The sequence below is a fragment of the Micromonospora sp. NPDC002389 genome (assembly GCF_040296095.1).
In the GTDB taxonomy this organism is placed as follows: Bacteria; Actinomycetota; Actinomycetes; order Mycobacteriales; family Micromonosporaceae; genus Micromonospora.
The window spans coordinates 114,246-171,032 of sequence record NZ_JBEOWP010000002.1 but is presented as its reverse complement, the minus strand read 5'-3'; the positions used below and the strand labels follow the sequence as shown (position 1 = coordinate 171,032).

The following is a 56,787-nucleotide window of genomic DNA, read 5'->3' as shown; positions in this document are numbered from 1 at the left end:
CGTGCAATCGACTGCCCCGCAGATCCGCGCCGTCGAGGCGGCAGGATTCCAGCTCCAGGTCGCCGAGATCGCACGAGCGCAGCGCGACGCCGGACAGGTGGCAGGACGACCAACTGCCGTGGACGAAGGTGCAGTTGGTGAAGGCCACCGAACCGGCGGCGCTGACGCGGTTCAGGGTGGCGTAGTCGAACCGGCAGTTGTCGAACAGGATGTCTTTGAGGCGGACATCGTTGAGCCGGGCGCCGGTGAACCGGGATCCCGTAAACGAGCACCGCTCGATGCTGATGCCGGTGAGGGTCGCACCGGACAGGTCCGTCCCCACGACCTCGCACCCGTAGAGAGTCCCCGCTTCCCAGCTGACCTCACCGAGGTCCGCGCCGATGATCCGGAAGCCTCGGACGCTCTGCTCCGCAAGCTGCTCACCACGCCAGGAGATTCCATCGACAAGGCCGTCACGGACGTCACCGTCGGACAGATCGGCAACCTGGTCGAGGTCCTCGGGATCGAGGTCCGGCAGGAGAATGGTCACGTCACCCACGGTGGTGGTCCGCATGTCTCCTCAACCTGTCTGAGCGCGGGGTGGGCACGCCACCCCGCGCCGAATGATGTCGCTGGCCGGCGGGCTACTTCTTCTTGTTCCAGTTGTCCCAGCCGGGGCGGCTGTCGAAGTTCCCCTTGTTGTCCCAGGTGGGACGGTTGTCGAAGTTCGCCGCGTCGACCGACGTTACCGCGCGGGTCGGGTCGGCGCCGAGCAGGGCGAGGCGGTCCGGTGGGGCGTCGAGGAGTGCGGCGAGGGCGTGGGTCATGACGATCCTCCTTGAGGGGTGAGGTGATCCGCAGCAGCGCGGATCAGGGCTTGCCGGGTCGTGCGGCAGTAGGCGGTCTCCCGCGTGGTGAAGGTGCCGTGTTCGAAGTAGCGATTGCCGGCCTGCGCACCCCGGCAGAAGTCGTAGAAGCCGCAGCGGTCGGCGCAGCTGTTTATCGCCGTCACGAACTCGGTGACGTATCGCAGCTCGCCGGCACGGGCGAGCATGTCGCTAATCGGCTCGTGGAGCACGTTGCCAGCGATGAAGTCCGCGTAACGCGGATCCTTGACGCCGAGCAGTTCCGGTGACAGCAGCACCACCTGGCCGTCGTGGGAAACGGTGGGGATCGGCTCGTACGGGACGTGGTCGACGAGTCCGGCGCGGGTGGCGGCGAGGTAGTCGGCCAGGCGGTCCACGTCGCGGATCCGCAGCAGGCCGCCGGCAACCCGGTACCGCACGATCTGGTGCCAGAAACGGTAGGCGGCTTCCTCGGAGACAGGCAGACGGTCGGCACCTTCCTGCTCCTCGATGTTGAAGCCCACCGACGCGCAGCCGGGCAGACCGGCGAAGAACTCGACGAGGTCATCGGCGTGGTCGATGGTTTCTGGCGTGACGACGCAGATCACCGAGTACGTCAGGCCGTTGTCGACGAGCGTCTGTATGCCGCGCATAGTCCGGGCGGTCGTTGCCCTCCCGGCCCGGTCGAGCCGGTTGCCGTTCAGCGTTCCGGGACCGTCAATGCTGATCCCGATCTCGAAGTCGTGGGTGGCGAGCAGGTCACACCACCGCTGGTTGATGAGGGTGCCATTGGTCTGGATCTCGTGGCGAACCTGACGGGTACGCCGCAGCGGTTCGAACGGAACGAGCAACTCCCGGAAAGAGTCGATGGGTGTGGCGGTGGGCTCGCCGCCGTGCCAGACAACGCTCACCGGATAGCCGCTGTCCTGCTGCTCGATCGACCGCGCACAAGCCGCCGCGACCGGCACGGACATCAGCCGGCGCAACCGCCGGTCGGGCAGGTAGCAGTAGGTGCAGTCGAGGTTGCAGAAACTGGTGGGCTGCACGACCAGGGTGTGGAACCTGCTGGCGATTGCCGGCTGACGATTGACGCTGATGAGGCCGATGCCGTTCACGATGCCTCCTCGTTTCCGATCGCCGTGGCGGTGTTGGCTCGGTAGGCGCCGGTGCGGGCGGGCCAGCCAAGGAACCGGTCAAACAGTGAGGCGGTACCACCCGCCTCATTGGGATTGAGCCGGTGCAGGTCATCGATTGCGTCGTGCAGGCAGCTGGCCAGGTAGAGGAACAAGCTCACCGGGCTGTTCCGGTACTCGGCCGCGAGGGCGAGCTTCGCCGCGCCGCACGGCCACGGCTGCCCGCACCGCCGGCAAAGCCACAGTGGCTGCATTGGCAGATGCTCCTGCCGGTATACGCCTGCACCATTCGCTCGGGCCGGGCCCTGATCCCGGTCGCCGGTCATCGGCGGCCGGCTTCCCGGACCTGCTGCTCGAACAGTTGACGCCAGGCATGGGTGAGCAGCGGTGGATCAGCCGGGCGAGTCGTTTGTGGCGCAGTGCCCTCGGTGGTCAACGTCTGTCGCCAAAGGTCGTCGGCTTTCGCGTGACGTGAGACGTACACCGTCATGCCAGCACTTCCGTTCGAGACGGTGGGCGGTGGGCTCGCTTGGGGAAGGGCGAGCCCACCGCCGCCGTACGGCGGCCTCGGGCAGACCGCCGATCACTCACCCGCGCAGCCCCGATGGCGGTACGCAGGCGAGGAAGACTCCGATACGGTGCGCTCCAGGACAGTCCGAGCCGGCGATTCGAGCCGCTCTTTGGTAAGCCGGTCATCGATCCCTCCATTCGCAGCTCTCTGCCAGGCGATCCAGGCCTAGGCATCGACATGCGACGGTGACCTGGGGTGCACTGAACGTAGGGGCGATCTGTAGAAGGGACCGGGAAAATTCGTACCGGGTCAGGCGGACATCAGCGGGCAGGGTGATGGTGTGCGAGGAATGACGGACGACATGACAATCGGCCAGCGCGTCGCCTTCTATCGGCGGCGGCGAGGGCTTTCCCAGGAGGTGCTGGCCGGACTGGTCGGCAAGACCCAGGAGTGGCTACGCAAGGTCGAGACGAACCGCGCCGACCTGGACCGCCTCTCGGTGATTCGCGCAATCGCCAAGGCCCTCGATGTCTCTCTTGGGGACCTCATCGGCACACCGAGCTTGTTCGAGTGGTCCGACGACTCAGGGCGTGAGACCATTCCCGCGTTGCGCGCCGCGCTTCACGACTACCGGCACCTCGCGCCCGCTCTGGCCAGCCCCGCTGCTGTCGATGCGCCAGCCCTGCGTGAGATCGAGAACGACGTGGCCGAGATCTGGACCGCATACCAACATTCGCGATACGGCACCCTCGCTCGCCGGCTTCCGTACCTCATCCACGACTGCCTGACCGCCACTGAGGCCTACGACGGCGACGGCGGCCAGCGCGCACACGCGATGACCGCCTACGCCCACCAGCTCGCCGCGCTGTTCCTCACCAAGCTCGGCGAAGGCGACCTCGCCTGGACCGCGGCCAGCCGAGGACTGGCTGCCGCCAACGCCAGCCACGACCACGTCGTCATCGGCTCGCTCAGCCGCTCCGCCGCGCACTCCCTGGTCTCAATCGGCGAATACGCGCAGGCCCGAGGTCTCGCCGCCACCGCAGCACAGTTCCTCGAACCACGGCTGACCAAGCCCACACCAGAACTACTGTCGGTCTACGGCAGCCTGCACCTCGTGTGCGCGCTGGCCGCCGCCCGTGACGACGACCGCGCCTCCGCAGACACCCACATCGCCGAAGCCGACGCCGCAGCGACTCAGCTCGGCGCCGACGCCAACCACGTGTGGACCGCCTTCGGGCCCACCAACGTGTCGATCCACAAGACGACCGTGGCGATGGAACTCGGCGACGTGCAACGCGCCATCGCCATAGGTGCCCCACTCGATACCGGTGTCCTGCCCGTCGAGCGGCAGGTCCGCCACGCCATCGAGACCGCGCGAGCACTGGCGCGCTGGAACCGCATCGACGATGCCCTCGGCGCGCTGTTGGACGCGGAGGTCATCGGCCCAGACCAGGTGCGCTACCACCGACTCTCCCGCGACCTTGTCCGAGACATCCTCATCCGCCCCCGGCCGCCTCGACTGGCCGTCGAACTCAGCGAACGGATGGGCGTCCGATCGGGTGGACCACGCTGGTAGCCGTCGTCAGACCAGCCGGCTCGTGTAACCGGCCGCCACCAGTCGCTCAAAGGCGGCCCGGACCTCGTCCGGTACCTCCTGTGGGATCGCGAACCCGCGCTCGGCGTACACCTCGATCCTCTGGGTGTCGCCGACCAGCATCTCCACCACCCGCCGCGGGTCGCCGATGCTGTGTACGTAGTCGTCGAGTGCCAACGGGTTCGACGCGCAGACCACGTCAACCTCCGGCCACATCAGCCTGCACGTGGCGTACGCCCGACGCTGCTGGTAAGGCCGCGACATGATCAGCACTGACTGCACCGGGATACGCCGTTCGGCCAGCAGCTGCCGGGTGTACTCCAGGTTCTGAGCGGTGTTCGTCGCCCGTGGCTCCACGAGAATCGAATCCGCCGGCACGCCCTGCTCCATCGCGTATTCGCGGTAGTGCACAGCCTCGCCGCGAGGGAACCGTTCCACCGTCGTCGGCGCGTTCGCCCCGGTGAACACGATCCAGGGGAACAATCCCTGGTGGAACAGGCGCCTCGCGATCACCGCGACACCAAGGTCATGGCTGCCCAGCCCAATCCCCACGTCACACGGCCTCAGCTCATGGCCCATGTCGTGGTAGCGCCACAGCGTCTCCACATCGACACGGATCTCGTCGGGGATCGACTCGGCAGGCGCCGCCGGGCGCTGATTCATCAACAGGTACCGGGCCGGACCGTCACCGCAGCCCCTCGTCGGATCGGCCCAGTGCCGCCAGGCCCGCCCTCGCTACCTCCAGCGGCACGACAGCGGCGACCGGTTCATCCTGCTCGCTGAGGTAGACGACCCGCCCCTCACGAACACTCCGCAGCAGCTCAGGCAGCAAAGCCGAGATCGGGAGGTCATCCGGCGTGGCGTAGGTCCGGTCCGCACTGGGTTCCCTCATGCCGCCAGCGTAGGGGTTGTGAGGCGACGGGGCGACGCCGACTCCACGCAAGGATGCTCTGGCCTAGCTGCTCTACGTCGAGAGCAGGGCCTCCTGGTTGGAGGTGATGAACTCGGTCAGCCCTTTCGGCTTGAGATCCACTGCGCGCAGCTTGTCGATCGCCACTCGATCAAGCTGATAGTCACCACGCGATGGATCATCGAACTCAGGCCCGCTCCGAGCAGTCTCCCGCAGCTCAAGTAGCCGGCAGACGAAGAAGTGCTGGACGGAAACGGCCTCACCAGCCGGGGCCGTAGACAGGAACACCTGGACGAACCGGTCGGCCTCGGCGCCGAGCTCTTCATGCAGCTCCCGACGAAGTGCCGCCTCCAGGGAGACATCCGTCGGCTCAACGCCACCGCCCGGCGTCGTCCAGTACGGCGCCTGGCCGGGCTTGATCCGCTTGATCAGCACGAGGCGGTCGTCCCCGTCCAGCAGAATGGCCCGCACCGACCTACGCACGATCCGGCGCACGACCGCCCCCTATCCACACCCGACGAAATGCCCTCGCGGCAGCACAGCCATTTGATCTTCGAGCCTGACCGCTGGCATCACACCGCGTCCCACCGCCGCCCACCCGGTCCCACGGCTCCCGAGCACCCAGCGAGCGACCATCCATCACGACAAACACGAAAAAGGCCCCGACCGGCAGAGATCTGCCATGTCAGGGCCTTGCTGCTTGGTGCGCCGCCAGGGACTCGAACCCCGAACCCGCGGATTAAGAGTCCGCTGCTCTGCCAGTTGAGCTAGCGGCGCTCGGTGGCAACGGGGAGAACCCTAGCACGCCCTTTGAGGCGGGTTCCAATCCGATACCCGGGTCCTCCCTTCGGTCGAGCTTTCCGGACATTTGGCAACAAGCACGCACAAGGCGTGGGACGGGTTCATGTTGGGCGGGTGGGATGGGGCACGATGTGCGCCAGGTGCGCTAGGACAGGGGTGGGGATGGGCAGGTTCGCGCGGGCCGGGGCGTTGGTGGGCACCCTGGGTCTGGTGGCGTCGCTGGCATTGTCGGGTTGTCGCGAGGAGGGCTCGGCGGCCGAGTTCGTTCCCGGGCCGTCGACCAGTGAAGCGGTGACACCGGACACACCGCCGTCGAGTGGGCCGCCGTTGGCGGTGAGCCCGGCCGACGGGGCGAAGAACCGGCCGGTGAGCGCGGAGATCGGCGCCGAGTTGCCGGACGGCTCGACGGTGTCGAAGGTCAGCCTGACCACGGCCAACGGCAAGGAGGTCAAGGGCAAGCTGCGTACGGATGGCTCGTCCTGGGTGCCGTCGGCGCCGTTGAAGTGGTCCACCAAGTACACGGCCACGGTCACCGCGAACCGGCCGGACGGCTCGGTCAGCGAGGGGACCAGCACGTTCACCACGATGGCCAAGCCCGGCTCGATGATCACCTCGGGGCTCTACCTGTTCGACGACCGGACGTACGGGGTGGCGATGCCGGTGGTGGCGGAGTTCCACCCGGGCATCCCGAAGAAGGACCGGGCCGCCGTGCAGAAGCGAATGTTCGTGCAGACCGACCCGCCGCAGCCGGGTGCCTGGCACTGGGTGAGCAACGGCACTCAGGCGTTCTACCGGGCGCCGGAGTACTGGAAGGCCGGCACGAAGCTGTCCGTACGGATCGCGTTGGCCGGCATTCCGCTGAGCAACGGCCGGTTCGGCAACGTCGACCGGAGCGCCACCGCGAAGATCGGCTCGGCCTTCGAGATGAAGGTGGACAACGCCGACAAGCAGATGCGGGTGTACGAGGACGGCAACCTGATCAAGACGCTGCCGGTGAGCCTGGGCAAGAAGAAGACCCCGTCGTCCAGCGGCACGCTGGTGGTGATGGAGAAGAAGGAGGCGACGGTCTTCGACACGATGGACGATCCCGATCCGGAGAACCGCTACGTCACCGACATCCAGTTCGCCCAGCGGCTCACCTGGGGTGGCGAGTACATCCACGCGGCACCCTGGTCGGAACACGTCCAGGGACGGCAGAATGTGTCACACGGTTGCGTGAACGTGTCCCTGGCGAACGCCCGCTGGCTCTTCGAACGGACCAAGGTCGGTGATCCGATCACCATCAAGGGCACCGAGCGGAAGCTGGCCGCCGGCAACGGTTGGACGGCGTGGGATCTGAGCTGGTCGGAGTTCGTCAAGGGCAGCGCGCTGCCGGTTCCGGACGGTGGTGCGGGCGCGGCCTTGTGACCGTGCCAGATATGTCACCATCCGGACATCCCGCTCCACGTGTTTCGGTTCACCTTCCGCAACGGGTACGTGTTCCGGTGCGTCTGTGATGTGGACGGGCAGCGGACCACGACTGTGAGGACACCATGCGAGTTCGGGACCAGCGCAACCGCCGGCGGGGGGTGCTCGCCGCGGGGATGCTCGCCGTGGCGATGGTGCTGACCTCCGCCTGCACTGGCGGCAAGGGCGGCGACAACGGGCCGGGCTGGCAGGACGGTGCCGACCAGCCGGCACCGAAGGCGTCGGTGAGCATCAGCGAGCCGGCCGCCGACGCGAAGGACGTTCCCGCCTCGACGGCGATCACGTTCGCCGCCGAGCAGTCCGAGGAGACCACTGTCGAACTGGCCGACGCCGGCGGGGAGCCGGTCAAGGGCACGCTGGCCGCGGACGGTAAGAGCTGGCTGCCGGCGAAGGCGTTGGCGTACGGCGAGTCGTACACCGCGACCGTCACCGCGACCGGCGACGACGGTGTCCCGGTGACCGCGACCAGCGCGTTCACCGTGATGAAGCAGCCGAGCAACCAGGTCCGGATCACCAGCTTCCTCGGCGACGACCAGACCGTCGGGGTCGCCATGCCGCTGATCGTGAAGTTCGGCCGGGAGATCCCGGAGAAGTACCGCGCCGACCTCCAGCGGCGGATGACGGTCAAGTCCACGCCCGCCCAGGAGGGCGTCTGGCACTGGGTCAGCCCGACCGAGGTCCGTTACCGGCCGAAGGAGTTCTGGAAGACCGGCAGCAAGGTCTCCTACCGGGTGCAGGCGGGCGGGCTGCCGCTGGGCGACGGCTGGTACGGCCGGGCCGACCTGACCGTGGACATCACGGTGGGCCCGAAGCTGGTCATGACGGTGGACAACCGGACCAAGCGCATGGTCGTCACCCGGGACGGCGAGACGATCAAGACGATCCCGGTGAGCCTCGGCAAGAAGACCACGCCCTCCTCCAGCGGCACGATGGTGGTGATGGAGAAGCTGCGCAAGACGGTCTTCGACACGTACGAGGAGTTGGGCCCCGAGGACGGGTACCGGACGAAGATCGACTACGCCCAGCGCCTGACCTGGGGCGGCGAGTTCATTCACGCCGCGCCCTGGTCCGAGGGGCAGCAGGGCACCACCAACGTCTCGCACGGCTGTGTGAACGTGTCGATGGTCAACGGTGCCTGGCTGTTCGAGAACACGAAGGTCGGCGACCCGATCGTGGTCAAGGGCACCGAGCGCAAGCTCCAGAACGGCAACGGCTGGACGGACTGGAACGTGAGCTGGGACGAGTACGTCAAGGGCAGCGCCCTGCCGTACGAGCCGGCGGGCGACGAGTCCGCGCCGGACGCCGACACCACCGAGTGAGTCGGCGGCCGGTCCGCTAGCGGTCTGTGCCGAGCGCGTGTGCCAGGACCCGGTGCACGTGCTCGGTGTCGGCGGGGACGTTCTCGATGAGGATGGCGGTGCAGAGGCCGTCGGAGGCGGCGACCAGCGCGTCCACGGCCAGGGGGTCGTCGGTGAGGGTGGCGGCGAGCGCGGCGACGTTCTCGCGCCAGTGCCGGGCGATCGGGGCGAGGGCGGGTCTGCGGGCGGCGAGCGTGGACAGTTCGCGTTCGGCCAGCGCCTTGTCGCGTCCCGGCCCGGCGGACTCGACGATCAGCTCGGCGAGGCCACGCAGCTTGTCCCCCGGGCCGTCGATGATCTGGCGGATCCGGGCCGTGTAGCTGTCGGCGACGCTGGACAGCGCGGCGACGAGGAGGTCGTCGAGGGTGGCGAAGTAGTAGATGCTCAGGCTGGTGGCGACGCCGGCCTGCGTGGCGACGGCGCGGTGGGTGACACCGGCTGCGCCCTCGCGGAGGACGACGGCGAGGGTGGCCTCGATGATCTCGGCTCGGCGCTTCGCTCCCCTGGCGCGTCGACCGTCGACGGGTTCCTCGCTCATGCTTCCTCCCCTGGCGCCCAGGGTAGTCGAGCCGCTCAGTGACCGTTGACGTCCTGATCCCCACCGAGGGGACGGACGTGCCGCAGGGCCACCAGGCACAGCAGGCTCGCCACGACGATGGCGACGCCGGCCACGGCGGAGGCGACGTTCACCCCGGTGGTGAAGGCGTCCCGCGCGGCCCGTACGGCCTCGGTCGGCACCTGGTCGGCGACGGCGAGCGCGCCCGCGAGGCTACCGGTGAGGCGGTCGGCGACCTCCGGTGTGGTGCCGGCCGGTGCGACCATCCGCGCGGTGTAGAGGGCGGTGCTGAGGCTGCCGAGCAGCGCGACGCCGACGGCGATGCCGAGCTCCTGGACGGTCTCGGACATGGCGGCGGCCGATCCGGACTTGGTGGCCGGTGCGGCGCCGACGACCATGTCGGTGCCGAGCGCGGCGATCGCCCCGAGTCCGAGGTAGACGGCGGCGAACCCGGCCACCACCATCACCGTGTCGCCGGGGCCGGCGGTGGCCAGCAGCGCGTAGCCGAGCACCGACGACCCGAGCGTGGCGGCCATGACCAGGCCCGGTCGGACCCGCCGGGCGACCAGGGGTGCGCCGACGGCGGCGGCGAACATCGCCAGCGCCGGTGGCCCCATCCACAGACCTGCGGTGAACGGGGTGAGGCCCTCCACGAGCTGGAGGTACTGCGTGACCATGTACATGGTGCCGCCGACACCGACGAGCCCGATCAGCAGAACTGCCAGTGCCGCGGAGAAGGCCCGGTCGGCGAAGAGGGTGACGTCCAGCAGCGGCGCGGCCAGGTGCCGTTGCCGGCGGACGAACGCCACCCCGGCGATCGCGCCGACGACGAGGAGGGCCGGCGTGTGCGCACCGGCACCGTGTGAGGCGGCGTGCTTGACGGCGTAGACGACCGGCAGGATCGCCGCCAGGGACAGCGCGACGCTGACCATGTCCAACCGTCCGGCCTGCGGGTCGGCGTACTCGGGCAGCAGTGACCTCGCGCCGGCCAGGACGGCGATCGCGACGGGAACGGCGAGCAGGAAGGCCGCACCCCACCAGAAGGTGTCGACGAGGGCGCCGCCGACGACGGGACCGGCCGCCATGCCCAGGGCGAACATGGTCGCCCAGACCCCGATCGCCATCGCGCGCTGCCGGACGTCGGTGAACATGTTGGAGATCAGCGACAGCGTCGAGGGCATCAACGTCGCGCCCGCGATCCCGAGCAGCGCACGGGCGGCGATCAGCAGCTCCGCGCTGGGCGCGAAGGCCGCGAGCACCGACACGAACGCGAACGCGGTCATCCCGATCCGGAGCAGCCGTCGCCGACCGATGCGATCGCCCAGGGTGCCCATGGTGATGAGGAATCCGGCGATGAGGAACCCGTAGGCATCCATGATCCAGAGGGTCTGCGTGGCCGACGGGTCGAGCGCTTCGGCCATGCTCGGCAGCACCAGGTACAGCACGGTGACGTCCAGACCCAGCAGCAGCGTCGGCAACGCCAACAGCCCCAGGCCCGCCCACTCGCGCCCACCTGCACGGCGGATGGCGACCTCCGACACGACGACTCCAAAGGTATTTGAACGGCAGTACAAGTAGAACTATCGTTCAAATATCTGCTGAAGGCAAGGCCGGGGCAGGCGCACGGGAGGCGCGGCAGGGAGAGACCGGGCGAGGAGAGACCGGGCGGCGTGGTGGCCCGAGGGGAACGACGGCCGGAACGGGAACGAGGCCCGAACCTTTGGTCCGGGCCTCGCTGGTGTGGGGTGACTGATGGGAATTGAACCCACGACAACCGGGACCACAACCCGGTGCTCTGCCAACTGAGCTACAGCCACCATGCCGCCGCGCCCGAACTCATCGCCCGTGCGGGTGCGGGGAAATCATACCCCCACCACGGCCGACCACGTCCAGCGGGTTGCCGGGGTGGCTCAGAGGTCGGCGGCGATGGCCTTCGCGCTCTCCACGTCCGGCCCGGGCAGGGGTACGAAGACGGTGCGGCGGTAGTACTCCAGCTCGCGGATGCTCTCCCGGATGTCCGCCAGCGCCCGGTGGGCGAGGCCCTTCTGCGGCTGGCCGAAGTACACCCGGGGGTACCACCGGCGGCACAGTTCCTTGATCGAGGAGACGTCGATCATGCGGTAGTGCAGGTGCGCGTCGAGGCGGGGCATGTCCCGCGCGATGAAGCCCCGATCGGTGGCGATCGAGTTGCCGCAGAGCGGCGCCGTCCGTGGGTCCTTGACGTGGCTGGTGATGTAGTCGAGCACCCGGTCCTCAGCCTCGGCAAGGCTGACCGTGGAGCGGCGGACCTCCTCGGTCAGCCCCGACTTGCCGTGCATCGTGCGGACGATCTCCGGCATGGCGTCGAGCGCCGCGTCGTCGGCGTGGATCACCACGTCCACGCCGTCGCCGAGCACGCGCAGATCCGGGTCGGTGACCAGCGCCGCCACCTCGATCAGCTTGTCGCCGCCGAGGTCGAGCCCGGTCATCTCACAGTCGATCCAGACGAGAAGATCAGCCATCGGCACAGCCTACGCGCAGCCCACGCACCGTGGCTGCGCGCCGCCGACCCGACCGACCGCTAGGGTCTTTCCCGTGCCCGCCGAACCCGCCACACCGTCCAGCGTCGACCTCGAAGACCCTGGTGGCCGCAGTGCACGGCGGATCGTCGGGGCGCTGGCGCTCGCCTCGGTGTTGCCGGTGCTCTACCTACCGGGCACCGTGCACGACTTCTTCGACCTCAAGATCTATATGGCGGCGATGGACTGGTGGGCCGCCGGCAATCCGCTCTACGACTACGCCCAGCCGGACCGGGTGCAGGGTGAGCTGTTCTTCACCTATCCCCCGTTCGCCGCGTTGCTGCTACTGCCGTTCTCCCTGCTGAAGCTGGGCGCCACGGTGGCGATCTTCACCGGGCTGACCGTGCTCGGCGTGGTGGTCACCACGAAGTGGCTGCTCGACCCGGTGATCCGCCGGCACCGTCTGCCGTACGCGTTCACCCTGGCCGTGGGCGCGCTGCTGGTCCTCGGCGTGGAGAGCACCCGGGAGACGATCACCTTCGGGCAGATCAACATGCTGCTGGTGGTGCTGATCCTCGCCGACCTGCTGTTCGCCGTACCCCGGGGCAGCCGGTGGGCCGGGGTGGGCATCGGACTGGCCACCGCGCTCAAGCTCTTCCCGGGCATCTTCATCGTCTATCTGCTGGTCACCCAACGCTGGCGGGCGGCCGTGGTGGCGAGCGCCGCCGCTGCCGGAGCCACCCTGCTCGCCGCGGCGGTGGCGCCCGGCGACTCGTGGCGCTTTTGGACGCACGAGCTGTGGGCCACCGACCGGGTCGGGCGCACCGACTACACCGGCAACCAGTCGCTGTTCGGGCTGCTGAGTCGGCTGACCGCGCCGGAGGAGCCGAGCCGGCTGATCTGGCTGCCCCTGGTCGCGGCCGTCGTCGCGTACGGCCTCTGGCGGGCGGTACGCGCCACCCAGGCCGGCGACGTACTCACCGCCCTGACCCTGACCGGCCTGGTCGCCGCCCTGATCAGCCCGATCACCTGGACGCACCACATCTACTGGTTCGTCCCGGCGGTGATCATCCTGGTCGACGCGACGTTGCGGACCGATCCCCGGACGCCCGAGGGGACACGGCGGCGCCGCCGGCTGAGTTGGCTCGCGCTCGGCACCTCGATGATCATCGTGTACGGCGTGGTGTCGTTCTACGACTGGGGCGTCACTCCGACGCCCACCCAGACGCCCTGGGAGTTCGTACTCCGCAACGCGTACGTGCTGCTCTGCCTGCTGCTGCTGGTCGTGCTGCCGGTGCGGCCCCGGGTGGACCGACCGCTGACCGAGTCGCGCGAAGCGGACACTCTTCCCGAGACGACCATTCACCGGTAATCTTCCCTTAGAGGCATCATCCTCCGATAGGCACCGATATCCCCCGGTGATGGGCGGCCCTCCGCGTCGGCAGCGCGGAGGGCCGCCCCACCCGTTCCGCTCCGGTGCCCCCGCCGCACGAACCGTCGGGGACAGCCGCTGGCGGACGGGCGGTCAGGACGGCGGGGCGGGCGGACGCAGCGGGTGGTGCGGGGCGGGCAGGTCGGCCAGGGTCTCCGGGCGCGGCACCGGGGCGATCGCGGCCCGGGGCGCGGCGGCCACCGACACCAACTGCCGCTCGGGCGTCGGACGCGGCGACGGCGGCGTGCCCAGACCGCTGAGCGAACTCACTCCCAGCCGGCCGGCGAGCACCGGCACCTGGTCGGGTTCGACCACGAAGACCACCTCGCGCGGGCGGACCGGACGCAGCAGCACCAGCGCCGCGAGGACCACCAGCAGGATGCCGCCGGTCAGCGAGCCCCAGGTGGCCGGGGCGACCCATCCGGCCCGCAGTTCGGCGCGCAGGTCCAGGGCCAGGTCGGACCGACCGTCGGGATGCATCAGCACCAGACTCAGTCGTTGGCCGGCCAGTTCCCCGGGACTCCATTCGAGGGCACCGGCACCCGCGCGTACCCAGAAGGTCTGTGCGGCCGGGGCGGCCGGCACGGTCGGCGGCGTACCGACCTCCGGGGTGCGGTGCTCCAGCCGGACCGGCAGTGGCCCCCGGGCCAGTGCCGTGCGCTGCACCTCGGCGTGCGGCGCACCGGCCAGCCAGCGACGTGCCTCGTCGGCCGGGGCCAGGCCGACGAACGCCGGACCGTCCGGGGTACGGGCGTCCAGCCGCAGCCGCGCCTGCCCGAACCGACTGAACGGCACCTCCTGTCGCAGCAGCGCGTCCAGGTCGGTCACCACCACCGCGTGCCCGGGTGTCCGCACGGTCTCGACCCGGGCGGTGAACCCCCCGCCCGGGTCCGCGTGACTGGTCAACAGGCCGAGCCCGGCGGCACCGAGCAGCGCGGTGGTGCCGGTGATCAGCAGCACCATGCCGGCCAACGCCCACACGAAACGCATCCGCCTTGTCCCCCTCCGTAGCGAGATACCCGGCCGACCTTACCTACGCCGAACGGCTGATCTGCGGATATCCACGGCACCGGGTTCGAAAGCGGACGGGCCCGCCGGAAACACCCGGCGGGCCCGCGACGCGGGAGCGGTCAGGAGGTCGTGGTCGCCTCGCCGCCGTCGGTCGGGTCGGCGTCCCGGCGGGTACGCGAGAACGCGAGTCCGCCCAGCACCAGGCCACCGACCCCGGCGACCAGCCCGGCGACGCCCAGCCCGACGGCCAGCCCGGTGCCGTCCTCGTCGTCGGCGACCGCCTCGGGCGCGGGTGCCCCGGCCGGAGTTCCGGCGGCGGTGAGGGTCAACACCGGCGCGGGGGCGGCCGGCTCCTCACCGCCCGGCTGCGGCTCGTCGATCCAGCGCACCACCCCGCCGTCGGAGTAGGTCTGCAGCGCCTTGAAGACCATCTGGTCCACCTCGGGCAGCGGACCCAGCATGACCGGGAACTCCTGGAACGTGCCCGGGGCGATCCCGGCGTCGCCGCTCGCCGTCCAGGTGACCTTGGCGACCACGTCCGAGATCTCCGCACCGTGCACCAGGATCGGCGGGTCGACCCGGCGGTTCTCCACCTCCACCGTCCAACCCGGCACCGGCGCGGTGGACACCGAGCCGATCGCGGCGTTCTCCGGCAGGAAGATCTCCAGCTTGGTGGTCGACGCCGTGTCGCTCTCGTTCGGCACCCGGAACGCGAACCGGCCGTAGTCGCCCTGCTCGGCCTCGCTCGGGCTGATCGAGACGTGGGCCGACGCGGGCGCCGCGAAGCCGAAGACGGCGGTGGCGACGGCGCCCAGCGCCAGGGCCGCGGCGGCACCCACGGTACGCCGGTGACGGATCATCGGTATGGAACCTCTCTAGGCAACGGGCACGGTGGCGGTCACCGTGGCCTGGTCGATCTCGGTGGTCCGGGCGGTGACCCGCAGCTCCCACTCACCCGGAGTCGGCAGCGTGATCTCGCCGGTCGCGTGGTTGTCGGTCAGCGGCAGCAGCGGGATGTCGATCGCCTCGATCCCGGCCGACGGCAGCGCGATGGTGGCCTTCCACTCCACGACCGGCTGCGGCCGGTTGTCCGGCGTGTACGCGTAGAAGTGCACCGAGTTGTTGCCCCGTCGGGCCGGGGACATCTCGATCTGCAGCGAGTAGAGCGTGCTCTCCACCCGGGTGGTGAAGTAGCCGGCGTCGACGGCGGCGACGTCCGAAGAGGCGGTTCGCGCGGGAGTGGTCTGCACCAGGACGGCGGTGACACCGAGCACGACCGCGGTGACCGCCAACTCCGCCCAGACGGCCCGGCGTACCGGTGCGGGGCGACTGGCGGCGACCCGTTTGCGGATCAGGTTCCGCGAGTACGCGGCCAGCACGATCACCACGGCGAACAGCCCGACCTTGGCGAGCACCAGACGGCCGTACGTGGTGTTGACCAGCGCTGCCGGGGTGGCCACCTCGATCAGCGCCTGGACGATGCCGGCGAGCAGCAGCGCGGAGACCGACAGGGCGGCCCAGCGCGACCAGATCGGCAGGATCGCGCCCAGTTCCCGTTCGTCCGCCCGGGGCAGCAGGAAGGCGGCGAGCATCACCAGGCCGCCCAGCCAGACCGCCATGCTGCCCAGGTGGACCGCGTCGACGATCACCGACACGGCCGGGGCGGGCGAGGCCGCCGGGTGCCCGGACAGCGGCCAGGTGAGCAGCGCCGCACCGGCGAGCAGGCCGAGGATGATCAGGTCGGCCCGGCCGACCGGCCCGGCCAGCAGTGGCCGGAGCAGGAACGCCGCCGCCGCGAGCAGTCCCAGCCGGATCAGGTGAGCGGCGCCGAACGTGCTGCCGAGCACCAGGCTCAGCCCCTCGCCGCTGATGTCGAACGGCCCGCCTCCGCTGGTGTACGGCACCTGCAGCAACGCGACCGCGACGGTGGCCACCGCCACCAGTCCCAGGCCGGTCCAGGCCAGGCGGGCCGGTCCCTGCCGGGACAGTCGGCGCGGCCAGAGCAGCGCGAGCACCAGTGCGGGACCGACGAGCAGCAGCAGACCGACGTACCCGACGAACTTCGCGGCCTTGATCGCGTTGGTGACCAGCGGATCGGCCCGGCCGTCGTCGCCGCTGTCCACCGGAGGCTCCGAGGGCGCGCCGACGGAGTAGGTGAACGCACCGGAGACCGGGTGGCTGTCCGCCGAGATCACCCGGTAGGTCACCAGGTAGGTGCCGTTGCCGCCGGAGGTGTCGACCGCGATGTTGACCACGCTGTCGGTGAAGGTCGGGTCGCCCCGGTCGACGCGGGACCCGTCCGGTGCGATGACCCGGATCCGGTCCGGCACCCGGCGGACCGGCTCGCTGAAGGTGAGCACCACCTCGGCCGGCGCCGCGGGCACCACGGCCGACGCGGCCGGGCTGCTGCTGGACAGCACGGCGTGGGCGGCGGCCGGTCCGGCGGGGACCAGCAGCAGGGCGACGACGGTGACCAGCAGGCCGGCGGCGGCGGCCCATCGGACGGATCGGCGGCGAGGGACGGCAGTCATGACCCACATCGTCTCTGACCGGACCCCTTTCCGGCGAGTCGCGACCATCGATTGACGGCTGTCGTCCGCGATCGCACGCGGACGGATCGCACGCGGACGTGCGGGTGCCGGGCCGAGGTCATGAGCGGGTAGTCGGCCGGGACCCGCAGAAAGTTCCCGGCGTGGCGCAGCCCATGAAGGGCCGGAGGACCCTGCTGCTGCCGGTGGGGCCGCGTAACCTGGGTTGTCGTGATCCCCGCCCCGCGCGACACCCGCGCCGCCGCCGACACCGGCGGTGTCGACGCGCACGCCGGGCCGGACCCGGCCACCGTGTGGGCGCTCGCCGCCCGCGACGGCGACCCGGTCGCCCAGGCCGCCTTCGTCCGGGCCACCCAGGCCGAGGTGTGGCGGTTCACGGCGGCGCTGCTGGACCCGGACAGCGCCGACGATCTCACCCAGGAAACCTACCTGCGGGCGTTCCGGGCGCTGCCCGCCTTCGAGGGCCGGTCCAGCGCCCGCACCTGGCTGCTCGGCATCGCCCGGCGGGCCTGCGCCGACCACCTCCGTACGGTGGTCCGGCGGCGACGCCTCGACCAGCGACTCACCGCCCACGCGCACACCGACCTGTCGCACCCCGACCCGGCCGGGCAACTCGGCACGGCCGACCTGGTCAGCCGACTGTCCGCCGAGCGGCGCGGCGCGTTCGTGCTGACCCAGTTGCTCGGCCTGTCGTACGCCGAGGCGGCGACCGTGGAGGGCGTGCCGGTGGGCACCATCCGCTCCCGGGTCGCCCGGGCCCGCGCCGAACTCGTGGACGCGGTCGGTGAGGCGCTGGCCGGGTGAACGGGCGGGGCGCGACGTCGAGGTGGACGCGGTGGCGGCCCTGGCTCGGGCTCGCCGTCCGGCTCGGGCTGGCCGCCGTCTGGCTCTACGCCGGCGCCTCCAAGGTCGGCGACCTGGCCGCCTCCGGCCACAGCGTGCACGCGTACCAGGTGATGCCGTACGACCTGGCGGTGGTGATCGGCGCGGTGCTGCCCTTCGTCGAGCTGGCGCTGGGCGTACTGCTGCTGCTCGGGTTGGCCACCCGGCTGACCGCCGGGGTCTCGGTGGTCCTGCTGCTGCTCTTCGTCGCGGGCATCGCCTCGGCCTGGGCCCGTGGCCTGGCGATCGACTGCGGCTGCTTCGGCACCGGCGGCGAACTGCCGGCCGGGCAGCGCCCCAGCTACCTCCCGGAGATCCTCCGGGACGTGGCCTTCCTGGCGATGGCCGGGTTCCTGCTGATCTGGCCCCGAACCGCCGTCTCACTGGACGGCGTCCTGACGGGCGTACCGGTGGAGGACGAGGATGAGTAGTCGCAAGGGACGCAAGGACGCGGCCCGGGTCGTCCGGGAACAGATCGCCCGGGAGCGGCGCCGCAAACAGACCCTGTGGATCTCGCTCGGCGCGGTGGTGGTGCTGGTGATCGCCGGGTTGATCGGGTGGAGTGTCTGGTCGGGCCAGCGGTCCGGCGACTTCACCCCGCCACCGGGCGCCAACGACGCCGGCACGGGCGTGGTGGTCGGCTCCGGGCCGGTCACCGTCGACGTGTACGAGGACTACCTCTGCCCGGCCTGCAAGCAGTTCGAGCAGACCAGCGGCGCCACCCTCAAGCAGCTCGTCGACGAGGGCAAGGTACGGGTGGTGTACCACCCGGTGGCCTACCTGAACCGCTTCTCCAGCACCCAGTACTCGACCCGGGCGTCCGCCGCCTCCGGGTGCGCCGCCGAGGGCGGCAAGTTCACCGAGTTCGGCGCGGCGTTGTTCGAGCGCCAGCCGCCGGAGGGCGGCGCCGGCCTCAGCAACGACCAGCTCATCGACATCGGCGCCGAGGTCGGGCTGGACCGGGACGCCTTCGGCACCTGCGTCCGCGACGGCACGTACACGTCGTGGACCGCGCACGTCACCGAGGAGGCGAGCCGCGCCGACGTCACCGGCACCCCGACCGTCCTGGTCGACGGCGAGCCGGTGCAGCAGTGGACGCCGGAGAACATCACCGCCGCCGTGGAGGCGGCCGGAAAGTGATCCGTACCATGTCGGCCCGAAACGGGCTGCTGCCCCTGTCGGCCCGCACCGGGCTGCTGCTCACCGGCGTGGTCGTCGCGCTGCTGGCGACCGCCGCTCCCGCCGCCGCGCACGGCGCGGACGCGCCCGACGGCACCGACTACCGGGTGGCGGTCGGCGCGGTCGCGTCCCGCCCGGACCTGCGGGTCCGAGTGGTCGAGGCGGGCGCACGCCTGGAACTGACCAACACCGGTGACCGGCCGGTCGAGGTGATCGGCTACTCGGGCGAGCCCTACCTTCGGGTGGGGCCGGACGGCGTGTTCGAGAACACCCGCTCACCGGCGACCTACCTGAACCGCACCATCCTCGCCGACACCCCGCTGCCGGACGAGGTCGATCCGGCCGCCGCCCCGCAGTGGCGACGGATCGACACCGGCACCACCGCCCGCTGGCACGACCAGCGGGCGCTGTGGCGCGAGGCGGGTCCGCCCGCCCAGGTCCGCGCCGCACCCGACCGCGAGCACCGGGTACGCGACTGGGTCGTCCCGCTGCGCGACGCGGAAGGGCGCACCGAGATCCGGGGCACCCTGGACTGGGTGCCGCCGCCGGACGCGTACCCGTGGTGGGTGGCGATCACGCTCGGCGCGCTCGCGGTGGGCGCGGCCGGGCTGCTGCCGGCCGCCTCGTCGCCCGGCGGCCGGGCCCGGACCGGTCTCGGTGCGCTGCTGACGGTCGGCGGGGTGGCGGCGGTCGTGCTCGCCGTGGGCCGGGTGCTCGACGCCGGGGCCGAGGGAGTCGGCGCGGTGCTGACCGGGCTGCTGACCGGCCCGGTCTGGACCCTGGTGACCGGGCTCGGCGCGATCGTCGCCGGTGGCTGGGCGGTGACCCGGCGCGACGGCGTGGACTTCGTGATGGCACTCGCCGGGGCGTGCCTGGCGCTGTTCGCCGGGGTGTCCAACACCGCCGTGCTGTCCCGTGCCGTCCCACCGGTGCCCTGGTCGGCCACCGCCACCCGGATGCTGGTCGTGGTGGTCCTCGTCGCCGGCGCCGGGGCACTCGCCGCCGCCGTGCTGCGCCTGCACGCCACCGGCCGAGCCGCCGCACCGACCGAGCCGACCGGGCCAGCCGAGCCGGTCGGGCCAGCCGAGCCGGTCACTCGGTGATCGGTTACGGCACGGGACGGCGGTAGGGTCGTGCCATGACCGCACCCGCTCGTCTCGCCGCCGGTGACCCGGCGCCCGAGTTCACCCTCCCCACCGACGCCGGAGGGCAGCTCACCCTGGCCGACCTGCGCGGCCGCAAGGTCATCCTGTACGCCTACCCGGCCGCGATGACCCCCGGCTGCACCAAGCAGGCCTGCGACTTCCGCGACTCGCTCGCGTCCCTCCAGGCCGCCGGCTACGAGGTGATCGGCATCTCGCCGGACAAGCCGGAGAAGCTGGCCACGTTCCGTGAGCGCGACGCGATCACCTTCCCGCTGGTCGCCGACACCGACAAGTCGGTGCTGACCGCGTACGGGGCGTACGGCGAGAAGCAGTCCTACGGGCGCACGGTGACCGGGGTGATCCGCTCGACGTTCGTGATCGACGAGAACGGCAAGATCGAGCGGGCGCTCTACAACGTCAAGGCCACCGGCCACGTCGCCAAGCTCCGCCGCGATCTCGGCCTGGACTGACGCTGTCGGACCGCCCGCCGACTCGACACGGTCCCGGCGCGACGCTCTAGACTCTGTCTCGCTGGCGGGAGTGGCGTAAGGGCAGCCGCGCAGGTCTTAGGAACCTGTGTCCGAAAGGACGTGGGGGTTCGAATCCCCCCTCCCGCACCGACCGGTCCGTAGCCTTGGTCACGATCGCAGGTGATCGGGGTGCGGGTCGATGACGATGGGCACCGTGAGTCTGCGCTTCGTCCTGGATCCCGAGCTGACCCCCGATCTGCGTACCCGGATCGTCGCGCTCTGGGTCGACGTCACCAACGCGGGCGGGGCGGTCGGCTTCGTCGCCCCGGTCACCGCCGACGAGGTCCGCACCATCGCCGACCCGACGCTGGCCGGGATCGCGGACGGGCCGGACCGCCTGCTGGTGGGGTACGACGGTGACCGGCTGGTCGCCATGGCGATCTTCACCGACCCACGGTTCCACTTGAAGACGCACCTGCGGGTGCTCACCCGCGTGATGGTGCACCCGGACACGCAGGGGCGCGGCGTCGGCGAGGATCTGATGCGCGAGGCCGAGCGGGTGGCCCGTGGCCTGGGGCTGGCGGCCCTGCACGTGACGGTGCGGGACGGGCTGGGACTGGACCGGTTCTATCGGCGGCTCGGGTACCGCGAGGTGGGCCGCTGGCCCGGCGCGCTGCGGGTCGGCCCCGGCGACGACCGCGACGAGATCCTGATGTGGCTCGGGTTGACGCCCGACCCGAGCGGCTAGCGCTGCCGGCGAGCGGGACGTCAGGTACCGCAGCCGGGCGACGGGGCGGCCAGCGGTACGGGCGGCAGGTCGGCCGGGGCACTGGTCGGCGCGGCCGGGGTCGCCGTCTCAGCCGACGGGGTGGTCGAGACGGACGGGGTCGGGCTTCCGGTGGCGCTGGCGCGCGGTGTCGGACTGGCCGACGGTGACCGGGACGCGGTGGTCGTGCCGCCCGTGGTGCCGCCGTACATCCGGACGGTGGACCGCTGGACCTGGCCGGGAGCCATCCGGATGCCGGTGGCGGTCACCCGGTGTCCGCGCGTGTCGGTCACCCGGATCTGGTACGGCCCGGGGCCGGCGCCGGAGTCGATCAGCCAGTAGTTGTAGCTCTCCCGTGCGGCCGCCCGCCAGTTGCCCGAGCTGCCCTGACGCACCTCGACCGAGCGCAGCGGGTTGCCGTGTCCGGCGACCAGCACGGCGAACCAGTACTGCGACGCGCCTTCCTTGATCCGGAAGGTGAGCGGACCGGCCAGCGGCGGGTCCACCACGAGGCGGTAGCTGACGTTCACGATGCCCTGCACCGGGTCGGCGATCCGGGCGAACGCCTCCCGGGACAGGTCGATGTGGCCGGGCGCGCACTCCGGGCACTGGTCCATGATCATGACGCGTACCTTGCCCTTGGGCCCGGTCACGTCGAGGTAGCCGCCGCAGGCCGCGCCGTCGGCGTACTCGCTGGGGCCGAGGGCGACGTAGAGACGGTCGGCGGGGGCGGACGGGTAGGAGCAGTTGCCACCCTCGCCCTTGGAGTCGTAGAACGTCGACTTTCCCTTGTTCAGGGTGCCGGCGGCGGGTGGGGCGAGCAGCGCGGCGGCGACCGGTGCGGCGGCCCGGGGCGGCGCGGCGCAGGCGGGTGCGGCGCCCGAGCGCAGCGCGAGGGTGAGGCCGAGGACCGTGGCGAGTGTCGCCACGGCCCCGCCGGCCAGCCAGCGGCCCAGCTTCGGACGCCGGGGGCGGGCTCGGTCGGCGGGGCCGTCGGTTCCGTCGGTCACGCGGACCGATGCTGCCGGACGGCCACCGGATCGGACAAGCCACCTAAGCGAAAGCTAAGACGAAGATCAGCGCTGCCGGTCGACCCTCCTCAACCGGTCGGTTCCACCCGGTCACCGACGGTGAGCCGGCCGGACTCCAGCGGCACGACGTTCAGCCCGAACAGCAACTGACGCCCGATGTTGCGGTGCCGGGCGAGGGTGCGCAACGGTTCCCGGCCGCGTACCCCGGTCTCCTGGTCCGTGGTGGTGACCAGGCAGCGGGCCGATGGGCCGGCGGCGCGGAAGGCGACACCGCCGATCCGCAGCGGTCGTCCCTCCCAGCCGTCCTCCGCCCAGGCCGGGGCCCCGTCGACGACGAGGTTGGGGCGGAACCGGGTCATCGGCACCGGCTCCGCGCCCGCCGCGGTGAGCCAGTCGCCGAGCGCGGCCAGCGACGCGGTGCTGGTCAGCAGTACCGGGTACGCGTCGGCGAAGCTGACCCGGTCGCCCGGGTCGTGCTTCTTGCGGCCCGCCTCGATGTGCCGGGCCGGCGCGGCGAGCCAGACCAGCCGGACCGGCCGGTCCAGTACCGCGCTGAGCCAGGCGTCGGCGGCCGGGACGGCGGGCAGTGCGTCGACCCGCAACAGCCGTCGGCGGAAGGTGCGTACCGGCACCGGGTCGACGTCGACCGGCTCGGGCACCGGCAGGTCGGGTTGCCCGTCGGCGCGCAGCAGCAGCCCGCCGGGGCCGGGCCGGGCGTGCACCCGGACCAGCGCGGTGACCTCGCGCTGGGTGACGCCGACGCCCTCGGCGTCCACGACCATCCAGCGCCGGTCCCCGTCGAGGCCCCACGGCGCCACTCCGACCTCGGTGTGGCCGATCCGGTGGCAGCCCTTGATCGGATAGGTGCTGATCTCGGTCAACCGCACCCGGTCACCATGCCACCCCGATGCCGTCGCCGGGGTACCAGTGGTCGGCCGGCGTCTCCCGGTAGGCGAGAAACCGACGGCCGGTCCGCTCGGCGTGGTCGGCCAGCACGTTGGTGTGCGTGACGTTGTCGGTGAGCAGCATCGCCCCCGGCGCCAGCTTCGGCTCGACGGCGTCGAACTCGCGCTTCTCGTAGACGCGGCTGTGGTCGCTGTCGTGCAGGAACAGGTCGACCGGCCGGTCCAGGGCACGGATCGACTCGACCGAGTCGCCGACGACCAGGTCGATCACCTCCGACCAGGGCGCGACCCGGGCCAGGTAGCCGGCCTCCGGGTTGATGTCGATCGAGCTGAGCCGGCCGGGGTGACCCTCGGCGGCGTTGCGCAGCAGGGCGGCGGCCAGCACACAACTTCCCAGCCCCTTGTCCACACCGGTCTCCACGATGTGCTTCGGCCTGCGGGCCCGGACGATGGCGTACCAGCCGACCCGGCGGGCGTACCGGACCTGCTTGTCGGCCAGCCCGCGTCGGGCCGCACCGGCGGTGGCCGAGGCGATGTGCCGGCGCAGCGCGTCGTCCGACTCGATCTCCTTCAGGTAGCCACGCACCTGCTTGACCGGCAGGTCGCAGACCACGCTGACGAACCAGGCGAGATGGCTACGGCTGAGCTTGGTCAGCTCGTACGTGTAGTTGTGGTGCTCCCGCGAGGCCATCAACCAGCGGGCGGACTTACGGAACACCCGGGCGTCGTGGCGGGCGACCGCGACCAGTCGTTTCGGAAAGGCGGCAACGGGGGCGAGGCGGGTCCGGGCGATGGCCCGACGCAGCTTTACGGCGTCCACGGCAGGGTTGTACCAGACTGACGGAAACTCGTGGGGGATACGACGGGACGGTCAGGCGAAAGTCGGCACCGGGCGGGGATTCCCCGAGAACGTGAAATCAGTAGCATCTCCGCCATGTCGAGTGGAGAGCAGGCCGGGACCACCTCCCCGGGGGAGAACCTGCCGGCGGGGGGCACCGACGGAGCCGAGCCGACGGCCGCAGGCAGGCCGCGCCGTCGGTGGCTGCGGATCACGCTGATCAGCGTGCTGGCGCTGGCGTTGGTCGGTGTCAGCGGTGTGGTGGCCGCAGGCTTCTACCTGAAGTCGGTCGAGTCGGACATCGAGCGGGTCGACGCCTTCGACGGCGTACCTGCGGAGACCCGGCCCGAGGTGGTCGCCGGGGACGCGCTCAACATCCTCGTGCTGGGCAGCGACTCGCGCGATCCGGAGAGCACCGGCGGTTCGCGGACGGACACCATCATCCTGGCGCACCTGCCGAAGGACCGGTCCAGCGCCCAACTCATCTCCATCCCCCGCGACACCTGGGTCGCCGTGCCGCGAAGCAAGGAAGGGCGCGGTGGCCGCGACGCGAAGATCAACGCCGCGTACGCCTGGGGCGGTGTGCCGCTCATGGTGCAGACCGTGGAGCAGTTCACCAAGGTCCGCATCGACCACGTGGTGATGGTCGACTTCGCCGGCTTCAAGGAGATCATCGACGCGCTCGGCGGCATCGAGGTGGACTCGGAGAAGCAGTTCACCTCGATCCATCCGCCGTTCCGCACGTTCCAGGCCGGTCCGCAGAAGATGGACGGCGAGGCGGCCCTCGACTACTCCCGTCAGCGCAAGCAGTTCGCCGACGGCGACTTCGCCCGGATCCGGCACCAGCAGCAGGTGATCAAGGCGATCCTGGACAAGGCCACCTCCGGCGGGTTGCTCACCAACCCGGCGCGGCTGAACTCCTTCCTCCAGGCCACCTCCGGTTCGCTCTCGATGGACAAGGAACTGTCCCTGGTCGACATGGCCACCGAGAACCGCAACCTGCGCGGCCGGAACCTCACGTTCGTGACCAGCCCGACCAGGGGCACCGGACAGGTGGGCTCGGAGAGCGTGGTCTTCGCCGACGACAAGCGGGTCGACACGTTCTATGCGGCGGTCCGCCGAGACGCCGTCCGGGACATCATCGACGGGGCCGACAAGAAGTGACCGGGGATGGTGCGGCGCTCCGGTCGGGGCGCCGCACCACCGGTGTCCGCGATCAGTAGGCCCCGCGCCGGGCCAGCACCACCCGGACCGTACGCCAGAGGATGCCGAGGTCGTAGACCAGCGACCAGTTGTCGACGTAGTGCAGGTCCAGCCGTACGGCGTCCTCCCAGGTCAGGTCGGACCGGCCGGAGATCTGCCAGAGGCCGGTGATGCCCGGACGGACCAGGAGCCGACGCCGGACGTCGCCCCGGTAGTCGTCGTCCTCGGTCGGCAACGGGCGCGGCCCCACCAGGGACATCTGCCCCACCAACACGTTGATCAACTGTGGCAGCTCGTCGAGCGACAGGGCACGCAGGTGCCGACCGATCGGCGTGACCCGGGGATCGTTCTTGATTTTGAAGAGCAGGCCGTCGCTCTCGTTGCGGTCCCGCAGGGCCTCCAACCGCTGTTCGGCGTCGGTGTACATGGTCCGGAACTTCCACACCTTGAACGCCTTGCCCTGATGACCGATCCGGCTCTGCCGGAACATCACCGGACCGGGGTCGGTCAGCCTGATCGCCACCGCGATCCCGATCAGCAGCGGGCTCAGCACGATCAGCCCGGCGAGCGCCGAAAGCCGGTCCATCACGCTCTTGGCCAGCAGGGACAGGCCGGAGATCGTCGGTTCCTCGACGTTCAGCAGCGGCAGACCCTCGATCGGTCGGACGTGGATCCGGGGCCCGGTGATGTCGGTGACCTGCGGCACCACGACCAGGTCGAGGCCGGTGCCCTCCAACTGCCAGGCCAGCTTGCGCAGCTCGTACGACTCCAGGCTGGCCGGGCCACAGACCGCGATGGTGTCCGCCCCCAACTGCTGGACCAGCGGCACCAGGTCCCAGCCCACATAGACCGGCACCGGCGCCTCCACCCGCTCACCGGCCCGAGGGAACTGGGGCAGGTGGATGGCGACCGGACGCAACCCGGCACCGGCGTTGCGGGTCACCACCTCGTGCACCGCCAGGGCGTCGGAGAGCCGCCCCACCAGCAGCACCTTCTGCGAGGCACGCTGACTGCTGCGGCGGATCCGGCGGAGCACCACCCGGGCCACGAAGCGGACGAAGACGGTGTACACCAACAGGCCGATGATGATCGCGGCGACGGTGGCCCGGGACAGGTCCTTCTTGAAGCCCAGGGCCAGGAAGGAGACGGCGGCGGCCATCGCCACGTTGGCCCGGACCACCCGCTTGAGTTCCTCGGTGCCCCGGCCGAGCGCCCGCCGGTCGTACGCACCGGCACCCGCGAGGATCGTCAACCACATCAGCGGCACGACCACGTTGGCCACCAGCGCGAAGGTGCTGACACCGAGCACTCGCTCGTCCCAGAAGCCGGCGTCCGCCTCCTCGAACACCCGCACGACCGTCTGGCTGGCCGCCCACGCGGCGAGGAAGTCGAGCGCGACCAGCCAGGCCATGTAGCGCCGCCGCCACTTCGCCTTGGGCGCCACCGGGCGACCGAAGACCGACCGGGGCATGCCGTTGGACGGAGGTGTGATCACGCCGAGATCGGGGTCGAAGCGCGGAGCCGGTACCGGCCCCACCGTCTTGAGGAACTGGGTGTGCGCGGACACGACTTTCCTTTCACCAGCCTCGTCAGCCGTGACGATAACGAATGCCACGAGTGCCCCACCGTACGGTGCACGATGGACGAAGGTTCACGGTGTCTCGGTAGGGGCCGCTGTCGGCGGGCCGCCCCGTAGCACCGGCAGCAGCCGGAAAGTAGCTCATCTATTGACCCACCGGGTCTGGCGGCTGTCACCAGGGCCCCCGTATCCTGCGTTCGCTCCGGTGGCTCCGACGCCAACGGCGCTCACTCCGCGGGGGAGAGGAACTGGACATGTCGAGGCAACCTGTCGTGGGCTGTCCGGCCACGAGCGTGCCTGACGACGCGGGGATCTCGATCCTGGACCAGCAGCCTCCGGAGCCGGAGCACGAGAGCCGCGACCAGCAGGTGACCGAAGCCGCCGAGGCCCCACCCGCATCGGCGGCAGCGGACACCGGCCCGCGGCCCGGTCTCGACGTGACCACGGTCCTGCCGTACGCCGGTTCCCGCGCTTCGGCCCGTACCCGTGGTCTGCGTGCCTGGATGTTGACCGCGCCGGCCGACGTCGCCGCACTGCTGTCGCCGCTCGCCGTCACCCAGCAGTACTGGCGCGGCACCTTCGTGATGACCGCCCTGACGGTGGCCGTCTTCGCCGCCGGAGGGCTCTACCGCGCCCGCCGCCACGTGAGCATCCTCGACGAGTTGCCGAGCCTCTGCGGCCGACTGCTGGCCTCCTCGGCGATCGTCGTGATCATCGCGGCGCTGCGCCACGACTCCCCGCAGTACCTCGTCGGATTCATTCGCGGCATGGCCATCGCCGCCGTCCTGGTGTTGGCCGGTCGCCTGCTCACCCGGGAGATCGCCACTCTGGCCCGCCGTCGACGGTGGGTGGAGCACAACGCCATCATCATCGGCAGCGGGCCCACCGCCGTGGAACTGGCCCGGTTGCTGCGTCGCTACCCCCGCTACGGGCTGCGGTTCGTCGGGCACGTCGACAGTCCGTCCCCGGCGACCTCGTCCACGGTGCCCGTGATCGGCACGCTCGACCAGCTCGGGCACCTGGTACGGCTGACCGAGTGTGACGTGTTGATCGTCGCTGATCCGGACTGTCCCGAACTTGTGCTGATGGAGATCCTCCGGCAGCCCACGGTCGCCACCTGCGACCTGTGGGCGGCTCCCCGCCTCTGGGGCTCCCGGTCCCACGGCGACCACATCGGCGCCATCCCGATCGTCAAGGTCGGCGACACCACCCTGTCCGGGCCGCACTGGGCACTCAAGCGCGCCTCCGACGTGCTCTTCGCCGGCTCGGCCCTGCTGTTGCTCAGCCCAGTTCTGCTGCTCTGCGCCTCGCTCGCGTTCGTCGACGGTGGGCGCGGCGTCTTCTTCCGGCAGGAACGCATCGGCCGGCACGGTCGGCCCTTCGACATCATCAAGTTCCGCACCATGCGTCCCCTCGACGAGCAGGAGTCGCAGACCAACTGGTCGATCGCGCACGACCGGCGGGTCTCCCCGATCGGACGTTTCCTCCGGCGTACGTCCCTGGACGAACTGCCTCAGCTCTGGAACATCCTCAAGGGCGACATGAGCGTGGTCGGGCCGCGCCCCGAGCGCCCGCACTTCGTGGAGAAGTTCTCCGCCGAATATCCCAGCTATGCCATGCGTCACCGGGTGCCGGTGGGACTCACCGGCCTCGCCCAGGTCAGCGGCCTGCGAGGTGACACGCCGATCTCCGATCGCGCCCGCTTCGACAACTACTACATCGAGAACTGGTCACTGTGGCTGGACGCCAAGGTGCTCCTGCGGACGGTGGCCGAGGTGTTCCGCGGTGGTGGTCGCTGACCGATCTGCCATAGTCCGTGCCGTCGTCCGGACCGGACCGGCGACCTGATCGCCCGCTCGCGACCGGCGACGCCCTCACCGACGTGCCCCTGAACCCACCGGCTCCGCCCCCACCGCGTGCAGCCGAACCGCTTGGAGAAATCCCGATGCCGGACGTTTCGGTAGTCATCCCGACGACGGGCAGGCCCAGCCTCGCCGAGGCGGTCGCCACCGCCCGCGCGCAGCGAGGTGTCTCGGTGCACGTGGTCGTCGTGTGCGATCTGGCCGAGGTACCGACCAGCGTGTCCGAGTTGCGCGGCCAGATCGACGAGATCGTCTGCACCGGCGGCGGACGACGCGGCTCACACGCCCGCAATCTCGGCGTACGGCATGCCGCGCCCGGTAGCCACGTGGCGTTCCTCGACGACGACGACGCGTGGTTGCCCGGCAAGCTCGCCGCCCAACTGCCCGTCCTGGAACGGCTGGCCGGCGAGGGCTGGTTGCCGGTGGTGTCGTCGCGGACGCTGCAGCGCAAGGCGGGCGCCGATCCACTCCCCTCCGCCGTGCCGAGCACGCTGATCGCCGACGGCCAGCGACCGGAGGACTACCTGTTCCGTCGACGGCAGCTCGGGGTGGCACGCCAGTCGCTGCCCACCTCGACGCTGCTGACCACCATGACGCTGGCCACGCGATGCCCGTGGGACGAGTCGCTGCCCCGGCATCAGGACTGGGACTGGCTCGTCCGGGCGGCCCGACTGCCGGGTGCGAAGATCGCGCAGATCGAGGAGGCGACCGCTGTCTACACCGTGGGCAGCCCCGGCTCGATCTCGGCGGGCGCCGACTGGCGTACCTCATGGGCCTGGGCCCAACGCTGGGAGGGCGTCTGGGCACCGGAGACCTTCGCCGACTTCGTCACCGCACAGACCCTGCGGTACGCGCTCCAGGCCCGTGACCGCGAGGGCGTACGCGAGATGGTGCGTGCGATCCGACGCAACTCCGTCCCGTCGGCGAGCAACGCCGTTCTCGCGGCACTCGGCCTCGTGCCGCGCTCCGCGCTCGAACGGGTGGCGATGCGCGGGTCCCGGAGCACCGGCGGCGTCCCCACGGGTGGGCAGCAGTGATGCGTCTGCACTTCGTGCTTCCCCAACTGGAACCGCTGTACGGCATGGAACTCGCCGCCGCGCTGCTGATGCGGGGACTTCAGGACCAGGGCGTCGAGGTGTCGGCGACCGTGGTGTCGGGGCCCGTCCCGACCACCCTGGGCGACCTGGCGATCGACACGCTCGGTCTCGGCACCCGGATCACCCGCCTGATGGAGGCGGTCCCGCCGCTACGACGCCGGTTGCCACGTCTCCCGGCGGACACGCAGATCGTGGCGAGCGGACTCTGGGGCAGTGTCCCGACCGGTGCCGCCTTGACCGGCACCGGTCGCGAGTACGTCGCCTGGGAACACTCCCTGCTGCCGGAGCGACTGCGCATCGACGGCCGGGTCCGGATGCTCGCCCGGGCGGCCCGGGCCCGCGCGTTGCGGCCCCGACTCGTCGTCGCAGTCTCCGACGGTGTCGCGCGGACCGTCCGGCGACTCGCTCCCGGGCAGCGGGTGGTGACGATCCTCAACCCGATGCCGGCCAAGCCGTTCGTCGCGCCACGCGAGGTGCCGGACCGGGCGCGGATCGGCCTGCTCACCACGGCCGCCTTCCGGCCGTACAAGAACCACTCCTGCGCGCTCGAAGCGCTGGCCCTGCTGCCCGCGAACTACCACCTGACGCTCGCCGGCGACGGGGAGGAGCGTGAACTGCTGCACGCCACGGCGCGCCGGCTCGGGTTGCAGGACCGTACGACCTTCCTCGGCCGGGTGCCGACGGTGGCCCGTCTCCTTGCCGAGGCGGACGTGCTGGTGCATCCGTCCCGTGCCGAGACGTTCGGCTTCAGCCTCGTGGAGGCCGCCGAGGCGGGGTTGCCGGTCGCCGCGCTGCCGGTGCCCGCCCTGGACGAGATGATCCCGACCTTCGTCCCGGGCACGCTGGCGGCGGACACCTCGGCGGAGGCGCTCGCCGCCGCGATCGTGCGGCTGGCCGGGGACGGGCGCCCGGGCGTCACGGACTTCGAGAAGGCGTGGCACGCCCGGTGCACCGAGTTGGACCCGGCGACGGTCGGTGGCCGGTGGGTGGAGGCGTTGACGTGACGACGGTGCCCGGGGACGCCGCACCGCCGGTCGCCGACGCGGACGACGGTCGTCCACGATCCGGTCGACGGATGCCGTTCCGCGCCGGTCGAGGCGACGGTTTCCTGCGCAAGTCCGGCACCTTCTTCACCGGTACCCTGCTGCGCACCCTCGCCCAGGGCGCTCTCTTCGTGCTGCTGGCGCGGGAGATGCCGATCAGCACGTACGGTCTCTTCGTCGGTGTCACCGCGCTGGTCGCGGTGGTCTCGCCCTTCGCGTCGGCCGGTGCGCCGAGCCTGATCATGCAGAACTACGCGGACGCGCCGGGCGAGTGGGCCCGTCACCTCGTACGTGGGCTCTTCCTGTCCACGGTCTTCGGCTGCGCGGCCACCGTCCTGGTCGCCGCCGCGGGGCTGGCCATCTGGGGCGCCGACGTCGGACTGGTGGACCTGCTGTGTCTGGCCTTCGCCGACCTGGTCGCGTGGCGGCTCATCGAGGCCGTGGCGGCGTCGATCCAGGTACGCGGTCGGATCCTGCTCGCCGCGCTGATCCCGGCCCTGCTGCACGTCTGTCGGCTGGCCGGCGCCGTGGTGCTGGCCGTCGCGGCGGGACCGATCACGTTGCACGAGTGGGCGGTGACGTCCGTGGTGCTGTCCGTCGTCGTGTGCGTGCCGGTGATCCTGTACGGCCTGCGTGGCGGCGACCGACACGGGATCAGCGTCCGGGGTTACCTCGGACAGGCTCGGACCGGGATGCTCTTCGCCGTCGGGCTGTCGGCCCAGTCGGTCTACAACGACGTCGACAAGGTCATGCTCTCGCGTCTGGGCACCCCCGAGAGCGCCGCCATCTACGCCGCGGCCTACCGGGTGGTCGACCTGGCGTACACCCCGGCCCGGTCGATGAGCGCGATCGCCTATCCCCGGTTCTTCGAGGCGGGCCGGAACGGCCCTCGGGCGGCCCTGCGAATGGCCCGAGGCCTGTTGCCGCGCTTCCTGGCCTTCAGCGTGCCGGTGAGCCTGCTGCTGGTCGCCTTCTCGTGGATGATGCCGCTGGTGTTCGGTGCCGACTTCGAGGCAGCCGTGCCGGCGCTCCAGGGTCTGAGCGCACTGCTCGTGCTGAAGTCTCTGCACTACCTCGCCGCGGACGCCTTGTCCGGAGCCCGGATGCAGGGGCGACGGACGGTCTGCCAGATCGGCGTCGGTGTGCTGAACGTCCTGCTCAACCTGTGGCTCATTCCGGCGTACGGCTGGCAGGGTGCCGTCTACTCCAGCCTGGCCTGCGACGCGCTGCTCGCCGTACTGCTCTGGGGGTGTCTCGCCGTCGCCGTCCGCCGCGACCCGGCGGGCACGCCCCCCGCGCCACGTCCCATGGAAAGGGTCTGAGGTGACCACACTCTTCGGTGTCCTGCTGAGCGCCACCGGTCTCGCGGTGGCCGGCTGGCTGGTGTACGCGCGTAAGGCGGTCGCCGCCAGCTTCGGCGATGCGTCGACCGCCGTCGCGCTCATCGGATTCGCGGTGCTCGCGAACGCCGCGCCCGTACTGGCCGGGGACCACTCGTCGGCGCTCATCGGCGTCCTGGTGTTCGCCCTGGTCGTCTGGCTGCTCGTGGCACGCCGCGGACGGCTGGCCGGCCTGCCCGAGATCTGGCGACGGATCTGCCTGGGGTTGGCCGGGGCCGTGCTCGTCTGGTGCGTCGCCGTCGACGTCCTCACCGGCGACGGCGTGTACGGGTCACGTCTGCCGGCGTACGCCGCCGCCGGTCTGCTGTTGGTGGCGGCCTGGTTGCTGGCGACGGGGGCTCCGGTGAGCCTCGGCGCGATGGCATACACCGGATTGGCCGTCCTGTCACTGCTCACGATTCCGACGGCCGTCTACGGACAGGCGTGGCGGGCCTGCACCGATGGGCAGTTGGAGAAGTGTTCGCTGGCGGGCGGACTGTTCAAGAGTTTCTACGACTCCGAGAACTACATCGCTCTGATCACCTCGTTCACGCTGGTCGCCGCCGTCTGCGCGTTGCGCCGGGCCGAGCGGTGGGCGGTGGTGGCGTTCTGCCTGCTGGTCATCGTGGCGACCGGGTCCCGGACGAGCTACCTGGCACTGGCCGCCGTCGGCGTCTGGGTGCTCGGCGCGTGGGTGCTCCAGTGGTACCGGCCGTACCAGCGGATCCACTTCGCCCTCTGTGTGTCGCTGGTCGTCGGCGCCGCCGCCGTAGCCACCTATCTGACCTGGAGCGCCTCCAAGACCACCCTGAGCAACCGGGGGAACATCTGGATCCACGTGCGGGAGTACATCGCCGGTGCGGAGGTCACGGGTGTGGGCGTCTCCAAGTGGTACTACCTGCGGGACATCGGCGAGGCTCCGCACCACTTCTTTCACTCGGGTTACGTGCTCGCCATCTTCTCCGGCGGTTTCGTCGCACTGACCCTGTGGGGCCTGTTGCTGGCCACGCTGCTGCGCGCGCCTGTCGTCGACGGGCGCGTGTTCTCCGCCAAGGCGCCGGCGGCACTCTTCGTGATCTACTCGTTCACCGAGGTGGTCTGGAACCCGCTCTCGGTCGACGGACTCACCTGGATCTTCGTCCTGATGGTGCTGACGAGGTCCGCGCTAGGATCGACCGACCCCGTCCCGGTCGACGCGACTGCCGACCACCGACCGGGAGCGCTGGCCCGGCTCCGCCGCAGGACCGGCCTGCCCTCCTTCGGTCGTACGCCCACCGAGGCGCGTGACTGACCGGTCTCCGCCACGGTCGTGGCGAACCGCATGTCCGCTGGTGTGAGGAAGGACCCGATGTCGTCAGGCTCCCTCACGGCGCCGGTTCATCGGGCCGCCGCTCGGCGGCCGTCGACGCCCGGCTCGGGTTTCCGACCGGACATCCAGGGACTGCGCGCGTTCGCGGTCGTGGTGGTGATCCTCGAACACGTCTTCGGGTGGCCGGCCGGCGGGTTCGTCGGCGTCGACGTCTTCTTCGTCGTCTCCGGTTTCCTGATCACCGGCCTGCTGCTCGACGAACACGACCGCCGAGGACGGATCTCCTTCACGGACTTCTATCGTCGACGGGTCCGCCGAATCCTGCCGCTGGCGATGCTCGTCCTGGTGAGCACGTACCTCGCGTCGTCGCTGCTGTTCTTCGGCGAGCGGGTCCGCGCAACGGCCTGGGACGCGCTCTGGGCCGGCCTCTTCGCGGCCAACTGGCGGTTCGCGTCCACCGGCACGGACTACTGGCAGACCGACGGACCGGTCTCGCCGTTGCGGCACTACTGGTCGCTCTCCGTCGAGGAGCAGTTCTACCTGGTCTGGCCGGTGCTGCTGGTGGCGGTGCTCGGCCTGGCCGCCCGACGGGGCCGGTACGGTAGCGGCTCCCGGTGGGCGGTCGGTGTGGTGCTGGCGGCCGTGGTCGTCGCCTCCATCGCGTTCGCCCTGTGGGAGGTCGGTCACCGCCCGACCGTCGCGTACTTCTCGACCTTCTCCCGTGCCTGGGAACTCGGGGTGGGTGCGCTTCTCGCGGTGGCGGCACCGCTGCTGGCCCGGATCCCGGCCCCGGCCCGCCCGGCATACCAGTGGCTCGGCCTGACCGGCCTGGTCGTCTCGGTGCTCGTCATCACCGCGCAGTCGCCCTTCCCCGTCCCGGGCGCCTTCCTGGCGGTGATCTCGACGGCCCTGGTCATCGCCGGTGGCGTCGGTGGCCAGCGGCTGATGTTCCCGCTGACCAACCGGGCGGTCGGATACGTCGGTGACATCTCCTACTCGCTGTACCTGTGGCACTTCCCGTTGCTCGTCCTGATCGGGGCCGCCCTGCCGACCGGTGGACACGTCGTCGCGCTGCTCACGCTCGTCGGCACGGCGGTGCTCTCGGTGCTCTCCTACCACCTGGTGGAGAATCCGGTCCGTCGATCGTCCTGGTTGGAGCGCCGGCCTCCGCGCATGCCCCGACCCACCGGTGTGGCCCGGGTCCGCCGTATCGCTGGTCTGGTGGCGCTGGCCGCCGTGACGGTCACGGTGGGCACGGTGGCGGTCCGGACCTCGTCGTCGCCGCAGGTCGTACCGGAGGTGGCGGTGGTCGCCTCGCAGCGGGAGCTGTCGCAGCAGATCGGGGCGGCACTCGACGCCGCCGACTGGCCAGTGCTGACCCCTCCCCCGGGCGAACTGGACACTCTGGGATTCACGCGGGGGGACGGCCAGGGTTGCCGGCCCTCGGTCCCGGAGGGCAACGACTGCACCGTCACGCCGCGTCCCCGCAGGCTGGCGGTCGTCGTCGGAGACTCGATCGGCAGTGCCTGGCTGCCCCTGGTGCGGCGGGTGCTCGAACCGGACGGGTGGGAGGTGCGGGACCTGACCTACGCCGGCTGCCCCTTCCTCGCCTCGGACACGGTGTCACCGACCGCGAGCATCACCGAGGCGTGCCCCGGTCACCGGCGGGCGGTACGTACCGTCATCGAGAACAGCCGGCCGGATCTGGTGATCCTCAGCAACGCCTACCGGCAGCGGTTCGCCGACACCGGCGGGAACCCGTCGCTGGCCGAGTGGGAGCAGGCCGCCCGCACCGCCAAGGAGAGGTGGCTCGGAGCGGCGGGCCGGGTGGTGGCCCTGCAACCGCCGCCGCTCGGCCCCGACCCGAAGACCTGCATCACCCGGCTCTCGGCGCCCCGCGACTGCGTCTCGACGCTCTCCGAGGAGTACCGGTCGTACGCCGAGGCCGACCGGCGGGTCTGGGGTGGTAAAGGTTCCTGGTACGTCCCCACCACCGACTGGTTCTGTCTCTCCGGCCGGTGCCCCATCTTCATCGGCGGGGTCATCGTCCGACGCGACGGCAACCACGTCACGGCCGACTACGCCCGCCGGTTGGCCCCGCTGTTCGACGACGCGCTGACCCCGGTCCTCGATCGACCGTCGACCGACTAGTCCCACTCGTCACCGTGCGTTCGGTCGCCGCCGCAGCAGGACCAGAACCACGATCCCACCCACCAGTGCGACTCCGGCCGCGACCAGCAGCGGTACCGCCCAGCCGGGCCGGGCGGACGGCACCTCGCCACCGGCGGCCACGGACGCCTCCCGGTACGCCTGCGCCAACGCGTTCGTCGGTGCCGCCTCCGCCGCCTCGGCGAACCGGGCGGCGGCCTCGGCCTCGTCGTCACCGAAGTACGCGTCCAGGGCGCTGCGGTAGAGCCGGTCCGGCTCGCCGAGAGCGTGCGCGACACCGGCCGCGTCGAGAAGTCCGGTCATCCGGGAGACCGGGACCACGAGCCGGTTCGGCCGGTCGGGCTGCAACAGGTCGTTGTCGAGCATCCCCACCACCCGGCCCTGCCCGTCGACCACGATGCCGCCGCGGGACGAGGAGCCGATGTCCTCGTTGATGCGGTAGGTCGACGACTCGACGTCCAGCTCGGTCACCTGCACCGGCTTGGCCAGCACCTGGTAGGCGGCGGAGCGGTAGTCGGTGTCGGTGGTGCCGTAGCCGAGCGCGTGCAACGCCGTCCCGGCGGTGACGGTGGCCGAGGTGTTCAGCTCCACGGCGGGCAGGTTCGCCTGGTCCAGCTTCACCAGCGCCAGATTGCCCTCGTCGAGGCTGAGCGCGCGGACCACGGTGCCGGGGATCGCCGCGCCGTCCTTGAGGTCGCCCTTCGCCACGTTCAGCTGTCCGTGCAGGGTGGCCGCCGGTGGCGTGCCCGCCTCGGGTCCGGTGAAGACACTGCTCGCCAGTCGGGCCCGGACGAAACCACGGACCTCGGCGGCCTTCAGCTCGCCGTCGGCCACGCGGGTGTCAGCCAACGAACCGAGCGCGTGTTCGAGCAGGATGTCCGGGGTGGGCTGCACGCACTGCCCGTTGGTGAGCACGTGGCCGTCGTTGTTGACCACGACCCCGGTGCACCGACGGCTGAAGGTGAACGGCTCCGGGTGCAGCAGTGCGTTGTCCTGCCGGTTGCGGATGAAGCCGGTGAGGACGGCCTCCAGGAAGACCATCGACGGCGCCGCGGTGGCGAGGGTGCGCTCCTCCGCGCTGCGCGGCGTGGTCTCCGCCCACGGCTTGAGCCCCGGTGCGGGCGGAGTGGCGGTCGGGGCGGGAGCTGGCGTCGAGGGGTCGGACCCGCTCGCCGAGATGGCCCAGACGCCGGCGCCACCACCGGCGACGGCAGCCAGGAGCAGCGCGGCGACCGCGACCCACAGGCCGGTCTGCCGCTTGGGTGGTGCGGAGGGCTGGATCCGGCGCGCCGGGGCGGTGAACGGATCGTGCTGCGGCGGATCGTCGAGGGACGGACCGAGGCCCGGGGAGATCGGCGCACCCGAGACAGGGTCGACGTGACCCGGCTGCGTGGGTACGCCGGAGACCGGTCGCGGAGCAGCCGAGACCGGCTGCGGCGGCCCGGAGACCGAGTGGGGCGCACCGGAGGTCGGATGCGGCGGACCAGAGGTAGGGTGCGGGGCACCGGACACCGGGCGCGGCGGACCGGAGGTGGGGTGGGGCGCACCGGACACCGGCGCGGGCGGACCCGACACCGGCGGCGGGGCCGGCGTGGGTACGGGCTGGTAGTCGACCCCGAGGGCCCGGAAGAGTTTCTCCGCAGCCGGTCCGGTCTCGGCGGGATAGGCCACCCAGGGCGCGGTGGCGGAGAAGTCGGCGTAGGTGAAGGGCAATCCGCCGGGCGCCTGCGCCAGGTTGTTGACGATCCCCGCGAACGCCTCGCGCCAGCCCGGAGTGGCGGCCACCGCGGCGTCGAGCACCGCCACCGTCACGAAGCGGCCCTGCCCGTCGATAGCCGCCCACGCTTTGCCGACCGGTGACCCGCCGAGCAGATGGGTGTACCGGTAGGGGCCGTCCGGCTGCATGACAACTCCTCTAGTCGACCGCCGTGCGGATCCTATCGACCCGCCGCACCTCGCCCTGCCCGCCGGTCGTGACCTCCCCGCGCCCGACTCGAACCCGCAGGTCACGAACGGTTGCGGAAACGGACGGGTTGCTTCGTGAAAGTTTTCATGCATAGAGTCAGCGAATGAATGACGGAGCCACCGTCGCGTCGACCGAGCGGATGGTCGGCCTCTTCGACGGGGTGCGGCTGACCCCGACGCAGCGGCGCATCGCGCACTGCCTGGTGCAGCACGCGCCCTCCGTCGGCTACCTCTCCGCCGCCGAGGTCGCCGAGTTGGCCGGGGTCAGCCAGCCGTCGGTCACCCGGTTCGCGGTGGCGCTCGGCCACGACGGTTATCCGGCGCTGCGCCGCCGGCTGCGCGAGCTGACCGCCGCCGCGCCCGGTCCGACCACCGCCGGCAACGAGCTCCAGCAGGCGGTACGCGCCGAGATCGGCAACCTCGACCGGCTGGCCGAGCAGCTCGCCGACCGGGAGCGCGTCGCCGAGACCGGGCGGCTGCTCGCCGCCAGCCGTCCGCTGCCCGTGCTCGGCCTGCGCGCCGCCGCGCCGCTGGCCGCGTACTTCGCGTACTTCGCCGCCAAGGTGCACCCGGACGTGCGGGTCCTCGACGACGGGGGCAGCCTGCTCGCCGACCGGCTGGAACAGGCGGCCGAGGCCGGCGCCGGCGCGCTGCTGGCGTTCGTGCTGCCTCGTTATCCCCGGGAGACCCTGGACGCGCTGGGCGAGGCCCGGGCCGCCGGGCTGACCGTGGTCGCGATCACCGACTCGCCGGTCAGCCCGGCGACCGAGCACGCCGACGTGGTGCTGGCCGCAGCGGTCGGCGCGCAGCTCGTGTTCGACCTGCACACCGCTCCGATGACCCTGGCCATGGTGCTGCTCCAGGCGATCTGCGACGCCGCCCCGGCCGAGACCCAGCGGCGGCTGGAGGCGTTCGAGGCCTCGGCCACCCGTCGTCAGTTGTTCCTCGGTTAGGAGGAGTTCCGCACATGACGCGATCCACGTCGACCACGCCCGGACACATCCGGGCCGCGCGCGGCACCGAGCGCACCGCCAGTGGCTGGCCGCAGGAGGCCGCGCTGCGGATGCTGATGAACAACCTCGACCCGGAGGTGGCCGAGCGCCCCGACGACCTGGTCGTCTATGGCGGCACCGGGAAGGCCGCCCGGGACTGGCCGTCGTACCACGCCCTGGTGCGTACGCTGACCGACCTGCGCGACGACGAGACGATGCTGGTGCAGTCGGGCCGGCCGGTCGGGGTGCTGCGGACCCACGAGTGGGCGCCCCGGGTGCTGCTGGCCAACTCCAACCTGGTCGGCGACTGGGCGACCTGGCCGGAGTTCCGTCGGCTGGAGCAGCTCGGCCTGACCATGTACGGGCAGATGACCGCCGGTTCGTGGATCTACATCGGCACCCAGGGCATCCTCCAGGGCACGTACGAGACCTTCGCGGCGGTGGCCGAGAAACGGTTCGGCGGCACCCTCGCGGGCACCCTGACGCTGACCGGCGGGTGCGGCGGGATGGGCGGGGCCCAGCCCCTGGCGGTCACCATGAACGGCGGTGCCTGCCTGATCGTGGACGTGGACCGCACCCGGCTCGAACGGCGGGTGCACGACCGGTACCTGGACGAGATCGCCGACGATCTGGACGACGCGGTCGAGCGGGTGCTGGCGGCGAAGCGGGACCGCCGGGCGTTGAGCGTGGGCGTGGTCGGCAACGCCGCCACGGTCTTCCCCGAGATGCTGCGCCGGGGCGTACCGGTCGACGTGGTCACCGACCAGACCAGCGCCCACGATCCGCTGTCGTACCTGCCGGAGGGGGTGGAGCCGGCCGACGCCCGGGACTACGCGGCGGCCAAGCCGGCCGAGTTCACCGACCGGGCCCGGGCGTCGATGGCGAAGCACGTCGAGGCGATGGTGGGCTTCCTGGACGCCGGTGCGGAGGTCTTCGACTACGGCAACTCGATCCGGGGCGAGGCGCAGCTCGGCGGGTACCAGCGCGCCTTCGACTTCCCGGGCTTCGTGCCCGCGTACATCCGGCCGTTGTTCTGTGAGGGCAAGGGGCCGTTCCGGTGGGCGGCGCTCTCCGGCGACCCGGCCGACATCGCCGCCACCGACCGGGCGATCCTGGAGCTGTTCCCGGAGAACGACTCCCTGGCCCGGTGGATCCGACTGGCCGGCGAGCGGGTCGCCTTCCAGGGCCTGCCGGCACGGATCTGCTGGCTCGGCTACGGCGAACGGGACAAGGCGGGCGTACGGTTCAACGAGATGGTCGCCGCCGGTGAGCTGAGCGCCCCGGTGGTGATCGGGCGGGACCACCTGGACTGCGGCAGCGTGGCCAGCCCGTACCGGGAGACCGAGGCGATGGCCGACGGCTCCGACGCGATCGCCGACTGGCCGCTGCTGAACGCTCTGGTCAACACCGCCAGCGGGGCGTCCTGGGTCTCCATCCACCACGGCGGTGGGGTGGGCATCGGCCGGTCCATTCACGCCGGTCAGGTCTGCGTGGCCGACGGCACCGCGCTGGCCGGGCAGAAGATCGAGCGGGTGCTCACCAACGACCCGGCGATGGGGGTGATCCGGCACGTCGACGCCGGGTACGACGCCGCCCGCGAGGTCGCCGACCGTACCGACGTCCGCGTGCCGATGGCCGGTTCCGAGTGAGGAAGGGTCCCTTGCTAACGCATACGGTAGAGGAAGGGTCCCTTCCTTTCAGGTTCCGGGAACTGTGGGACGAGATCGCGCCGGTCGGGCGGGACGCGGACACCGGCGGTTATCTGCGGTACGCGCTCACCGAGCCGGAACTGCGGCTGCGGGCGTGGTTCCGGGAGCAGGCCGACGCCCGGGGCATGCCGGTGGCGCAGGACGGCAACGGCAACCTCTTCGCCTGGTGGGGCGACCCGGACGCCGGTGGCGCGGTGCTGACCGGCAGCCACTTCGACTCGGTGCCGCACGGCGGGGCGTACGACGGGCCGCTGGGCATCGTCAGCGCCTGGCTCGCCGTGGACGAGCTGCGGGCGGCCGGGGTCACCCCGGCCCGTCCCCTGGTCGTCGCCGCCTTCGTCGAGGAGGAGGGGGCCCGCTTCGGCGTACCCTGCCTGGGCTCGCGGCTGCTCACCGGGCAGATCGGCGCCGAGCGGGCGGGCGCGTTGCGGGACGCGTCCGGGGTGAGCTTCGCCGAGGCGCTGGGACACCGCCCGGCGGGCGCCGATCCGGCGTTGCTGGGCCGGTTCGCGGCCTTCGTGGAGCTGCACGTCGAGCAGGGCCGCGCGCTCGTCGACCGGGACGCGCCGGTCGCGGTGGCCAGCGCCATCTGGCCGCACGGTCGTTGGCGCTTCGACGTCACGGGCGAGGGCAACCACGCCGGTACGACCCGGATGGCCGACCGCCGCGACCCCATGTTGACGTACGCGTTCACGGTGCTCGCGGCGAACAAGGAGGCCCGGCTGCGCGACGCGCACGCCACCGTCGGTCGGGTGACCGTGGAGCCGAACGCCACCAACGCGATTCCGTCCCGGGTGACCGGGTGGCTGGACGCCCGGGCCGCCGAGCCGGAGACGCTCGCCGGGCTGGTCGAGGCGGTACGCGCCAAGGCCACCGAACGGGCCCGACGCGACGGCACCGAGGTGACCCTGACCGAGGAGTCGGCGACGCCACTGGTGGCCTTCGACGGCGGCTTGGCCGACCGGCTGGCCGGGCTGCTGGCCGCGCCGGTGCTGCCGACCGGGGCCGGACACGACGCGGGGGTGCTGGCGGCGCACGTACCGACCGCGATGCTCTTCGTCCGCAACCCGACCGGGGTGTCGCACTCCCCCGCCGAGTCGGCCACCGACGCCGACTGCGCGGCCGGCGTGACCGCCCTGGCCACGGTGCTGGCGGAACTGACGCAGGCGGTCCGGCGCGACGCGGAGGGTGCCTGATGACCGCCACCCGCTGGCTCGCCGAGTACGCGTGGCTGCCCGCACACGCCGAGCCGACCCCGGACGTGCTGATCGAGACGGTCAACGACCGGATCACCGGTGTGACGCCGTTGACGCCCGGCGGCGACCCGGACGCGGGCGTGGACGTGCTGGCCGACGCGGTGCGGTTGCCCGGGTTGACGCTGCCCGGGTTGGCCGACGCGCACTCGCACGCGTTCCACCGGGCGCTGCGCGGCCGGACCCACGGCGGGCGCGGCGACTTCTGGAGCTGGCGCGACCAGATGTACACGGTGACCGGTCGCCTGGACCCGGACACGTACCTGGCGCTGGCCCGCGCGGTGTACGCCGAGATGGCACTGGCCGGGATCACCTGTGTGGGCGAGTTCCACTACCTGCACCACGGTCCGGGCGGCACCCCGTACGCCGACCCGAACGCAATGGGCGCGGCGCTGGTCGAGGCGGCGGCGCAGGCCGGGATCCGGCTGACGCTGCTGGACACCTGCTATCTGACGGCCGGTGTGGACGGTGCGCCGCTGGTCGGGCCGCAGCAGCGCTTCGGCGACGGTGACGCCCGGCGGTGGGCGGAACGGGCCGCCGCGCTCACCACCGACCGGGACCGCGCCCGAGTCGGCGCGGCCGTGCACTCGGTCCGGGCCGTCCCGGCCGACCAACTCGCCACGGTGGCCGACTGGGCACGACAGCGGGACGCGCCACTGCACGTGCACCTGTCGGAGCAGCCCGCCGAGAACGACGCCTGCCGGGCCGTGCACGGGCTGACCCCGACCGGGTTGCTGGCCGAGCACGGGGTGCTGGGACCGGCCACCACGGCGGTGCACGCCACCCATCCGACCAGCGCCGACGTGGCCCTGCTCGGGGAGAGCCGGACCGGGGTGTGTCTCTGCCCGACCACCGAACGCGACCTCGCCGACGGCCTCGGACCGGCCCGCCGGATGGCCGACGCGGGGATCCCGCTGAGCCTGGGCAGCGACAGTCACGCCGTGATCGACCCGTTCGAGGAGGCGCGCGCGATGGAACTGGACGAGCGGCTGCGGACCCGTCGGCGCGGCCACTTCGCCCCGGCCGAGCTGCTCACCGCCGCCACCGAGGCCGGGCACGCGGCGCTGGGCTGGACCGACGTCGGTCGGCTGGCGGTGGGTGACCGGGCCGACCTGGTCACGGTGCGGCTGGACAGCGTACGCACCGCCGGGGTGGTCCCGGCGGGCGTCTGGTTCGCGGCGAGCGCCGCCGACGTGACCCAGGTCGTGGTCGACGGCCGGGTGCTGGTCCGCGACGGGCGGCACGTCCGCGTCGACGTCCCGCGCGAGCTGGCCACGGCCATCGCGGAGGTGACCGGTGCCCAGTGAGCCGAACGTGCGGGCGGGCAGCCTGCTGGTGGACAACATCGGCGAGCTGGTCACCAACGAGGCCGGTACGGGCGAGGGCGGGCCGTTGGGCATCCGTCGACGGGCCGCCCTGCTGGTCGAGGCGGGCGAGGTGGTCTGGGTCGGTCCGGCCGCCGACGCCCCGGCCGCGGACCGGCGGATCGACGCCGACGGCGCGGCGGTGCTGCCCGGGTTCGTGGACAGTCACGCGCACCTGGTCTTCGCCGGGGACCGGGCGACGGAGTTCGCGGCCCGGATGGCCGGGCAGCCGTACACCGGTGGCGGCATCCGGACCACCGTGGGCGCCACCCGGTCGGCCACCGACGGGCAGCTCCGCGCCACCGTGCGCCGGCTGCACGACGAGGCGTTGCGGCAGGGCACCACCACGATCGAGATCAAGAGTGGGTACGGCCTCACCGTCGCCGACGAGGCCCGCTCGGTGCGGATCGCCGCCGAGGTGACCGAGGAGACCACGTTCCTCGGCGCGCACGTGGTGCCGACCGAGTACGCCGACCGGCCCGACGAGTACGTGGGGTTGGTCTGCGGGCCGATGCTGGCCGCCGCCGCGCCGTACGCCCGCTGGATCGACGTGTTCTGTGAGCGGGGCGCGTTCGACGCCGACCACGCGCGGGCGATCCTGACCTGCGGACAGGCGGCCGGTCTGGGCGTCCGGATGCACGCCAACCAGCTCGGTCCCGGCCCGGGGGTACGCCTCGGGGTGGAACTCGGCGCGGCCAGTGTGGACCACTGCACGCACCTGGACGACGCCGACGTCGACGCGCTGGCAGCCACCGGGGGCGGCACCGTCGCCACGCTGCTGCCGGGCGCCGAGTTCTCCACCCGGTCGCCGTATCCCGACGCGCGTCGGCTGCTCGACGCCGGTGTCACCGTGGCCCTCGCCACCGACTGCAACCCCGGTTCGTCGTACACGTCGTCGATGCCGTTCTGCGTCGCGTTGGCCGTACGCGAGATGCGGATGACCCCGGCGGAGGCGGTGTGGGCGGCCACCGCGGGCGGCGCGCGGGCGTTGCGCCGCACCGACGTCGGCGTGCTGCGGCCCGGCGCCCGAGCCGACCTCACCATCCTCGACGCCCCGTCCCACCTGCACCTGGCCTACCGGCCGGGCGTACCCCTGATCCGCCAGGTCCTGCGCAACGGAGTGCCACGATGACCGTCACCATCGAACCCACCGGGGTCACCCCCGCCGACGTGCTCGCCGTGGCGCGCGGTGCCGCCACGGTCGTGCTCGCCCCGGCCACCCTCTCCGCGATGGCCACCAGCAGGTCCATCGTGGACGGTATCGAGGCCGCCGGCCGTCCGGTGTACGGCGTCTCCACCGGTTTCGGCGCGCTCGCCAACACGTTCGTCGCTCCCGAGCGGCGTGCCGAACTCCAGCACGCGCTGATCCGCTCGCACGCGGCGGGGGTGGGCGCGGCGATGCCCCGCGAGGTGGTGCGGGCGATGATGCTGCTGCGGGTCCGTTCGCTGGCGCTGGGCCACTCCGGGGTACGGCCGTTGGTCGCCGAGGCCCTGGTCGACCTGCTCAACCACGACGTGACGCCGTGGGTGCCGGAGCACGGCTCGCTGGGTGCCTCCGGCGACCTGGCACCGCTGGCGCACTGCGCGCTGGTGCTGCTCGGCGAGGGCTGGGTGCTCGGCCCGGCCGGTGAGCGGCGGCCCGCCGCCGACGCGTTGCGGCAGGCCGGTCTCGCTCCGGTGGAGCTGGCCGCCAAGGAGGGCCTGGCGCTGATCAACGGCACCGACGGCATGCTCGGCATGCTGCTGCTGGCCATCCACGACGCGGCGCACCTGTTCACCATGGCCGACGTGACCGCCGCCCTGGCGATCGAGGCGATGCTCGGCTCGGAGCGGCCGTTCCGGCCGGAGCTGCACGCCATCCGCCCGCATCCCGGGCAGGGCGTGTCGGCGGCGAACATCCACCGGCTGTTGCAGGACTCGGCGGTGATGGACTCGCACCGCGACGACCTGGCCCACGCGGTCCAGGACGCCTACTCGATGCGCTGCGCACCCCAGGTCGCCGGAGCGGCCCGGGACACCCTGGACTTCGTCCGGACGGTCGCCGACCGGGAACTGGTCTCCGTGGTGGACAACCCGGTGGTGCTGCCGGACGGGCGGGTCGAGTCGACCGGGAACTTCCACGGCGCCCCGCTGGGCTTCGCGGCGGACTACCTGGCCATCGCCGCGTCCGAGGTGGGCGCGATCTCCGAACGTCGGGTGGACCGGCTGCTCGACGTGACCCGGTCGCGGGAGCTGCCCGCCTTCCTCTCCCCCGACGCGGGGGTCAACTCGGGGCTGATGATCGCCCAGTACACCGCGGCCGGGATCGTGGCGGAGAACCGGCGGCTGGCCGCGCCCGCCTCGGTGGACTCGCTGCCCACCAGCGGCATGCAGGAGGACCACGTCTCGATGGGCTGGGCGGCGACCAAGAAACTGCGGACCGTCCTGGACAACCTGACCAGCCTGCTCGCGGTGGAGTTGCTCGCCGCCGTACGCGGACTCCAGCTCCGGGCCCCGCTGACGCCGTCCCCGGCCGGACGGGCGGCGATCGCCGCCCTCGGCGGAGTCGTCGGCCCGCCCGGCCCGGACGTCTTCCTCGCCCCGCTGATGGAGGCCGCCCGGTCCGTGGTGTCCGGCCCCGAGCTGCGCACCGCCATCGAGGCCGAACTCGGCCCCCTCCCCTGACAGCGCGGCTGGCCCGCGCCCGCGCGACGGAGACCCCGGGATCTCGGGGTGGGTCAGGAGGTCGCGGGGAGCACCTTCGCCATCAGGGTGGCCAGTTCGCGCAGGGCCTTGCCCCGGTGGCTGACCGCGTCCTTCTCCTGCGGGGTCAGCTCGGCGTTGGTGCGGTCCTGACCGTCACCGAGGAAGATCGGGTCGTAGCCGAAACCGCCCTCGCCACGCGGGGCACGCAGCACCCGACCCGCCTGGCGGCCGTCCACGAGGTGCTCCTTGCCGCCGGGCAGCACCAACGCGATCGTGCAGACGAAGGAACCGCCCCGGTGCTCGTCCGGCACGTCGGCGATCTGGTCCAGCACGAGCTGGAGGTTCGCCTGGTCCTCGCCGTGCCGCCCGGCCCAGCGGGCGCTGAACACGCCCGGCATGCCGTTGAGCGCGTCTACGGCCAGCCCGGAGTCGTCGGCGACGGTGGGTAGGCCGGTACGCCGACAGCCCTCCCGCGCCTTGATCAGCGCGTTCTCACCGAAGGTCAGCCCGGTCTCCGGCAGCTCCGGGTACGCCTCGACGTCGTCGAGCCCGACCAGGGCGACCCGATGCGCACCGAGCGCCCCGTCCAGGATCCGCTGCAGCTCGACGAGCTTCTTGCGGTTCCGGGTGGCGAGCAGAACCTTGTTCACGGTGTCACCTTTCGTTCGCGACTGCGGGGCTCGCAAGCTCACTCCTCGCGCTCACGGGAGTCACCTTTCCTTTGCTCGCGACCTTTACAGGAGAGCCGCGCGCTGAGCTTCGGCCAGGTCCAGACAGCCGGCGACGGCCAGGTCGAGCAGTGCGTCCAGTTGCTCGCGGGCGAAGACGCCGGCCTCACCGGTGCCCTGCACCTCGACGAAGTCCCCGGTGCCGGTGCAGACCACGTTCATGTCCACCTCGGCGGCCACGTCCTCGTCGTAGCACAGGTCCAGGCGCGGCTCGCCGGACACCACGCCGACGCTGACCGCCGCCACCGACCGGTGCATCACCTTCTCCGGCTTGCCGGCCAGGGCCTTGCGGTCGGCGAGCCAGCTCACCGCGTCGTGCAGCGCCACGTACGCACCGGTGATCGCGGCGGTCCGGGTGCCGCCGTCGGCCTGCAGGACGTCGCAGTCGAGCACGATCGAGTTCTCGCCGAGGGCCTTGAGGTCGATGGCCGCGCGCAGGCTCCGACCGATCAGCCGGGAGATCTCGTGGGTACGCCCACCGACCCGTCCCTTGACGCTCTCCCGGTCGGAACGGGTGTTGGTGGCGCGGGGCAGCATCGCGTACTCGGCGGTGACCCAGCCGAGCCCGGAGCCCCGACGCCAGCGGGGCACGCCCTCGGTGACGCTCGCCGTGCAGAGCACCCGGGTCGCACCGAACTCCACCAGGACGGAGCCTTCCGGGTGGCTGCTCCAGCCACGGGTCAGGGTCACCGGTCGGAGTCGGTCGGGCTCCCGCCCGTCAGGTCGCGCCATGCCTGCACCCTATGCGGTGCCCCGATCGGAGCGTCCCCGGGTGCCGTCGACGCGGCTCAGTCGTGCCCACCGACGGCCAGGGTCACCTCGACGTACCCGTCGACGGACCGGTTGCCCGGCGCGTGGAGGATGGTCGCGGTCATCTCGAAACCGTCCCGGATCCAGGTGTGCACCAGGCAGGAGGGGGCGTTCGGATCGGCGAGGCACTCCCGCATCCGGTCCACGGTGATGCGCAGGCCGGCGTCGCTCAGGAACGCCTGCACGCTCTGGGCCACGTCGACCGGGCATGTGGTGCGTCGGCAGTCGAGCCGGTACCTCGCGCCGACCGACCGGTCGCCCGCCGAGATGCCGACGCGGTGAAAACCGGCGGGAACGCCGGCCGTCTCGACCATCTCCTCGCGCTGCTCCTGGAGTTGGCGTGGCTTGTACCAGCCGTTGTAGGTGAACACGCCACAGCAGCAGAGCAGGAGCAGCAACGCGCCGACACCGACCAGGAGACCCACCACCAGACCGGTGCGGGACCGCTTGCGCGGTGCGGGTACCGGCGGGAACGGTCCTGGACGCGGCGCAGGACCGTACGGCCCGGGGGCCGGCGGGGGCGGCCAGGCTCCGGACGGATGCGGCGCGAACGTCGGAGGGTACGGCCCGGCCGGTGGCCGGCCCGGCGCGGGAGATGCCGGCCGGTCGGCAGGGCGCGGGTCGGGGCCGGCGGAGGGGTCGCTCACCCGCGCGATCCTAGGGTCTGGGCGAGAACGCCGCTGTCCGCTCCCGACGGTGGGTCAGATGTCGTAGCTGGCGCCCGGCCGGACCACGTCCAGCGGGCCGCTGTACGCCGCCGCCGCCGACGTCACGGTGTGCGCCTCGCTGCCCCAGGCGGCCACCAGGTGGGTCAGCAGCAGCCGTCCCACGTTGGCCTTGGCCGCCGCCTCGCCCGCCTCGCGGCCGGTGAGGTGCAGGTCGGGCGGATTGTCCACGCCGTCCAGGTAGCTGGCCTCGCAGAGGAAGGCGTCGGCGTTCTGGGCCAGCCGCAGCAACGCCTCACAGGGGGCGGTGTCGGACGAGTAGCAGAGCGTCCGACCACCGTGCTCCAACCGTACGCCGTACGTCTCCACCGGATGCAGCACCCGGTCGACGGTGACGGTGAACGGGCCGATCGGGAAGGTACCGGGCTGCAACGCATAGAACTGGTACACGTCCTCGACCGTGCTGTCCTCCTGCCCGTACGCCGCGGCGAGCCGGTCCGGCGCACCGGCCGGGGCGTACACCGGCAGCGGCGGGTACGGGCCGTCCGGGGCGTACCGCCGGACCACCACGTACGACGCGGCGTCGAGGATGTGGTCGCAGTGCAGGTGGGTCAGGAGGATGGCGTCCGGGGCGTGCAACCCGGCGTAGCGCTGGAGGGTGGACAACGAGCCCGGGCCGAAGTCCACCAGGAGCCGGAAGTCCTCGGCCTCGACCAGATAGGCCGAGCAGGGGGACTCGGGTCCGGGGAAGCTGCCCGCACAGCCCAGGACGGTCAGTCGCATCGAGTTGTCTCGCTGTCACGATAGGTAGCGATCGAGCCGGTCGCCGCTCCGGAGATGATCAATACCGACGCGTACGCCACGCTGCGCAGCCTACGCCCGCCCACCTGGAGGCAAGAATGATCCGCTGGAAGTTGTCACCAACGTGACACCCGTTCCGCCCATCCGATCGAGGCCGGATTACCGGACCGGCCGATCCGGACCGTCCGACGCGACGAGGGCCACCGGCATCATGCCGATGACCCTCGTCGATGTCGCTGGGCTCAGGCCCAGAGCTGCCCCTCCAGGGCGTCCTCCGCGTCGGCGAGCGTGCCGCCGTACGCCCCGGTGCTGAGGTACTTCCAGCCGCCGTCGCTGACCACGAACGCCACGTCGGCACGGCGGCCGTCCCGCACCGCCTCGTGCGCCATGGCCAGGGCGGCGTGCAGCACCGCCCCGGTGGAGAAGCCGACGAACAGACCTTCCACCTCCACCAACTGCCGGGTACGCAGCACCGCGTCGCGGGTGCCGACGGAGAACCGTCGGTTGAGCACGGTCGCGTCGTAGAGCTCCGGGACGTACCCCTCGTCGATGTTGCGCAGGCCGTAGACCAGCTCGCCGTAGCGCGGCTCGGCCGCGACGATCTGGATGCCCTCGACCTTCTCGCGCAGGTAGCGTCCGGTCCCCATCAACGTGCCGGTGGTGCCCAGCCCGGCCACGAAATGGGTGATCGTGGGCAGGTCGTGCAGCAGCTCGGGGCCGGTCGTCTCGTAGTGCGCCCGGGCGTTCGCCTCGTTGCCGTACTGGAACAGCATGACCCAGTCCGGGTGCTCGGCGGCGATCTGCTTCGCGGTGGCCACCGCCTGGTTGGAGCCGCCCGCCGCCGGCGAGAAGATGATCTCCGCGCCGTACATCCGGAGCAGCTGCACCCGCTCGGTGGAGACGTTCTCCGGCATCACGCAGACCAACCGGTAGCCGCGCAGCTTGGCCACCATGGCCAGCGAGATGCCGGTGTTCCCGCTGGTCGGTTCAAGGATCGTGTCGCCGGGCCGGAGCTTGCCGGACTCCTCGGCGGCCCGCACCATGAACAGCGCGGCCCGGTCCTTGACGCTGCCGGTCGGGTTGCGGTCCTCGAGCTTGGCCCACAGCCGCACCGGCGGTGCCCCGTCGGGCACCGTCGGCGACAGTCGGGGCAGCCCCACCAGGGGCGTGCCGCCACAGGCGTCCAGCAGGCTGTCGTACCGCGTCATCGCGGCCGCCTCAGCTCGCGGCGACGGGCGCGCGACGCCCGGCGGCGCTGTGCTGGCTGATCGCCGCGGCGGCGGCGAAGCCAAACGCGCCACCGGCCACGGCGGGCAGGATGGTGACGCTGTCGCCGTCGTTCAGCTTGGCGTCCAGCGCGCCCAGGAAGCGCACGTCCTCGTCGTTGACATAGACGTTGACGAAGCGGTGCAGCGCGCCGGCCTCGGTGACCAGCCGGCCCCGCAGCCCGGCGTGCCGGGAGTCCAGGTCGGTGAGCAGGTCGTCCAGCGTGTCACCGCTGCCCTCGACGACCTTCGCGCCGCCGGTGTAGCTGCGCAGGATGGTGGGGATGCGAACCTCGATGGCCATGTGTCGTACTCCTCGATCGGGTGTGCTCGGTGACGGGAAAGGGTGTGCGGGTGCTGACGGGGATCAGCGGCCCGAACACTCGTAGTCGACCGTCGCCGGGCTCTGCCCGAACATGTACGACTGCACGGCGTGCGGATCCACCCCGGCGTCGAGGATCCGCACCGGCTCCTCGGTGACCACCCCGTCCACGATGCGGAAGGAACGGATCTCCTCCGTGTCGGGTTCGCGGGTGGAGACGAGCAGATAGTGGGCGCCGGGCTCACCGGCGAAGGAGATGTCCGTCCGCGAGGGGTACGCCTCGGTGGCGGTGTGCGAGTGGTAGATCACGACCGGTTCCTCGTCGCGGTCGTCCATCTCGCGCCACACCCGCAGGTGCTCCATCGAGTCGAACTCGTAGAACGTCATCGAGCGGGCGGCGTTCTCCATGGGGATGTGCCGGGTCGGAGTGTCACTGCCGACCGGGCCGGCGACCACGCCGCAGGCCTCGTCGGGGTGGTCCCGACGAGCGTGGGCGACGATCGCGTCGACGATCGACCGGTCGATGCTCAGCACGCCGCCAAGACTAGCGCCCGGCGGCCCACGACCGCGAGGTCGCGCCGGTCACAGTCACTCGATCAAGGCGTTGAGCAGGGACTCCTGGAGATAACCGAGATACGCGTAGACCGAAAGCTGGAACACCCGGCTGGAGGACGGGTCCTCGGCGACCGCATCGTCCAGTTCCGCCCCCAGATCGGTGCCGTCCTTGATCTCCAGCCGTACGCCCATCGCCAACCGGGCGTCGTTCAGCGCCCGCAGCCATGCCTCGGCCGCCTCGGCGTCCAGGCGTACCTCTCCGCCGCTGTCGGCGTCGTCGGGCAGCGCGGCCAGGATCGCCCCGGCCTGATCGATCTTGGCGGTCTTCAGGTCGCCCTCGGTGTAGCGGCGGAACTCCGCCGTCCCCGCCGCGTCCTCCGGATAGACCTCGGGGAAGAGCCGGCACACGACCGGGTCGGAGTGGTCGAACCCGTCGGTCAGCAGCCCGACCACCTCGGAGGCGACCTTGCGCAGGACACGCACCTCGTCGACGGCGAACGTGGCGACGTACCGGTCACCCCGGCGGCGGAACATGCTCATGAGCGCTCCACCGTCGCCCACAGCCCGTAGGCGTGCAGTTGTGAGGCGTCGTGCTCCATGCGCTCGCGGGCCCCGCTGGAGACCACCGCCTTGCCCTTGTGGTGCACGTCCAGCATCAACTGCTCGGCCTTCTCCCGGCTGTAACCGAAGAGCTTCTGGAAGACCCAGGTCACGTACGTCATGAGGTTGACCGGGTCGTCCCACACGATCGTCACCCACGGCCGATCGGAGGCCGGCACCTCATCGGTGTCCGGGGTCTGCGCCGGTGCAACCTGCGGAGCCGCCATGCCCCCCATCGTGCCACCGGTTCGGCGGAACCGAGGAACCGGAACGCCGGACCGGGTGGGATCGCCACCGACCGCCGCCCGATGACCACGGCTGGTCGTCCTGAGCGCGCACGCGAGCACCCCGGTGGGAGGACCGCCGGGGTACGCCGCGTGACGGTCAGGCGAGCAGGATGCCGTGTTCGGCTGCATCGGACAGCACCATGCCGAGCGAGAGACGGACCACCTCGAACCGGCGCGAGATCTCCCGGGACAACTCCAACTCGATCTCCCGCAACGCCCGCTGGGACCAGGCCCGCGCGGCGCTCTGGTCGGCGTTGGCGGGCGTACGCCAGTGTTGCCAGCAGCCACCCGCCAGCGACACCGCGACCGGCGGCAGGATCTCGGTCCGCGGCACGGTGGGGTACGCCGCCAGCGCGTCGATCGCGGCGGGGCCGGTCAGCGACGCCACGCCCGCGGTGCTGGTGACCAACAACACCCGCTCCAACTCCGGGCCGGTGACGTGGTCGGGCATCCCCCACCGGACCGCCTTGGTGATGCGGCGACGGACCCCTTCCGGCAGCGGCGCGCCGAAGAGTCGACCGCCGATGTCCTCGACCAGTTCCCGCACCGCGTGGTCGCACTGCACGGTGGCGAGCAGGGACAGCGCCTCCATCTCCCGGTCGAGCAACTGCGGCAGACCGGCGCAACCGGTGCCGAAGACGATCTCCTGCACCACCCGCAGGTGCAGGTTTGCCAGTTCCAGCGCCAGATGTTGGCGGATGCGCCGGCCTGCGGACCCCACCTGGCGGTCGAGTCGTTCGGACCACTCGCCCGGCTCCGGCAGCACCGGCACCCGGCCGTGCAGGCCGGGCACGTCCGGCGGATCGAGGCTGGAGCGTTCCAGCCCCTCGTCGGAGGCCCACCCGACGAGCACCCGCCGCAGGGCCAGCGCGTCGCCCTCGACGATCGGGAACCAGCGGGCCTCGGCCAGCCCGGGTACGGCGGCGAGCAACGCGGCCCGGTGCGCCTCGACGATGACCGTGATCGGATCCACCGCCGTGCCGTCGGGCGCCTCGGCCGGCTCCGGCGACGTCCAGCCGCTCGCACCCGGCGTGACCGCGAAGAAGACCTGGACCGGGCTGTCCACGACCTCGGCGAGCAGGTGCAGCTCGGCGGCGCTGAAGGACTGGTCCGCGGCGATCACGAACAGCAGTGCGCCGGCCCGGCCGGCGGCGTCGAGCACGACCCCGGCGCCGGCCCGCCCGAGCGACGAGAGGTCCGGCGTGTCGACGAGCTGGTAGTGCTTGAGCAGCGGCTCGGGCAGGCTCAGCTCGACCCGGCGGGGCGGCCGGGCCAGCGCCGGCCCGACCTCCGGCAGGTCCGTCCGGTACGAGAACGGCGCCCGGAAGCCGGGCACGTAGGCGGACCGGCTCGCCTCGGTCGCGTGCCGTACCACCAACCAACTTCCGGTCGGCACGGTGAGCATCCCGGCATCGAGGTCCAGCAGGGCGGCCAGCACGTTCGCCCGGCCGGCACCGGCCGGACCCACGGCGACCACGCCGAGGGGCTCACGCGGATCGACGGTCACGCCGAGCCGATCGGGGAACGGGCGGTGACCCGGTGGCCCGGTCGCATCGTCGGGCGTACCGAGGTCGTGGAGAGGGCCCGGCTTCATCAGGCGGCGGCCTCCGAGGCTGGGCGGCCGGCAGAGCCGGTCGCGGTGAACATCCGGCGACGCACCCGGATTTCGGAAGAGTACGGGCGTGGGCGTCGGGAATGGGACAAACGAAAGTACTCTGCGGTAACTCCGCGACTACTCAACTTCATCCGCTCGGGCTACCGGCCGGGGCATAGTTCCATCGATATGCTGCGCGAATGAGTCGGTGGAAGTTCGTGGGCCGCACGGCGGAACTCGACCGTCTGCAGGCGGCGGTGACCGGCGCCCAGGGCCGGCGAGGCATAATCTTCGCCGGAAGCCCGGGTATCGGCAAGAGCCGCCTGCTCCGGGAAGGCGTCGACGCGCTTCCCGTCGAGGAGTACGCGGTCTGGTGGATCGCGGCCAGCGCCACCACCCAGGCGGTGCAGTTCGGCGGTCTGGTGCAGGTGCTTCCCGTCGAACAACCACAGGGGCTCTCCCCGGCCGGCATCCTGCGCTGGGCATTGGACGTGTTACAGCAGCAGGCCGCGGGCCGACGGATCGTGCTCGCCGTCGACGACGCGCACCTGCTCGACCCGCCGTCGGCCGCGCTCGTACACCTGGTCGCCCGCTCCGAGAACGCCTCCGTGGTGGGCACCCTGCGCGACGGCGAGCAGATCCCGCTGCCGATCCGCGCACTGTGGACGGACGGACTGGTCGACCACGCCGAGGTGAGCCCGCTGCCACCGGCGGAGACCGCCCGACTGCTCCGGGAGATCCTGGGGTGCCAGGTCGACCACGCCTCGTCCGAGCGGCTCGGCCGACTCAGCTCCGGCAACCCGCTGCTGCTACGCGAACTGGTGCACGCCGTCACGAACAGCGGCGAGTCCAGCACGAAGTACGGCGTCTGGACCTGGACCGGCCGGCTGGAGCTGGCGCCCAACCTGACCGAGCTGATCGACATCCGGATCACCCAGCTCACCCCCGGCGTACGCACCGTCGTCGAGCTGGTCGCGTTCGGCGAGCCGCTCGGCCTGCGGCTGCTCTACCGAGCGGCGGAACAGGCCGATGTGGAGACCGCCGAGGAACGCGGCCTGATCACGGTGGCCCCCTCCGACCGGCGGGTCGACGTACGCCTGGCCCACCCGCTCTACGGCGAGGTGGTGCGTCGGCAGTGCCCGGTCAGCCGGACCCGCCGGTTGCAGGCACACCTCGCCGAACTGCTGGAGGGTGTCGGCAAGCGACGCCGGGAGGACCTGCTGCGGGTCGCCGTGTGGCGACTGGACTCCGGCACCGCGCAGGATCCGGCGATGCTCGTCGACGCGGCCGGTCAGGCGTTCGCGCGCTACGACGTACCGCTGGCGACCCGGCTGGCGCGGGCCGCGCTCGACGCCGACGGCGGGTTCGACGCGGCCGAGCTGCTGGCCACCATCCTGATGTTCGCCGACCGCCCGGCCGAGGCGCTCGGCGTGCTCGACGCCGTCGCCACCGACACCGGTGACGAGGAGCGGCTCAGCCGGTGGCTCACGGTCCGCGGCATGGTCAGCTACTGGGGACTCAGTCAGCACTCGACGGTGGAGGAGATCGCCAAGCGCGGCAGCGACCTGAAGGACCACGCCGCCCAGGCCCGGGTGCGCTCCTTCGAGGCGATCATGCGGCTACACCGGCTGGACGCACCGACCGCGCTACGGCTCGCCCAGAACGTGCTGGACCGGCCGGCGGCCAGCATCGCCGCGCGGGAGCTGGCCCGATGCGCCATCGCCCACCTCCAGGCGGTGCAGGGACAGCTGTGCCGCAGCGCCACCGCGGTCGACCTCGTGCAGGCGAAGGTGGCCAGTTGGCGGGCGGACATGCCGTACCTCCAACTCGCCGTCGAGCTGGCCCGGGGCACCCGGTTGGCGCTCTCCGGTGACCTGTCCGGCATCGACGCGCTGGTCGCCGACGAGTTCGCTGACCTGGCCGACGCGGGCGACTTCCGGCTGGGCAGCGGGTACCTGGCGATCCTGCGCGCGTACGCGGCCCGGCTGCGCGGGCGCAGCGACGCGGCTCTGCAGGCCGCGCTCGGCGCCTGCGCGGTGCTGGCGACCAGCCGGGTCTACGCCGGTCTCGCCCAGGCCGAACGCGCGCAGGCCGCAGCGTTGCGCGGCGACGCCCGGCAGGCGGCCGAGGCGATGGCCGAGGCGGACCGCACCCACGCGCCGAGCATGGCGGTGCTGTACCCGTGGCTGGAACAGGCCCGGGCCGCGACGTTCGCGGCCGGCGGTGACCTGGCCGGCGCGACGGCGCACCTGCACGGGCTGGTCGACCGGCTGCGGGTGGACGGCTTCGCCGGACACGAGACCCTGGTGCTGCACGATCTGGTACGCCTCGGCGAGGCCACCGCGCCGACCGGCCCGACCTGCTCCGACGGCAGCCGCCGCACGGTCGCCCAGCGGCTGACGGAACTCTCCGAGCAGGTCGACGGCAATCTGCCTCCGCTCCTGGCCCGGCACGCCCGCGCCGCGGCGGAGAGTTCCCCCGAGCAGTTGCTAGCCGCCGCCGACGGCTTCCTGGACCTGGGGCTGGCACTGCCGGCCGCGGAGGCCGCCGCCGAGGCGGTGCACCTGCTGCGCCAGCGTCGCTCGCCGCAGCTCGCCAGTGCCGGCGAGCGGCTCGCGGTGATGCTCGGCTGCTGTGACATGGTGCACACTCCGGCGCTGCGCGCGGCCACCCCGACGCTGAGCGAGCGGGAGTGGCAGGTGGCCCGGCTGGCGGCCCACGGTGAGACCAGCCGCGCCATCGCTGAGCAGCTCTTTCTCTCCGCACGGACGGTGGAGAACCACCTCCAGCGGATCTACACCAAGCTCGGGGTGACCGGGCGCGTCGAACTCAGGGCGGCGTTGCGGACGATCCCGGGCCACGGCGGCACGGCTACCACCTGAACCCTAGGCTGGGGCTGTGCACAGCCTTCGTCCCGCTCTGCTGACGGACCACTACGAGCTGACCATGGTCAGCGCCGCCCTGCGCGACGGCACGGCGGACCGCCGCTGCGTCTTCGAGGTGTTCAGCCGGCGGCTGCCGATCGGCCGCCGGTACGGCGTGGTCGCCGGCACCGCCCGGCTGGTGGAGATGCTCCGCGAGTTCCGCTTCGACCCGGCCGACCTGGACTTCCTGCGCCGCACCGGCGTGGTCGACGAGCAGGGTGCCGCCTGGCTCGCCGACTACCGGTTCACCGGCGACATCGACGGATACCCCGAGGGCGACCTCTTCTTCCCCGGCTCCCCCATCCTCACCGTCTCGGGCGGCTTCGCCGAGTGCGTGGTGCTGGAGACGCTGGTGCTGTCGGTGCTCAACCACGACTGCGCGGTGGCCGCCGCCGCAGCGCGGATGGTGACCGCCGCCCGGGGCCGGGCCCTGATCGAGATGGGCTCCCGGCGGGCGCACGAGGAGGCCGCCGTCGCCGCGGCCCGCGCCGCGTACCTGGCCGGGTTCCGGTTCACCTCCAACCTCGCCGCCGGCCAGCGCTACGGCATCCCCACCGCGGGCACCGCCGCACACGCGTTCACCCTGCTGCACGACGACGAGCGGGCCGCCTTCGCCTCGCAGGTCGCCACGCTGGGCAAGGACACCACGCTGCTGGTCGACACGTACGACATCAGCCAGGGCATCCGGAACGCGATCGAGGTGGCCGGGCCGGAGCTGCGGGCGGTCCGGATCGACTCCGGCGATCTGGCGGTGATCGCCCAGCAGT

The 56,787-nt window shown here is 71.8% G+C and carries 53 protein-coding genes, 3 tRNA genes and 1 pseudogene (2 of these 57 running past the window's edge); 26 read left to right on the top strand and 31 right to left on the bottom strand.

The window, feature by feature from the left end; genetic code table 11:
- The 5 genes from ABT008_RS03985 to amcA (ABT008_RS03965) all read right to left on the bottom strand — a co-directional run.
- Positions 1 to 553, bottom strand: partial view of a pentapeptide repeat-containing protein gene (locus ABT008_RS03985; RefSeq protein WP_350693435.1) — the 5' portion only. Its footprint begins 116 nt before the window's first position; 553 of the gene's 669 nt are visible here — the first part of the coding sequence; the start codon lies at positions 551 to 553; the stop codon falls past the left edge of the window.
- A 70-nt stretch (positions 554 to 623) separates the two neighbouring features.
- Entirely contained in the window at positions 624 to 806 is a 183-nt protein-coding gene (amcA, locus tag ABT008_RS03980) for a multiple cyclophane-containing RiPP AmcA (RefSeq protein WP_350693433.1), read from the bottom strand.
- Positions 803 to 1,939: a cyclophane-forming radical SAM peptide maturase AmcB gene (amcB, locus tag ABT008_RS03975; RefSeq protein ID WP_350693431.1), complete on the bottom strand. Its 1,137-nt coding sequence runs from the start codon at positions 1,937 to 1,939 to the stop codon at positions 803 to 805. The genes amcA (ABT008_RS03980) and amcB overlap by 4 nt, the downstream gene beginning before the upstream one ends.
- Positions 1,936 to 2,211: a hypothetical protein gene (locus tag ABT008_RS03970; RefSeq protein WP_350693430.1), complete on the bottom strand. Its 276-nt coding sequence runs from the start codon at positions 2,209 to 2,211 to the stop codon at positions 1,936 to 1,938. Before ABT008_RS03970 ends, amcB begins: the two co-directional genes overlap by 4 nt.
- Positions 2,212 to 2,279: 68 nt before the next feature.
- Positions 2,280 to 2,447, bottom strand: a complete 168-nt coding sequence (amcA, locus tag ABT008_RS03965; RefSeq protein WP_350693428.1) for a multiple cyclophane-containing RiPP AmcA — start codon at positions 2,445 to 2,447, stop codon at positions 2,280 to 2,282.
- A 370-nt stretch (positions 2,448 to 2,817) separates the two neighbouring features.
- On the opposite strand from amcA (ABT008_RS03965), the gene ABT008_RS03960 reads away from it, so the two are divergent.
- Positions 2,818 to 4,044, top strand: coding sequence for a helix-turn-helix domain-containing protein (locus tag ABT008_RS03960; protein ID WP_350693427.1), 1,227 nt, complete (start codon positions 2,818 to 2,820; stop codon positions 4,042 to 4,044).
- 6 nt (positions 4,045 to 4,050) lie between these two features.
- Here ABT008_RS03960 and ABT008_RS03955 read toward each other — a convergent pair whose 3' ends face one another.
- The 4 genes from ABT008_RS03955 to ABT008_RS03940 form a co-directional block, all read right to left on the bottom strand.
- Positions 4,051 to 4,731: a YdcF family protein gene (locus ABT008_RS03955; RefSeq protein WP_350694054.1), complete on the bottom strand. Its 681-nt coding sequence runs from the start codon at positions 4,729 to 4,731 to the stop codon at positions 4,051 to 4,053.
- A gap of 16 nt (positions 4,732 to 4,747) precedes the next feature.
- Positions 4,748 to 4,954 carry a hypothetical protein gene (locus ABT008_RS03950; RefSeq protein ID WP_350693425.1) on the bottom strand — a complete coding sequence of 69 codons (207 nt, stop codon included), beginning with the start codon at positions 4,952 to 4,954 and terminating at the stop codon, positions 4,748 to 4,750.
- Between the two features lie 72 nt (positions 4,955 to 5,026).
- On the bottom strand, positions 5,027 to 5,467 hold the full coding sequence (locus ABT008_RS03945; protein WP_350693423.1) for an NUDIX hydrolase: 441 nt from the start codon (positions 5,465 to 5,467) through the stop codon (positions 5,027 to 5,029).
- Positions 5,468 to 5,673: 206 nt separating this feature from the next.
- Positions 5,674 to 5,749 (bottom strand) — tRNA-Lys (locus ABT008_RS03940).
- Positions 5,750 to 5,935: 186 nt separating this feature from the next.
- Between ABT008_RS03940 and ABT008_RS03935 the strand changes: the two genes are divergently transcribed.
- Positions 5,936 to 7,180 (top strand): L,D-transpeptidase, encoded by a 1,245-nt coding sequence (locus ABT008_RS03935; RefSeq protein WP_350693422.1) that lies wholly within the window; start codon positions 5,936 to 5,938, stop codon positions 7,178 to 7,180.
- A gap of 125 nt (positions 7,181 to 7,305) precedes the next feature.
- On the top strand, positions 7,306 to 8,559 hold the full coding sequence (locus ABT008_RS03930) for a L,D-transpeptidase (RefSeq protein ID WP_350693420.1): 1,254 nt from the start codon (positions 7,306 to 7,308) through the stop codon (positions 8,557 to 8,559).
- Between the two features lie 16 nt (positions 8,560 to 8,575).
- Here ABT008_RS03930 and ABT008_RS03925 read toward each other — a convergent pair whose 3' ends face one another.
- From ABT008_RS03925 to orn, 4 genes are all read right to left on the bottom strand, one after another.
- A complete protein-coding gene (locus tag ABT008_RS03925; RefSeq protein ID WP_350693418.1) occupies positions 8,576 to 9,136 on the bottom strand; it encodes a TetR/AcrR family transcriptional regulator in 561 nt (186 codons plus the stop codon).
- A 35-nt stretch (positions 9,137 to 9,171) separates the two neighbouring features.
- Entirely contained in the window at positions 9,172 to 10,695 is a 1,524-nt protein-coding gene (locus tag ABT008_RS03920; RefSeq protein WP_350693417.1) for an MFS transporter, read from the bottom strand.
- Positions 10,696 to 10,895: 200 nt separating this feature from the next.
- Positions 10,896 to 10,971: transfer RNA gene (locus tag ABT008_RS03915), tRNA-His, on the bottom strand.
- A 93-nt stretch (positions 10,972 to 11,064) separates the two neighbouring features.
- On the bottom strand, positions 11,065 to 11,661 hold the full coding sequence (gene orn, locus ABT008_RS03910) for an oligoribonuclease (protein ID WP_350693415.1): 597 nt from the start codon (positions 11,659 to 11,661) through the stop codon (positions 11,065 to 11,067).
- Positions 11,662 to 11,728: 67 nt separating this feature from the next.
- On the opposite strand from orn, the gene ABT008_RS03905 reads away from it, so the two are divergent.
- Positions 11,729 to 13,024, top strand: coding sequence for a glycosyltransferase family 87 protein (locus ABT008_RS03905; RefSeq protein WP_350693413.1), 1,296 nt, complete (start codon positions 11,729 to 11,731; stop codon positions 13,022 to 13,024).
- A 153-nt stretch (positions 13,025 to 13,177) separates the two neighbouring features.
- On the opposite strand, the pseudogene ABT008_RS03900 reads toward ABT008_RS03905, so the two are convergent.
- The 3 genes and pseudogenes from ABT008_RS03900 to ABT008_RS03890 all read right to left on the bottom strand — a co-directional run.
- A pseudogene (locus ABT008_RS03900) lies at positions 13,178 to 13,546 on the bottom strand (hypothetical protein); the annotation flags it as partial.
- A 668-nt stretch (positions 13,547 to 14,214) separates the two neighbouring features.
- On the bottom strand, positions 14,215 to 14,955 hold the full coding sequence (locus ABT008_RS03895) for a YcnI family copper-binding membrane protein (RefSeq protein WP_350693411.1): 741 nt from the start codon (positions 14,953 to 14,955) through the stop codon (positions 14,215 to 14,217).
- A gap of 15 nt (positions 14,956 to 14,970) precedes the next feature.
- Positions 14,971 to 16,626: a copper resistance CopC/CopD family protein gene (locus ABT008_RS03890; protein ID WP_350693409.1), complete on the bottom strand. Its 1,656-nt coding sequence runs from the start codon at positions 16,624 to 16,626 to the stop codon at positions 14,971 to 14,973.
- Positions 16,627 to 16,854: 228 nt separating this feature from the next.
- Between ABT008_RS03890 and ABT008_RS03885 the strand changes: the two genes are divergently transcribed.
- From ABT008_RS03885 to ABT008_RS03855, 7 genes are all read left to right on the top strand, one after another.
- Positions 16,855 to 17,448, top strand: coding sequence for a sigma-70 family RNA polymerase sigma factor (locus ABT008_RS03885; RefSeq protein WP_502890336.1), 594 nt, complete (start codon positions 16,855 to 16,857; stop codon positions 17,446 to 17,448).
- On the top strand, positions 17,445 to 17,957 hold the full coding sequence (locus tag ABT008_RS03880) for a MauE/DoxX family redox-associated membrane protein (protein ID WP_350693408.1): 513 nt from the start codon (positions 17,445 to 17,447) through the stop codon (positions 17,955 to 17,957). The genes ABT008_RS03885 and ABT008_RS03880 overlap by 4 nt, the downstream gene beginning before the upstream one ends.
- On the top strand, positions 17,950 to 18,666 hold the full coding sequence (locus ABT008_RS03875) for a DsbA family protein (RefSeq protein WP_350693407.1): 717 nt from the start codon (positions 17,950 to 17,952) through the stop codon (positions 18,664 to 18,666). The genes ABT008_RS03880 and ABT008_RS03875 overlap by 8 nt, the downstream gene beginning before the upstream one ends.
- Positions 18,667 to 18,674: 8 nt before the next feature.
- Positions 18,675 to 19,808: a hypothetical protein gene (locus tag ABT008_RS03870; protein ID WP_350693405.1), complete on the top strand. Its 1,134-nt coding sequence runs from the start codon at positions 18,675 to 18,677 to the stop codon at positions 19,806 to 19,808.
- 35 nt (positions 19,809 to 19,843) lie between these two features.
- Positions 19,844 to 20,320: a thioredoxin-dependent thiol peroxidase gene (bcp, locus tag ABT008_RS03865; protein WP_350693403.1), complete on the top strand. Its 477-nt coding sequence runs from the start codon at positions 19,844 to 19,846 to the stop codon at positions 20,318 to 20,320.
- A gap of 64 nt (positions 20,321 to 20,384) precedes the next feature.
- Positions 20,385 to 20,467, top strand: a tRNA-Leu gene (locus ABT008_RS03860).
- Between the two features lie 67 nt (positions 20,468 to 20,534).
- The gene (locus ABT008_RS03855; protein WP_350694050.1) at positions 20,535 to 21,068 is read left to right on the top strand and encodes a GNAT family N-acetyltransferase; all 534 of its coding nucleotides are present in this window, start codon (positions 20,535 to 20,537) and stop codon (positions 21,066 to 21,068) included.
- A 20-nt stretch (positions 21,069 to 21,088) separates the two neighbouring features.
- Here ABT008_RS03855 and ABT008_RS03850 read toward each other — a convergent pair whose 3' ends face one another.
- From ABT008_RS03850 to ABT008_RS03840, 3 genes are all read right to left on the bottom strand, one after another.
- A complete protein-coding gene (locus ABT008_RS03850) occupies positions 21,089 to 22,096 on the bottom strand; it encodes an expansin EXLX1 family cellulose-binding protein (protein WP_350693402.1) in 1,008 nt (335 codons plus the stop codon).
- Positions 22,097 to 22,185: 89 nt separating this feature from the next.
- Positions 22,186 to 23,004 carry an MOSC domain-containing protein gene (locus tag ABT008_RS03845; protein ID WP_350693401.1) on the bottom strand — a complete coding sequence of 273 codons (819 nt, stop codon included), beginning with the start codon at positions 23,002 to 23,004 and terminating at the stop codon, positions 22,186 to 22,188.
- A gap of 4 nt (positions 23,005 to 23,008) precedes the next feature.
- Positions 23,009 to 23,842, bottom strand: coding sequence for an O-methyltransferase (locus ABT008_RS03840; RefSeq protein WP_350693399.1), 834 nt, complete (start codon positions 23,840 to 23,842; stop codon positions 23,009 to 23,011).
- Positions 23,843 to 23,956: 114 nt separating this feature from the next.
- Between ABT008_RS03840 and ABT008_RS03835 the strand changes: the two genes are divergently transcribed.
- Entirely contained in the window at positions 23,957 to 25,024 is a 1,068-nt protein-coding gene (locus ABT008_RS03835; protein ID WP_350693397.1) for an LCP family protein, read from the top strand.
- A 52-nt stretch (positions 25,025 to 25,076) separates the two neighbouring features.
- Here ABT008_RS03835 and ABT008_RS03830 read toward each other — a convergent pair whose 3' ends face one another.
- Positions 25,077 to 26,534 (bottom strand): sugar transferase, encoded by a 1,458-nt coding sequence (locus ABT008_RS03830; protein ID WP_350694048.1) that lies wholly within the window; start codon positions 26,532 to 26,534, stop codon positions 25,077 to 25,079.
- A 362-nt stretch (positions 26,535 to 26,896) separates the two neighbouring features.
- On the opposite strand from ABT008_RS03830, the gene ABT008_RS03825 reads away from it, so the two are divergent.
- The 6 genes from ABT008_RS03825 (at position 26,897) to ABT008_RS03800 (ending at position 35,483) form a co-directional block, all read left to right on the top strand.
- Positions 26,897 to 28,441 carry a sugar transferase gene (locus ABT008_RS03825; RefSeq protein ID WP_350693396.1) on the top strand — a complete coding sequence of 515 codons (1,545 nt, stop codon included), beginning with the start codon at positions 26,897 to 26,899 and terminating at the stop codon, positions 28,439 to 28,441.
- Between the two features lie 146 nt (positions 28,442 to 28,587).
- Positions 28,588 to 29,541, top strand: a complete 954-nt coding sequence (locus ABT008_RS03820; protein WP_350693394.1) for a glycosyltransferase — start codon at positions 28,588 to 28,590, stop codon at positions 29,539 to 29,541.
- Positions 29,541 to 30,605, top strand: coding sequence for a glycosyltransferase (locus tag ABT008_RS03815; protein WP_350693393.1), 1,065 nt, complete (start codon positions 29,541 to 29,543; stop codon positions 30,603 to 30,605). Before ABT008_RS03820 ends, ABT008_RS03815 begins: the two co-directional genes overlap by 1 nt.
- The gene (locus tag ABT008_RS03810; RefSeq protein ID WP_350693392.1) at positions 30,602 to 31,966 is read left to right on the top strand and encodes a lipopolysaccharide biosynthesis protein; all 1,365 of its coding nucleotides are present in this window, start codon (positions 30,602 to 30,604) and stop codon (positions 31,964 to 31,966) included. Before ABT008_RS03815 ends, ABT008_RS03810 begins: the two co-directional genes overlap by 4 nt.
- Before the next feature lies 1 nt (position 31,967).
- The gene (locus ABT008_RS03805) at positions 31,968 to 33,314 is read left to right on the top strand and encodes an O-antigen ligase family protein (RefSeq protein WP_350693391.1); all 1,347 of its coding nucleotides are present in this window, start codon (positions 31,968 to 31,970) and stop codon (positions 33,312 to 33,314) included.
- Positions 33,315 to 33,371: 57 nt separating this feature from the next.
- Complete coding sequence (locus ABT008_RS03800; protein ID WP_350693390.1) at positions 33,372 to 35,483, top strand: acyltransferase family protein; 2,112 nt, start codon at positions 33,372 to 33,374, stop codon at positions 35,481 to 35,483.
- A gap of 9 nt (positions 35,484 to 35,492) precedes the next feature.
- On the opposite strand, the gene ABT008_RS03795 is transcribed toward ABT008_RS03800, so the two are convergent.
- On the bottom strand, positions 35,493 to 37,406 hold the full coding sequence (locus ABT008_RS03795) for a trypsin-like peptidase domain-containing protein (RefSeq protein WP_350693388.1): 1,914 nt from the start codon (positions 37,404 to 37,406) through the stop codon (positions 35,493 to 35,495).
- A 164-nt stretch (positions 37,407 to 37,570) separates the two neighbouring features.
- Between ABT008_RS03795 and ABT008_RS03790 the strand changes: the two genes are divergently transcribed.
- The 6 genes from ABT008_RS03790 to hutH are packed head-to-tail and all read left to right on the top strand — an operon-like array spanning position 37,571 to position 45,448.
- The gene (locus ABT008_RS03790; protein WP_350693387.1) at positions 37,571 to 38,419 is read left to right on the top strand and encodes a MurR/RpiR family transcriptional regulator; all 849 of its coding nucleotides are present in this window, start codon (positions 37,571 to 37,573) and stop codon (positions 38,417 to 38,419) included.
- A gap of 14 nt (positions 38,420 to 38,433) precedes the next feature.
- Entirely contained in the window at positions 38,434 to 40,107 is a 1,674-nt protein-coding gene (gene hutU / locus ABT008_RS03785; protein WP_350693386.1) for a urocanate hydratase, read from the top strand.
- Between the two features lie 11 nt (positions 40,108 to 40,118).
- The gene (locus tag ABT008_RS03780) at positions 40,119 to 41,363 is read left to right on the top strand and encodes an allantoate amidohydrolase (RefSeq protein ID WP_350693385.1); all 1,245 of its coding nucleotides are present in this window, start codon (positions 40,119 to 40,121) and stop codon (positions 41,361 to 41,363) included.
- Positions 41,363 to 42,727 carry a formimidoylglutamate deiminase gene (locus ABT008_RS03775; protein WP_350693384.1) on the top strand — a complete coding sequence of 455 codons (1,365 nt, stop codon included), beginning with the start codon at positions 41,363 to 41,365 and terminating at the stop codon, positions 42,725 to 42,727. Before ABT008_RS03780 ends, ABT008_RS03775 begins: the two co-directional genes overlap by 1 nt.
- 7 nt (positions 42,728 to 42,734) lie before the next feature.
- Positions 42,735 to 43,916, top strand: a complete 1,182-nt coding sequence (gene hutI / locus ABT008_RS03770) for an imidazolonepropionase (protein ID WP_350694046.1) — start codon at positions 42,735 to 42,737, stop codon at positions 43,914 to 43,916.
- Positions 43,913 to 45,448: a histidine ammonia-lyase gene (gene hutH, locus ABT008_RS03765; RefSeq protein WP_350693382.1), complete on the top strand. Its 1,536-nt coding sequence runs from the start codon at positions 43,913 to 43,915 to the stop codon at positions 45,446 to 45,448. The genes hutI and hutH overlap by 4 nt, the downstream gene beginning before the upstream one ends.
- A 53-nt stretch (positions 45,449 to 45,501) precedes the next feature.
- Here hutH and rdgB read toward each other — a convergent pair whose 3' ends face one another.
- From rdgB to ABT008_RS03715, 10 genes are all read right to left on the bottom strand, one after another.
- Positions 45,502 to 46,119 carry an RdgB/HAM1 family non-canonical purine NTP pyrophosphatase gene (rdgB, locus tag ABT008_RS03760; RefSeq protein WP_350693380.1) on the bottom strand — a complete coding sequence of 206 codons (618 nt, stop codon included), beginning with the start codon at positions 46,117 to 46,119 and terminating at the stop codon, positions 45,502 to 45,504.
- A gap of 84 nt (positions 46,120 to 46,203) precedes the next feature.
- Positions 46,204 to 46,929, bottom strand: coding sequence for a ribonuclease PH (gene rph, locus ABT008_RS03755; RefSeq protein WP_350693378.1), 726 nt, complete (start codon positions 46,927 to 46,929; stop codon positions 46,204 to 46,206).
- A 56-nt stretch (positions 46,930 to 46,985) separates the two neighbouring features.
- A complete protein-coding gene (locus ABT008_RS03750; protein WP_350693376.1) occupies positions 46,986 to 47,432 on the bottom strand; it encodes a hypothetical protein in 447 nt (148 codons plus the stop codon).
- A 276-nt stretch (positions 47,433 to 47,708) separates the two neighbouring features.
- On the bottom strand, positions 47,709 to 48,455 hold the full coding sequence (locus tag ABT008_RS03745) for an MBL fold metallo-hydrolase (protein ID WP_350693374.1): 747 nt from the start codon (positions 48,453 to 48,455) through the stop codon (positions 47,709 to 47,711).
- Positions 48,456 to 48,715: 260 nt separating this feature from the next.
- Positions 48,716 to 49,681, bottom strand: coding sequence for a PLP-dependent cysteine synthase family protein (locus tag ABT008_RS03740; protein WP_350693373.1), 966 nt, complete (start codon positions 49,679 to 49,681; stop codon positions 48,716 to 48,718).
- Positions 49,682 to 49,691: 10 nt separating this feature from the next.
- A complete protein-coding gene (locus ABT008_RS03735; protein WP_350693371.1) occupies positions 49,692 to 50,042 on the bottom strand; it encodes a MoaD family protein in 351 nt (116 codons plus the stop codon).
- A gap of 63 nt (positions 50,043 to 50,105) precedes the next feature.
- Positions 50,106 to 50,594 carry a M67 family metallopeptidase gene (locus ABT008_RS03730; RefSeq protein WP_093401918.1) on the bottom strand — a complete coding sequence of 163 codons (489 nt, stop codon included), beginning with the start codon at positions 50,592 to 50,594 and terminating at the stop codon, positions 50,106 to 50,108.
- A 54-nt stretch (positions 50,595 to 50,648) separates the two neighbouring features.
- A complete protein-coding gene (locus ABT008_RS03725) occupies positions 50,649 to 51,155 on the bottom strand; it encodes a DUF2017 domain-containing protein (RefSeq protein WP_350693370.1) in 507 nt (168 codons plus the stop codon).
- Positions 51,152 to 51,442 (bottom strand): ATP-dependent Clp protease adapter ClpS, encoded by a 291-nt coding sequence (gene clpS / locus ABT008_RS03720; protein ID WP_350693368.1) that lies wholly within the window; start codon positions 51,440 to 51,442, stop codon positions 51,152 to 51,154. The genes ABT008_RS03725 and clpS overlap by 4 nt, the downstream gene beginning before the upstream one ends.
- 157 nt (positions 51,443 to 51,599) lie before the next feature.
- Positions 51,600 to 53,096, bottom strand: coding sequence for a P-loop NTPase family protein (locus tag ABT008_RS03715; RefSeq protein ID WP_350693366.1), 1,497 nt, complete (start codon positions 53,094 to 53,096; stop codon positions 51,600 to 51,602).
- Positions 53,097 to 53,296: 200 nt separating this feature from the next.
- Between ABT008_RS03715 and ABT008_RS03710 the strand changes: the two genes are divergently transcribed.
- Together ABT008_RS03710 and ABT008_RS03705 are read left to right on the top strand one after the other, a co-directional pair.
- Positions 53,297 to 55,978 carry a LuxR C-terminal-related transcriptional regulator gene (locus tag ABT008_RS03710; protein WP_350693365.1) on the top strand — a complete coding sequence of 894 codons (2,682 nt, stop codon included), beginning with the start codon at positions 53,297 to 53,299 and terminating at the stop codon, positions 55,976 to 55,978.
- A gap of 16 nt (positions 55,979 to 55,994) precedes the next feature.
- Positions 55,995 to 56,787: the 5' portion of a nicotinate phosphoribosyltransferase gene (locus tag ABT008_RS03705; RefSeq protein ID WP_350693363.1), read on the top strand. 494 nt of this gene lie beyond the right edge of the window; only the first 793 of its 1,287 coding nucleotides appear in the window; it begins with the start codon at positions 55,995 to 55,997; the stop codon falls past the right edge of the window.

Bases quoted from the DNA above. Each gene is read 5' to 3' on its own strand.
- clpS (WP_350693368.1), bottom strand. From the start codon at position 51,442: ATGGCGGCTCCGCAGGTTGCACCGGCGCAGACCCCGGACACCGATGAG.
- ABT008_RS03890 (WP_350693409.1), bottom strand. From the start codon at position 16,626: ATGACTGCCGTCCCTCGCCGCCGATCCGTCCGATGGGCCGCCGCCGCC.
- ABT008_RS03820 (WP_350693394.1), top strand. From the start codon at position 28,588: ATGCCGGACGTTTCGGTAGTCATCCCGACGACGGGCAGGCCCAGCCTC.
- ABT008_RS03970 (WP_350693430.1), bottom strand. From the start codon at position 2,211: ATGCAGCCACTGTGGCTTTGCCGGCGGTGCGGGCAGCCGTGGCCGTGC.
- ABT008_RS03735 (WP_350693371.1), bottom strand. From the start codon at position 50,042: ATGGCCATCGAGGTTCGCATCCCCACCATCCTGCGCAGCTACACCGGC.
- ABT008_RS03745 (WP_350693374.1), bottom strand. From the start codon at position 48,455: ATGCGACTGACCGTCCTGGGCTGTGCGGGCAGCTTCCCCGGACCCGAG.
- ABT008_RS03710 (WP_350693365.1), top strand. From the start codon at position 53,297: ATGAGTCGGTGGAAGTTCGTGGGCCGCACGGCGGAACTCGACCGTCTG.
- ABT008_RS03795 (WP_350693388.1), bottom strand. From the start codon at position 37,406: ATGCAGCCGGACGGCCCCTACCGGTACACCCATCTGCTCGGCGGGTCA.
- ABT008_RS03925 (WP_350693418.1), bottom strand. From the start codon at position 9,136: ATGAGCGAGGAACCCGTCGACGGTCGACGCGCCAGGGGAGCGAAGCGC.
- amcA (WP_350693428.1), bottom strand. From the start codon at position 2,447: ATGACGGTGTACGTCTCACGTCACGCGAAAGCCGACGACCTTTGGCGA.
- ABT008_RS03870 (WP_350693405.1), top strand. From the start codon at position 18,675: ATGTCGGCCCGAAACGGGCTGCTGCCCCTGTCGGCCCGCACCGGGCTG.
- ABT008_RS03800 (WP_350693390.1), top strand. From the start codon at position 33,372: ATGTCGTCAGGCTCCCTCACGGCGCCGGTTCATCGGGCCGCCGCTCGG.
- ABT008_RS03930 (WP_350693420.1), top strand. From the start codon at position 7,306: ATGCGAGTTCGGGACCAGCGCAACCGCCGGCGGGGGGTGCTCGCCGCG.
- ABT008_RS03935 (WP_350693422.1), top strand. From the start codon at position 5,936: ATGGGCAGGTTCGCGCGGGCCGGGGCGTTGGTGGGCACCCTGGGTCTG.
- ABT008_RS03740 (WP_350693373.1), bottom strand. From the start codon at position 49,681: ATGACGCGGTACGACAGCCTGCTGGACGCCTGTGGCGGCACGCCCCTG.
- ABT008_RS03790 (WP_350693387.1), top strand. From the start codon at position 37,571: ATGAATGACGGAGCCACCGTCGCGTCGACCGAGCGGATGGTCGGCCTC.
- ABT008_RS03835 (WP_350693397.1), top strand. From the start codon at position 23,957: ATGTCGAGTGGAGAGCAGGCCGGGACCACCTCCCCGGGGGAGAACCTG.
- ABT008_RS03950 (WP_350693425.1), bottom strand. From the start codon at position 4,954: ATGAGGGAACCCAGTGCGGACCGGACCTACGCCACGCCGGATGACCTC.
- ABT008_RS03775 (WP_350693384.1), top strand. From the start codon at position 41,363: ATGACCGCCACCCGCTGGCTCGCCGAGTACGCGTGGCTGCCCGCACAC.
- ABT008_RS03725 (WP_350693370.1), bottom strand. From the start codon at position 51,155: ATGAGCATGTTCCGCCGCCGGGGTGACCGGTACGTCGCCACGTTCGCC.
- ABT008_RS03715 (WP_350693366.1), bottom strand. From the start codon at position 53,096: ATGAAGCCGGGCCCTCTCCACGACCTCGGTACGCCCGACGATGCGACC.
- ABT008_RS03875 (WP_350693407.1), top strand. From the start codon at position 17,950: ATGAGTAGTCGCAAGGGACGCAAGGACGCGGCCCGGGTCGTCCGGGAA.
- amcA (WP_350693433.1), bottom strand. From the start codon at position 806: ATGACCCACGCCCTCGCCGCACTCCTCGACGCCCCACCGGACCGCCTC.
- ABT008_RS03960 (WP_350693427.1), top strand. From the start codon at position 2,818: ATGACGGACGACATGACAATCGGCCAGCGCGTCGCCTTCTATCGGCGG.
- ABT008_RS03830 (WP_350694048.1), bottom strand. From the start codon at position 26,534: ATGCCCCGGTCGGTCTTCGGTCGCCCGGTGGCGCCCAAGGCGAAGTGG.
- rph (WP_350693378.1), bottom strand. From the start codon at position 46,929: ATGGCGCGACCTGACGGGCGGGAGCCCGACCGACTCCGACCGGTGACC.
- hutU (WP_350693386.1), top strand. From the start codon at position 38,434: ATGACGCGATCCACGTCGACCACGCCCGGACACATCCGGGCCGCGCGC.
- bcp (WP_350693403.1), top strand. From the start codon at position 19,844: ATGACCGCACCCGCTCGTCTCGCCGCCGGTGACCCGGCGCCCGAGTTC.
- ABT008_RS03815 (WP_350693393.1), top strand. From the start codon at position 29,541: ATGCGTCTGCACTTCGTGCTTCCCCAACTGGAACCGCTGTACGGCATG.
- ABT008_RS03825 (WP_350693396.1), top strand. From the start codon at position 26,897: ATGTCGAGGCAACCTGTCGTGGGCTGTCCGGCCACGAGCGTGCCTGAC.
- ABT008_RS03895 (WP_350693411.1), bottom strand. From the start codon at position 14,955: ATGATCCGTCACCGGCGTACCGTGGGTGCCGCCGCGGCCCTGGCGCTG.
- hutH (WP_350693382.1), top strand. From the start codon at position 43,913: ATGACCGTCACCATCGAACCCACCGGGGTCACCCCCGCCGACGTGCTC.